36 protein-coding genes and 2 CRISPR repeat arrays are annotated in these 51692 nt (G+C 69.7%); of the genes, 16 read left to right on the top strand and 20 right to left on the bottom strand.

Annotated features, from left to right (window positions below):
- From HV826_RS26200 to HV826_RS26230, 7 genes are all read left to right on the top strand, one after another.
- Positions 1 to 1002, top strand: a 1002-nt coding sequence (locus HV826_RS26200; RefSeq protein WP_176419707.1) for a TolC family protein, incomplete at its 5' end; no start/stop codon positions are given.
- The gene (locus HV826_RS26205) at positions 990 to 2147 is read left to right on the top strand and encodes an efflux RND transporter periplasmic adaptor subunit (RefSeq protein ID WP_176419708.1); all 1158 of its coding nucleotides are present in this window, start codon (positions 990 to 992) and stop codon (positions 2145 to 2147) included. The genes HV826_RS26200 and HV826_RS26205, both read left to right, overlap by 13 nt.
- Before the next feature lie 9 nt (positions 2148 to 2156).
- Positions 2157 to 5303 (top strand): efflux RND transporter permease subunit, encoded by a 3147-nt coding sequence (locus HV826_RS26210; RefSeq protein ID WP_176419709.1) that lies wholly within the window; start codon positions 2157 to 2159, stop codon positions 5301 to 5303.
- 69 nt (positions 5304 to 5372) lie between these two features.
- On the top strand, positions 5373 to 7235 hold the full coding sequence (locus tag HV826_RS26215) for a patatin-like phospholipase family protein (RefSeq protein ID WP_255217420.1): 1863 nt from the start codon (positions 5373 to 5375) through the stop codon (positions 7233 to 7235).
- Complete coding sequence (locus HV826_RS26220) at positions 7232 to 8200, top strand: 3-oxoacyl-ACP synthase III family protein (protein ID WP_176419711.1); 969 nt, start codon at positions 7232 to 7234, stop codon at positions 8198 to 8200. The genes HV826_RS26215 and HV826_RS26220 overlap by 4 nt, the downstream gene beginning before the upstream one ends.
- The gene (locus tag HV826_RS26225; RefSeq protein ID WP_176419712.1) at positions 8197 to 8967 is read left to right on the top strand and encodes a lysophospholipid acyltransferase family protein; all 771 of its coding nucleotides are present in this window, start codon (positions 8197 to 8199) and stop codon (positions 8965 to 8967) included. Before HV826_RS26220 ends, HV826_RS26225 begins: the two co-directional genes overlap by 4 nt.
- Positions 8964 to 9785, top strand: a complete 822-nt coding sequence (locus tag HV826_RS26230) for an SDR family NAD(P)-dependent oxidoreductase (protein WP_176419713.1) — start codon at positions 8964 to 8966, stop codon at positions 9783 to 9785. The genes HV826_RS26225 and HV826_RS26230 overlap by 4 nt, the downstream gene beginning before the upstream one ends.
- A gap of 31 nt (positions 9786 to 9816) precedes the next feature.
- On the opposite strand, the gene HV826_RS26235 is transcribed toward HV826_RS26230, so the two are convergent.
- From HV826_RS26235 to HV826_RS26270, 7 genes are all read right to left on the bottom strand, one after another.
- Positions 9817 to 11220, bottom strand: coding sequence for an EH signature domain-containing protein (locus HV826_RS26235; RefSeq protein WP_176419714.1), 1404 nt, complete (start codon positions 11218 to 11220; stop codon positions 9817 to 9819).
- A gap of 8 nt (positions 11221 to 11228) precedes the next feature.
- The gene (locus HV826_RS26240) at positions 11229 to 11963 is read right to left on the bottom strand and encodes a hypothetical protein (RefSeq protein ID WP_176419715.1); all 735 of its coding nucleotides are present in this window, start codon (positions 11961 to 11963) and stop codon (positions 11229 to 11231) included.
- Complete coding sequence (locus HV826_RS37445; protein ID WP_255217421.1) at positions 11960 to 13984, bottom strand: hypothetical protein; 2025 nt, start codon at positions 13982 to 13984, stop codon at positions 11960 to 11962. Before HV826_RS37445 ends, HV826_RS26240 begins: the two co-directional genes overlap by 4 nt.
- A gap of 3 nt (positions 13985 to 13987) precedes the next feature.
- Positions 13988 to 16681, bottom strand: coding sequence for a DEAD/DEAH box helicase (locus tag HV826_RS26255; protein WP_368670991.1), 2694 nt, complete (start codon positions 16679 to 16681; stop codon positions 13988 to 13990).
- Between the two features lie 358 nt (positions 16682 to 17039).
- The gene (locus HV826_RS26260) at positions 17040 to 17930 is read right to left on the bottom strand and encodes a class I SAM-dependent methyltransferase (RefSeq protein ID WP_176419717.1); all 891 of its coding nucleotides are present in this window, start codon (positions 17928 to 17930) and stop codon (positions 17040 to 17042) included.
- Positions 17927 to 21466, bottom strand: coding sequence for a serine/threonine-protein kinase (locus HV826_RS26265; RefSeq protein WP_255217422.1), 3540 nt, complete (start codon positions 21464 to 21466; stop codon positions 17927 to 17929). The genes HV826_RS26260 and HV826_RS26265 overlap by 4 nt, the downstream gene beginning before the upstream one ends.
- Before the next feature lie 138 nt (positions 21467 to 21604).
- Entirely contained in the window at positions 21605 to 22273 is a 669-nt protein-coding gene (locus tag HV826_RS26270; RefSeq protein WP_176419718.1) for an exopolysaccharide biosynthesis protein, read from the bottom strand.
- A 355-nt stretch (positions 22274 to 22628) separates the two neighbouring features.
- Between HV826_RS26270 and HV826_RS26275 the strand changes: the two genes are divergently transcribed.
- On the top strand, positions 22629 to 23285 hold the full coding sequence (locus tag HV826_RS26275) for an SDR family oxidoreductase (protein ID WP_176419719.1): 657 nt from the start codon (positions 22629 to 22631) through the stop codon (positions 23283 to 23285).
- A 27-nt stretch (positions 23286 to 23312) separates the two neighbouring features.
- Here HV826_RS26275 and HV826_RS26280 read toward each other — a convergent pair whose 3' ends face one another.
- Positions 23313 to 24530 (bottom strand): glycosyl hydrolase, encoded by a 1218-nt coding sequence (locus HV826_RS26280; protein ID WP_255208277.1) that lies wholly within the window; start codon positions 24528 to 24530, stop codon positions 23313 to 23315.
- Positions 24531 to 24719: 189 nt separating this feature from the next.
- Here HV826_RS26280 and HV826_RS26285 point away from each other — a divergent pair, with 189 nt between their 5' ends.
- Together HV826_RS26285 and HV826_RS26290 are read left to right on the top strand one after the other, a co-directional pair.
- Entirely contained in the window at positions 24720 to 25007 is a 288-nt protein-coding gene (locus HV826_RS26285; RefSeq protein WP_176419720.1) for a double-CXXCG motif protein, read from the top strand.
- Positions 25008 to 25107: 100 nt separating this feature from the next.
- Positions 25108 to 25713, top strand: a complete 606-nt coding sequence (locus HV826_RS26290; protein ID WP_176419721.1) for a pentapeptide repeat-containing protein — start codon at positions 25108 to 25110, stop codon at positions 25711 to 25713.
- Between the two features lie 88 nt (positions 25714 to 25801).
- Here HV826_RS26290 and cas6 read toward each other — a convergent pair whose 3' ends face one another.
- Both cas6 and HV826_RS26300 read right to left on the bottom strand, forming a co-directional pair.
- Positions 25802 to 26431, bottom strand: coding sequence for a type I-MYXAN CRISPR-associated protein Cas6/Cmx6 (gene cas6 / locus HV826_RS26295; protein ID WP_176419722.1), 630 nt, complete (start codon positions 26429 to 26431; stop codon positions 25802 to 25804).
- Between the two features lie 69 nt (positions 26432 to 26500).
- The gene (locus HV826_RS26300; RefSeq protein WP_176419723.1) at positions 26501 to 27970 is read right to left on the bottom strand and encodes an SAVED domain-containing protein; all 1470 of its coding nucleotides are present in this window, start codon (positions 27968 to 27970) and stop codon (positions 26501 to 26503) included.
- A gap of 290 nt (positions 27971 to 28260) precedes the next feature.
- Here HV826_RS26300 and HV826_RS26305 point away from each other — a divergent pair, with 290 nt between their 5' ends.
- Together HV826_RS26305 and HV826_RS26310 are read left to right on the top strand one after the other, a co-directional pair.
- Complete coding sequence (locus HV826_RS26305; protein ID WP_176419724.1) at positions 28261 to 29184, top strand: DUF2381 family protein; 924 nt, start codon at positions 28261 to 28263, stop codon at positions 29182 to 29184.
- Positions 29185 to 29214: 30 nt separating this feature from the next.
- Complete coding sequence (locus tag HV826_RS26310) at positions 29215 to 31071, top strand: serine/threonine-protein kinase (protein ID WP_176419725.1); 1857 nt, start codon at positions 29215 to 29217, stop codon at positions 31069 to 31071.
- 13 nt (positions 31072 to 31084) lie between these two features.
- Here the strand turns inward: HV826_RS26310 and HV826_RS26315 are convergent, their stop codons facing one another.
- The 6 genes from HV826_RS26315 to HV826_RS26340 form a co-directional block, all read right to left on the bottom strand.
- A complete protein-coding gene (locus HV826_RS26315; protein ID WP_255217423.1) occupies positions 31085 to 32173 on the bottom strand; it encodes an AI-2E family transporter in 1089 nt (362 codons plus the stop codon).
- 149 nt (positions 32174 to 32322) lie between these two features.
- Positions 32323 to 33243 (bottom strand): hypothetical protein, encoded by a 921-nt coding sequence (locus tag HV826_RS26320; protein WP_176419727.1) that lies wholly within the window; start codon positions 33241 to 33243, stop codon positions 32323 to 32325.
- Between the two features lie 240 nt (positions 33244 to 33483).
- Positions 33484 to 34470, bottom strand: coding sequence for an SWIM zinc finger family protein (locus HV826_RS26325; RefSeq protein ID WP_176419728.1), 987 nt, complete (start codon positions 34468 to 34470; stop codon positions 33484 to 33486).
- The gene (locus HV826_RS26330; RefSeq protein WP_176419729.1) at positions 34467 to 37439 is read right to left on the bottom strand and encodes a DEAD/DEAH box helicase; all 2973 of its coding nucleotides are present in this window, start codon (positions 37437 to 37439) and stop codon (positions 34467 to 34469) included. The genes HV826_RS26325 and HV826_RS26330 overlap by 4 nt, the downstream gene beginning before the upstream one ends.
- 113 nt (positions 37440 to 37552) lie before the next feature.
- Positions 37553 to 39076 carry a VWA domain-containing protein gene (locus tag HV826_RS37880; protein WP_176419730.1) on the bottom strand — a complete coding sequence of 508 codons (1524 nt, stop codon included), beginning with the start codon at positions 39074 to 39076 and terminating at the stop codon, positions 37553 to 37555.
- On the bottom strand, positions 39073 to 40689 hold the full coding sequence (locus HV826_RS26340; RefSeq protein ID WP_176419731.1) for an AAA family ATPase: 1617 nt from the start codon (positions 40687 to 40689) through the stop codon (positions 39073 to 39075). Before HV826_RS26340 ends, HV826_RS37880 begins: the two co-directional genes overlap by 4 nt.
- 217 nt (positions 40690 to 40906) lie before the next feature.
- Here HV826_RS26340 and HV826_RS26345 point away from each other — a divergent pair, with 217 nt between their 5' ends.
- From HV826_RS26345 to HV826_RS37460, 4 genes are all read left to right on the top strand, one after another.
- Positions 40907 to 41833 (top strand): AHH domain-containing protein, encoded by a 927-nt coding sequence (locus HV826_RS26345; RefSeq protein WP_176419732.1) that lies wholly within the window; start codon positions 40907 to 40909, stop codon positions 41831 to 41833.
- Between the two features lie 11 nt (positions 41834 to 41844).
- A complete protein-coding gene (locus tag HV826_RS26350; protein WP_176419733.1) occupies positions 41845 to 42429 on the top strand; it encodes an imm11 family protein in 585 nt (194 codons plus the stop codon).
- Positions 42430 to 43029: 600 nt separating this feature from the next.
- Positions 43030 to 43362: direct repeats of the CRISPR family, unit length 36 nt; unit sequence GTGCTCAACGCCTTCCGGCATCACGGCGAGCGGGAC.
- Positions 43363 to 43615: 253 nt separating this feature from the next.
- Positions 43616 to 44164, top strand: coding sequence for a helix-turn-helix domain-containing protein (locus HV826_RS37455; RefSeq protein ID WP_368670992.1), 549 nt, complete (start codon positions 43616 to 43618; stop codon positions 44162 to 44164).
- A 43-nt stretch (positions 44165 to 44207) separates the two neighbouring features.
- Positions 44208 to 44576 carry a transposase gene (locus HV826_RS37460; protein ID WP_368670993.1) on the top strand — a complete coding sequence of 123 codons (369 nt, stop codon included), beginning with the start codon at positions 44208 to 44210 and terminating at the stop codon, positions 44574 to 44576.
- A gap of 43 nt (positions 44577 to 44619) precedes the next feature.
- Positions 44620 to 47680: direct repeats of the CRISPR family, unit length 36 nt; unit sequence GTGCTCAACGCCTTCCGGCATCACGGCGAGCGGGAC.
- A 264-nt stretch (positions 47681 to 47944) separates the two neighbouring features.
- Here HV826_RS37460 and cmr6 read toward each other — a convergent pair.
- Genes cmr6 through HV826_RS26375 form a run of 4 tightly spaced genes read right to left on the bottom strand, consistent with a single transcriptional unit; the run spans position 47945 to position 51558 of the window.
- On the bottom strand, positions 47945 to 49009 hold the full coding sequence (gene cmr6, locus HV826_RS26360) for a type III-B CRISPR module RAMP protein Cmr6 (RefSeq protein WP_176419734.1): 1065 nt from the start codon (positions 49007 to 49009) through the stop codon (positions 47945 to 47947).
- Complete coding sequence (gene cmr5 / locus HV826_RS26365; RefSeq protein WP_176419735.1) at positions 49002 to 49406, bottom strand: type III-B CRISPR module-associated protein Cmr5; 405 nt, start codon at positions 49404 to 49406, stop codon at positions 49002 to 49004. Before cmr5 ends, cmr6 begins: the two co-directional genes overlap by 8 nt.
- Positions 49403 to 50347 (bottom strand): type III-B CRISPR module RAMP protein Cmr4, encoded by a 945-nt coding sequence (gene cmr4, locus HV826_RS26370; RefSeq protein ID WP_176419736.1) that lies wholly within the window; start codon positions 50345 to 50347, stop codon positions 49403 to 49405. The genes cmr5 and cmr4 overlap by 4 nt, the downstream gene beginning before the upstream one ends.
- Before the next feature lie 2 nt (positions 50348 to 50349).
- On the bottom strand, positions 50350 to 51558 hold the full coding sequence (locus HV826_RS26375) for a type III-B CRISPR module-associated Cmr3 family protein (protein ID WP_176419737.1): 1209 nt from the start codon (positions 51556 to 51558) through the stop codon (positions 50350 to 50352).
- Between the last annotated feature and the right edge of the window lie 134 nt (positions 51559 to 51692).

Here is a 51692-nt window from a genome sequence, read left to right on the forward strand (position 1 = left end):
CCCTTCCTGGGACTGCTCAACGCCACCCAGCCCCTGTTCAGCCTCCCGGCCATCATCGCGCTGGGCACCGCGCGCGAAGCCCGGCGCACCGCCAACCTGTCGCTGGCGGAGACGCGGCGCCAGCTCACCCGCGCGTTGGCCCAGTCCCTGGTGGGCGTCTCCGCGCAGGAGCGGCTGGCCGAGGTCAACCGCCTCAACCTCCGCACCGCGCTGGAGCGGCTGGCCCTCACCGAGCGCCGCTTCGAGCTGGGCGCGGGCACGCGGCTGGACGTGGTGCGCGTGCAGCAGGACACGGAGACGGCGCGAAACCTCGTCGTCCAGGGCGACGAGTCCCTGCGCAGGGCCCGGGAGACGCTGGGGCTGGTGCTAGGCATCCCCCAGGGGGTGGGCCTGGCCCGGGGCGTCCAGTTGGAGGCCCTGCTCCAGCACGCGCGGCGGGACTGCCAGCAACTGGAGTCGCTCGACCGGCGCGCGGACCTCGCGGTGGCGCGCTCGCGGCGCACGCTGGCCGAGCGGCAGGTGTCGGAGGTGAAGGCGCTCTATGCCCCGACGCTCGCGCTGACCAGCACCACCCTGGCCCTCACGGTGGAAGAGGGCTTCGCGACGGTGCCGGTGTGGAACATCGGCGCCAGCCTGGTGCTGCCCTTCTGGGACGGCGGCGCGCGTGAGGGCCAACTGCGGCAGACGCGCGCGGGCGTGGAGGTGGCGAAGCAGGGCCTGCTGGAGCTGGAGCGCGCGGCCTCGGTGGAGGTGCTGCAGGCCCGGCGCGCCGTGCAGGTGGCGGACGCGGCGGCGCGCATCGCGGGCCGGGGACGCGCCCTGGCCGAGGAGAACGACCGGCTCACCCGGCGCAGCTTCGAGGTGGGGACGGGCACCAGCCTGGAGCTCATCCAGACGGCGGCGGACCTGCGACAGGCGGAGCTGCTGCTGGTGGTGCGCGAGTTCGAGCTGGAGCAGGCGCGGGTCGCCGCGTTTCTCGCGGAGGCGGCATGCGAGTGGTGAGGACGTGGAGCACGAGGCTCGCCGTACTGCTCCTCGCGAGCTGCCGTTCGCAGGGCGACCCGGGGCCGCAGGGAGGCCAGGCGGCCACGAACCAGCCCATGCAAGTGGAGGTGGAGCGCCTGGCACCCGCCGAGGTGCGCGAGTCCAACGAGTACCTGGGCGCGCTCAGCTCCCGCAGCAGCATCACCGTCTATCCGCAGGTCGCCGGCTACGTGAAGGCGATTCCGCTCGAGCCAGGAGCACGCGTCGAACAGGGCGAAGTGCTGCTCGTGGTGGACCCCCGGCGGCAGAGCGCGGGCCTGCGCGCCACCCAGGCGCAGCAGGCCGCCGCCAATGCCCAGCGGGAGTATGCGCGGCAGACGCGCAAGCGCAGCGAGCAGCTGCTGAAGGAAGGACTCCAGAGCCGCCAGGACTACGACCAGGCCGTGGCGCAGGCACTGCAAGCCGAGGCCAGCGCGCGCGCCATCGAGGCCCAGGTGCAGGCCCAGGAGGTCCAGCTCAGCTTCTACGAAGTGAGCGCGCCCTTCGCCGGCACCGTGGGCGACTACCCGGTGAACGTGGGCGACTTCGTGACGCAGCAGACGGCCCTCACCACGCTGGACCAGAGCAACACGCTGGAGGTGTCCGTGCAGATTCCCGTCGAGCGGGCAGGCACCGTCCGGGTGGGCGCCACGCCGATAGAGGTGTTGGACCCGGAGGGCCGGCTCGTGGTGTCCGCGCCGGTGTTCTTCGTGGCGCCCACGCCCAACGCCACCACGCAGCTCGTGGAGATACGCGGCATCTTCGAGAACACCGTGGGCCTGCGCGCCGGACAGTTCGTGCGCGCCCGGGTCGTCTATGCCACGCGGGAGGCCCTGCGCGTGCCCACCGCCGCCGTCACCCGCATCAGCAGCCAGTCCTTCGTCTTCGTGGCGCGGGACTCGGACGCGGGCACCGTGGCGCAGCGGGCGCCGGTGAGCCTGGGCCTCGTCTCCGGCAATGACTACGAGGTGACGGGCGGCCTGGACGCGGGCACGCCCGTGGTGCTCAGCGGCATCCAGATGCTCCGCGATGGCCAGCCCATCCGACCCAAGGCCCCCTCGCGCAAACCACCTCGGGGCGTGGGCGGCAGCGGGACCGACGGCGGCACCCCGCCGGAGCAGTGAGGGGCCGCCATGTTCACCGACTTCTTCATCCGCCGCCCCGTCTTCGCCAGCGTGGTCTCCATCATCATCACCCTGGTGGGGGCCATCTCCATCCCCACCCTGCCCGTCGAGCAGTACCCGGATTTGTCCCTGCCCGTGGTGCAGGTGACGGCGACGTACATCGGCGCCTCCGCGGAGACGGTGGAGAGCGCCGTCACCACCGTGCTGGAGCGGCAGCTCAACGGCGTGGAGGGCATGCGCTACATCGCCTCCACCAGCAGCAACACGGGCGTGAGCACCATCACCGTCACCTTCGACCCGGGACGGGACCTGGACATCGCCGCGGTGGACGTCCAGAACCGCGTGGCCACCGCGTCCGCGCAGCTCCCGGCCGCCGTCAACGCGCTGGGCGTCACCATCACCAAGGCCCAGACGCAGCTGCTCATCGCCTTCGGCCTGTTCGACGAGGAGAACCGCTACGAGACGGGCTTCCTCAGCAACTACGCGGACGTCTTCATCCGGGACGCGCTGCTGCGCGTGACGGGCGTGGGCGACGTGCGAATCTTCGGCGAGCGGCGCTTCGCCATGCGGCTGTGGCTGGACCCCACGGAGCTGGCCCGGCGCGGACTCACCGCCACGGACGTGGTGAACGCCCTGCGCGCGCAGAACGTCCAAATCGGCGCCGGACAGGTGGGCCAGCAGCCCGCGCCGCCGGGACAGACGTATCAGTTCACGGTGCGTGTGCTGGGGCAACTCACGTCGGCCGAGGAGTTCAACAACATCGTGGTGCAGCAGGGGCCGGACGGCTCGCTGGTGCGGATGAAGGACGTGGGCAGCGCGGAGCTGGGCGCGGAGAACTACGGGCAGCTCCTGCGCTTCAACGGCCGTGAGGCCGTGGGCCTGGGCATCTTCCAGCTCCCCGGCTCCAACGCGCTGGACGTGCGCGACGGCGTCGTCGCCGAGCTGGAGCGGCTGAAGGGAAACTTCCCGCCGGGCATGCGCTACGAGCGCGCCTTCGACACCACGGCGGCGGTGCAGGCCTCCATCGAGGAGGTGCTGGTGACGTTGGGCGAGGCCATCTTCCTGGTGGTGTTGGTCATCTTCGTCTTCCTGCACGGCTGGCGCAGCGTGCTGGTGGTGGCCACCACGCTGCCCGTGTCGCTGGTGGGCACCTTCCTCTTCATCAACGCGTTCGGCTTCTCCATCAACACGCTGACGCTCTTCGGCCTCACGCTGGCCACGGGCCTGGTGGTGGATGACGCCATCATCGTCATCGAGAACGTCGAGCGCACCATGGAGCAGGACAACGTGGGCCCTCGCGAGGCCACCCACCGGGGCATGAAGCAGGTGGCCGGCGCGCTGGTGGCCATCGCCCTGGTGCTGTCCGCGGTGTTCGTCCCGGTGTCCTTCTTCCCCGGCACCACCGGCATCATCTACCGGCAGTTCGCCCTCACCCTGGCGTTCTCCATCAGCCTGTCCGCGCTGGTGGCGCTCACCCTGTCCCCCGCCCTGTGCGCCCTCCTGCTGCGGCCCCACGAAGGCCAGAAGTGGAAGGTGTTCCGCATGTTCGACCGGGGGCTCGACGCGTTCCGGGACGCCTACGGCCGCCTGCTCGCGAAGCTCATCGGGCCGCTGCGCTGGCCGGTCGTGGCCGCCTTCGTCCTCTGTCTGGCCGCCACCATCCTGATGTACCGCCTCACGCCCGCGGGCTTCATCCCCGGTGAGGACCAGGGCTACCTCATCATCGCCGTGCAGGGGCCGGAGGGCACGTCGCTGGACTACACGCGGCAGGTGCTGGTCCAGGCGGAGGACGTGCTGCGCCAGCTGCCGGAGGTCGAGGACATCTTCACCGTGGGCGGCTTCTCGCTGCTGGGCACGGGCGTCAACTACGGCACCCTCTTCGTCAACCTGCGCCCGTGGGACGAGCGCGAGCGGCCGGACCAGAGCGTCGCGGGGCTGGTGGAGCGCCTGCGCCGTCCGCTGATGGCCATTGGCGGCGCGCGCGTGTTGCCCTTCGAGCCTCCCGCCATCCGTGGCGTGGGCAGCGTGGGCGGCTTCGAGTTCGTGCTGGAGGACCAGCAAGGAGGCCGGTCGCTGGCGCAGCTCGCGCAGACGACGGACGCGCTGGTGAGCGCGGCCAACCAGGACCCGGGCCTGCGCGGCGTCTTCTCCTCCTACACCGCGAACACGCCCCTGCTGGACGTGCAGGTGGACCGGGAGAAGGCCCTGGCGATGGGCGTCCCGCTGGAGGGCGTCTTCTCCACGCTGCAAGTCTACCTGGGCAGCCAGTACGTGAATGACTTCACCTTCGCCAGCCGCGTGTACCGCGTGTATGTGCAGGCCGCCGTCCCGTTCCGCAACGAGCCGCGCGACATCGACGCGCTCTACGTCCGCTCCGCGAAGGGAGAGATGGTGCCGCTGGAGTCGGTGGTGAAGGTGACGCCCATCACCAGCGCGCAGAACATCCAGCACTACAACCTGTACCGCTCGGCGACCCTCAACGGGCAGGCCGCGCCGGGCTCCAGCTCCGGGCAGGCCCTGGACGCGATGGAGGCGGTGGCGCGCAAGACGTTGCCCGTGGGCTACACCTTCGAATGGACGGGCCTGTCCCAGGAGCAGAAGGACGCGGGCCGCAGCGTGCTGCTCATCTTCGGGCTGGGCGTCGTCTTCGTCTTCCTGGTGCTGGCCGCGCAGTACGAGAGCTTCGCCCTGCCCCTGGTCATCCTCCTGGGCGTCCCCGTGGCCATGCTGGGCGCGCTGGGGCTGCAGAACCTGCGCGGCCTCCAGAACGACGTGTTCTGCCAGGTCGGGCTCGTCATGCTGGTGGGGCTGGCCAGCAAGAACGCCATCCTCATCGTCGAGTTCGCCGAGCAACTCCGCCACGAAGGCCGGAGCGTCGTGGACGCCGCCATCCACTCCGCCCAGACACGCCTGCGTCCCATCCTGATGACGTCCTTCGCGTTCCTCATGGGCGTGGTGCCCCTGATGCTGGCCTCGGGGGCGGGGGCCTCCGCGCGCAAGTCCCTGGGCACCACCGTGTTCGGCGGGATGCTGCTGTCCACCTTCGTGAACCTCATCTTCATCCCCGTGCTCTACGTGGTGCTGGAGGCGGCCCGGGCCCGCGTCCGCCGGCACCCGCCGCCCTCCATCCGCCCGCCGGAGCCCCACACACCCTGAGTGCTGGCCAGGGGCCTGGGGACCCCCTGGATGCCCCGCCGGAGGGGCTTCGTTATCCTGCGGGGTGCCATGTCTCACTTCCCGTCACGCGATGACCCGCGGCGCCAGCGGCTGTATGCGCTGAAGCGCGCGCCCGGGCTCCGGCATCATGGCAACACGGCGCTGCTCCAACTGCTGGGCAAGGGCCAGGAGGTGTCCTGGGCTCGCGGCGCGGTGCTGTGCTGGGAAGGGGCGCCCGCCGAGGGCTTCTTCGTCCTCCTGGCGGGTGAGCTGGACGTCTTGCGCGGTGACGCGCTCCTGATGACGCTCCAGCCCGGCACGCCCCTGGGACTGGAGGCGCTGGCGAGCGGCAGCCACGCCTTCACCCTCCGCGCGGCGGTGGACTCCGAGGGCCTCTTCTTTCCGAAGGACGCTGTCGCGAGCCTGCTGCACGCGCCCCCCGGCGTGCAGGAGCGGCCCCGGCCGCCCGCGGAGGTCATCGCCTTCGAGAGCGACGTGCGCGGCGCGCCCCTGTCCTCGCTCATCGAGCTGGTGGCGAAGGTCATCCACCGTGACTTCGACGACCGTGTGCTGCTGCTCCGCAGCGCACCGGGCGGGCATGACGCGCTCGTCACGCAGGGGACGGATGGCGTCCTGCGCGCCACGCTGCCCCCGGCTGAAGCGGGCGGTCGCGGCCTGCTGACCCCATCGGTGCTCCAAAGACTCACGGCCGAGCACGGCCTCCACTACGTCCTGCTCGACGGCTGCGGCGTGGCGGACGTCGGAATGACAGGCAAGACAGTCCGGCTGGTGACGACGCTGGACGCGCGACAGCCAGCGGACCCGCGCGTGCTGCCCACCGTGGTGGTGGACCCCCGCCGTGCGTCACGCGCATCAGCGCTGGGTGGCCAGTCCCCGCATCCCCAGTGGCTGCCGCCATGTCCCTTGCGGTTGAGCCTGGACAGGATGGCGCGGGTGCTCGTGGATGACCGGCCGCTGGACGCGGCGGCGCTGAGCCCCGCCGAGCGGGACGCCCTCTCCCGCTGGGCCCGCGCCCTCACCCACCGGCGCGTGGGCCTGGCGCTCAGCGGCGGCGGCGTGTGGGGCTTCTACCACGTCCACATCCTGCGCTGGCTGGTGAGCCAGGGTGTGCCCATCGACATCGTCAGCGGCGCCAGCATGGGCTCGCTGGTGGGCGCGTACTTCTGCGGCAGCGCGCTGGATGGGCACGACGGGCTGGAGGGACTGCGGCGGCTGGAGGAGCGGGCCGTGAGCCGGCAGCTCACCCTGGCCGCCACGGCCGCCATCGTGAGCACGTATTCGCTGGAGCGCTTCGTGGCGCAGGACCTGGGCCGCCTCTGCCTGGAGGAGCTGGCCATCCGCTTCCTGCCCGTGACGACGGATTTGGCCCGCGGCGACTGCGTGGCGCTGGAGCAGGGGCCGGTGGCCCTGGCGGTGCGCGCCAGCGGCTCTGCGCCCGGCATCTGGGGCCCCACGGTGGTGCCTCCCGCGCGGTATGTGGACGGCGCCTTCACCAGCATGGTGCCCGCGAGCGTGCTGTTGAACGCGGGCGCGGACGTCATCTTCTCCAGCAACATCCTCCCCATCGGCGTCCGGCATGCGTCCCCTCTGCGAAAGTCAGGACTGGGGCGCTTCCTGGCGGGACTCAATCCGGTGGCCCGCGCGCTGGACCTGGCGGCCAGTGGCGTGCTGCTATTGCACCGCAGTGGCGACGTGGAGAGCCTGCTCGCGGACGTCCGCTACGACATCCAATCCGCGGAGGCGCCGCTGCTGACCGCCATGGCGTTCACCAAGGCCCGGGACATCCTCGGACGGGCGGCGGCGGATGCGTCGCTCGCGAAACGGCTGGAGGAGATGAAGCAGCACTGGCTCCAGGTCAAGGCCCGGAGCGCCCGTGCCCACGCGCCTCCAGGAGGACAGCAAGCCGCATGATTCCCGTTCGCATCCTGGGTACCGCCAGTGTCCTTCCCGGCCCCGCGGTGACGACCGCGGCGTTGTGCGCGCGCGTGGGACGCGACGCCGCGGAGGTGGAACGAAAGACGGGCATCCGCACCCGCCACTTCGCGCCACCGGGGATGAAGGCCGCGGACGTGGCGGCGCAGGCGCTGCGCGGCGCGCTGGAGGCGGCGGGGCTGGAGGCCCGGGCCCTGCGTCGCATCCTCTGCGTCACCTCCATGGGCGGAGACGTCACCACGCCCGCCACCGCCAACCGCGTAGCGGCGGCGCTGGGCCTGTCGGGCAGCTGCGACGCGATGGACGTGAGCAACGCCTGCATGGGCTTCCTGAGCGCCTTCGACCTGGCGGCGCGCTCGGTGGCCACGGGGCTGGGGCCGGTGGGCATCGTGTCGGTGGAGCTGCTGTCGCGCACCACCACGCCCGAGGAGCCTCGTCCCTACCTGGTGCTGGGTGACGCGGCCGCCGCCGCCGTGCTGGGCACGGGCCGCCCCGGCGAAGGCGTGCTGGGCGTGGCCCTGGGCAATGACGGCACGCTGCCCACGGACGTGGTGCTGGAGAACCCGATAGCCACCGGCAAGCTGGAGCGGATGCGCTTCCTGACGCCCAGCAAGGAGATGACCCGCGTGGCGCTGGACGCGCTGGTGCGAGCGGCGCGCGCGGCGCTGGACGAGGCCGGCGTGGCCCCGCGCGACGTCGAGTGGGTGCTCACGCACCAGCCGAATGGCAGCATGCTGGAGGCCATCCTCCAGGCGCTGGCGGTGTCACCGGAGCGGAGCGTGCGCGTGGTGGACACGGTGGGCAGCGTGGGCTCGGCCTCGCTGGGCACCAGCCTGGACCGGCTGCTGCGCACGCGTCCGGTGAAGCCAGGGCACCGCATCCTCCTGGTGGGCGTGGGCGCGGGCGTGGCCCACGGCGCGGTGCTGTACCAGGTGGGCGGATGACACAGGCGGGCGGTTGGCCCCTGAAGGCCTGGCTGACGACGTTCCGGTTGCTGCGCCGGTATCACCGCTACGAGGTGGTGAACCTGGAGCCGCTGCTCCGTCCCGGCGCGAAGCTCATCGTCGGCTACCACGGGCGGCCCCTGGCCGTGGACCTGTGCATGCTGACGGTGACGCTCCAAGAACGCCTGGGCTACCTGCCGCACGGCGTGGCGCACGGCGCGTTCGCTTCGATTCCGGGCATGCGCGCGGTGGCGGACGGGCTGGGCTTCGTCACGGGGGATGACCCTCGGCTGGCGGAGGCGGTGGCGCGCGGCGAGCATGTGTTGTTGCAGCCGGGAGGCACGCGCGAGGGCTGCAGGGACTTCCGCCACCGCTACCGCGTCGACTGGGGCCAGCGCATGGGCTACCTGCGCCTGGCGGTGCGCTACCGGCTTCCGATTGTCCCCGTGGGTGGCAGCGGCATGGACGACGCGTACGTGGGCCTCAACGACGGGTACGCGCTGGGCCGGCGAGTGGGGATGCCCGGGCGGCTGCCGCTGTGGCTGGGCGTGGGCGCCACGGGCCTGTGGCCCTTGTCGCTGCCCTTCCCCGTGAAGATGACGCAGTGGGTGGGCGAGCCGCTGACGCGTCACCTGGAGCCGGGCTTCGACACGGGCGACCGGGACGCGATGCGGGCGGCGCACCAGGAAGTGGCGGGCACGGTGCAGGGGCTGCTCGACAGGGCTCGCGGTGTGGACAACGGCGGCACACGGAAGGCAGTGCAATGAGCGAAGGTTCCGAGGCGCGGCAGTGGGCGCTCATCCTGGGAGCTTCGTCTGGCACGGGGGCGGCCATCGCGGAGGCGGTGGCTCGAAAGCCCGGGCTGAATGTCTTTGGGGTCCACCGGGGCCGGTACGCGGACGGTGCCGCGCAGTTGGAGCAGCGGGTGCGGGACGCTGGCGGGCGCGGCGTGCTGTGGCAGGCGGACGCGTCTTCACCCGAGGCCGCAGAGGCGGGCGTGGCGGCGCTGCGGGAGGTCGCCGGGTCTCGGAGCGTGAAGCTCTTCGTTCATTCGATTGCGGGCGCGTCCGTGGGGCGCTTCCTGTCCGAGGGCGAGGACCGGCTGCACGCGCGGCGCATCCGCCGAACGTTCGACACGATGGCGCATTCCTTCGTGTTCTGGGCACAGGCCCTGGTGGAGGAAGACATGCTGGCGCCGGAGGCCCGGCTCCTCGGGCTGCAGAACCCGCTGGATGAGACGCACCTGGGGAACACGGGACTCATCAGCGCGTCGAAGGCGGCGCTGGAGATGTACGTGCGCTACCTGGCCATGGAGCTTGGGCCGCGAGGTCACCGCGTCAACCTGCTGAAGTTCGGCACGGTGATGACACCCGCGCTGAAGCACGTGTACTCACCCGAGGCACTGGCGCGCCTGGAGGCCGCCCACGCGAGGATGAACCCCGCGGGACGCATGGGCACCGTGGAGGACGTGGCCCGCTTCGTCACGGTGCTCGCCGGTGAGGAGGCGGGTTGGTTCAACGGGGCCACCATCGACTTCACCGGGGGGATGACGCTGCGGCTGTTGGACTTGGTGCTGAATCCGTGAACGGGCGGCCTTCCGAGTCGAGCGTAGCCCCTCAACGCGATCTCTTCGGCCCCGTCGACCCGCGCTCAATGCCCAGCTTCAGCAGCGCCTGCTCGAATCGAGGCTGCCAGCCTGATGCATGAGTCAACCAGTCCTCGGCAATCTGACGGCGCTTGAGGTGATTTGCGCTTTCAACTCCCGGTTCCAACACCTTGCTGCTGAAGTCACTGTGCCGGTAGACATACGTCGCGTTGCCTGTATCAGAGAACTCAATCACTGAATATTCGTCGAAGCGCAGGCAGAAAGCGCTCACCTCCCCCTTCGAAAAGCGCCTCGCCCTCCTGAAGGCGGCCTGCTGCTCGGAAGGGAGCGTTCGCACCTTCCGGAGCAAGGAATCGTAGGCATCCGGCGCCAGCCAGCAGGTCGTCGATTGGATGGATCCCAGATAACGCAGCCAGAAGACATGCCGGTCCCGTTCGTGCATGGCTTGCTCGAAGAAGAACTCAAGGTCCTGCTGAATGAGCGCCGACAGGAACGCCTCGAAAGCCTGCTTCGAGCGGCTTCGAACCGCGCTCCACGCCTCCGTCAAGGTGGAGAGCCGAGGGTCCCCGAAGACGCTGTCCTTCGCGATGAGCCGCTCCTCGATGCGGGACTGCGCATCCTTGTGGATCCGCCCGTGCGCGCGGCACTCCAGTATCGCCACGATGACGGCGACACGCGCCTCCAGCGGAGCGCCGAGCACGCTCCGGTCAGCGCTCGCGTTTGGAAGCCACGCCCGTCCTGCCTCGGCTTCCAGCAGGTACAGCAGGGAATCGGACGCATCCTGCCTTGCCGCGCACCGTTGCAGCAGATGCTCCGCGACGACATACCCTGAATAGCCGACAGCGGGCCGCAAGCCTGCGTGCCCCATCAAGTCGACGACCTCTCGCAGCGGGCGGTCCCCCCACCTGGCCGCGACACTCTTCGGTCCCGCCGGACTGAGTGCCATTTCGATGGACACAGGCAAGCGCCACCGGAGCAGTCGCGAGTCCGAGGGGCAGCGCCCTGTGAGCAGCCTCCAGTCGCGCATGCGCTCCGAATCACCGTCCGCCAAGCACCAATCCCGAAGCCGTTGCCGCACGAGCCGAGGCCACCCCTCAGGGAAGTGACGCAGGAACCCTTCCATGGACTTCGGCTCGATCCGGCGCCACAGCCAGGGAACGGCTCGTCGCTCACGACGGGACAACTCGGAGAAGTTCCCAACCCGCACCTTCCCGAGCACGCCTTCGACGTCGAGCGATTCGAGGACTCGAAGCGCGCGTCCAGGCTCCCGTTCATCCATGCGCCGCTGGGCCTCATCCAGGCTGGTGTGAAGCTGCCGCAGCCCAATCTCCACCTGCTGTTGAAACGTACCGAGGCCCGCGAGCGCGATCCGCTGCCGCTCCTGAACGCCTGTAAGCCATGCATCCAGTCCCATCAGACCTCCTACAAGCGCAGGTCGCCGCGCACGCGGATGACGAGCCGCCGGTTCTCAGGCTCGCTGCCATCCGTCCCAGGACGAGGCGCGGTCTGTCCACGCCCGGAGACAACGAAGTTCGAATCGAAGCAGTCCCGCTCGTAGCCCGCGTCGCGGAGTTGCTCTCGCACCGTGAAGAATACTTCCTGGGCGCGCGCGGCGCTGGCTCTCACGTTGTTCTCGAAGCTGTACCGCGCCACTCCTTCCCGGACACCACACTCCCAGCTCGTCCCCAGGAAAGGACGGTCATCGGTGTGTCCCTCCAGGATGATGGAGGGCTCGGCGCCCGCGTCCCGCATGGCCTCCACCGCCTTGCAGACCCGATGAATGAGGGGGACGGCACCGCGTTCGAACTGCTCGACATAGGCAGGAGGTGTCCGGCACTGGCCCAGGCCGAACTGCATGTTCTTGAATTCAATCTCCAGGGCATTCACGCCGCCATCCAGCCCGCTGAGCGCGATGAAGCCGCCGTCGAGCGTGGCATCCAGTGAAATCAAATCCTCGCGTAGCGCGATGAGTGACTCCTGAACGCCCTCCTTCTGCGAGTCCACCTTCTCGATGGCGGCCTCCTTGTCGCGGACGGCGGCCTCACGCTGCTCATGCGCTTCGAGAATGAAGATGACCGCCAGCAGCAGGAACACCACCGCGACACCCGCCATGAGGTCCGCCAGCGACTTCTCACTCCCGTCCCCCGAGGCGCTCATGTCCGCCGCACCTGCGTCTTCAGCGCCTTGCTGAGCTCCAGGACCGTCTCGTTGAGCTCATCAACGCTCTGAGCGAGTTCCCCCGACGTCTTCTCCACCACGCCCGTCAGGTCGTGCATGACCTTGGACCACTTACTACTCAGCGTCTGTGTCTGTTTCTCAACGGACTCCTCGTAGCTACGCGTCAATCCGGTGAGCACGGGCTGAATACGGTCAATCGCCTGGCGCTGCGCGTTCAGCAGGTTCTCCTCCACCTTGACGACTTCGCGGCGGCCCTGGGTGACCTGATTGAACTCCTTGGCCGTCTCGATGAGCTGGCGAGAGACCTGTTCCAACTGAACAGCAGCCCCCTTCGCCTTGTCATGCGTTTCACCGGCCCCCCGGGTCGCGGAGGCGAGCTGGATGGCGGTGTTGCGCAGTTGCTCCGTGAGCTGACGGAGCCCGTCCTGGGTCGTCCCCATGACCTTGGCGAACTCCTCGGACCGGCTCTGAAAGCTGCTCATGTCCACGTTCGCGGCCAAGCGGAGTGCTTCCACCTGTTGAGCCATCAAGGTCGTCTGCGAACCCGTCTGCTGATGGAGGTGCTCAGCTGACTGTGACGCGGACTGCACGAGCCGCTGGGTGCTCGCGTCCATCCCCGCGAGGACCTGCTGGAAGCGCTCGACGACGGACTCCACGCTGCGCTCCAATTGCCCGAGCACTTGCTGATTCACCACCTCTGACTGCTGTGAAGATTCCTTGGATGCACTGAGGACGTGGGCGGTGGCGGTCACCAAGCCATCCCGCACCTGGTCGAAGCTCTCCACGACCGAGGCGATACGCGCCCCCAGCACGTCAATGGCGCGCTGATTCTCCGCGCCCCACTGACGCGCCTGGGTCCCCATCATCTGGGACATGGCCTCGAACTGCTGTTCGAGCCGGGGCAGCACGCCCAGCAACTCCTGCATCTGCCTCGCCATGTCCTGGGACTGGGAATGAAATCCGCCAGATACTGCGTCCCGGAGCTGTTCCAGGATGCGTCCCAGGTCATGCTCCTGCCGCTCGGAGAGCGACTGCTGGATGGAGCCCAGGCTGTCACGGACCGTGGACATCTCCTGCTGAAGCGTCGCCGCGAAGCCCGATGCGATGGAACGCTGGAGGTCGGTAGCTATCTCCCGGACGGCCTTCTCCACCGCCGAGAGCTGCCGGGTGATGACGTCACCGACCTGCTCCTTCATCATGGTGCCGAAGCTCGCCTGGACCTGGGTGCCAATGTCCTGGAGCGAGACCTCGACGCTCTCCAGGTGGCCAAGCCGCTCCGAGAGTTCGCGGCGCGTCTGGACCAACTCGCCCTTCAGCGCGCCCAGTGCGTCCCGCCTCGCGGTCGCCAGCACGATGCCGTGTGCATCTAGCGTTTGGGTCGCGGACTCGAAGCGAGGACGCATGTCATCCAGCCGCGCCAGCAACCTGCCCTCCTGAAGTGATGCGACTGCCTGAAAGAAAAACGAACCCACCAGGCCCGTCGCCGAGACGAAGAACTTGGCCCCCATCTGCCCGATGGCCGCGGAGAGCAACACAGCCTGAGTGGCCCCCGCCACGCCACCGCCCATCAGCGCCTCCTTGACGGGACCGACCAGCACCATGCCCAGCAGGACGAACGTCATGACGAGCGCGATGCCCGTCAGGTTCTTTCCCAGCGCGTGCCCCCACGAGTGCCGGAACAGCGCCCTGCACATCTCGCGCAAGCCTTGAGAGGGCTCAGCCCGGATGAGGACGGGCCGCGGCATCGGCTGACCACCTGGTGGGAAGACGAGCTGCTCGCGAATGGCCCTCCACAGCGCCCGCGCCTCGACCTGAGGCCCCGGCTCCTCCCGCCGCCCATCGAGCACGTCTTCAAGATGCGTATCCAGCAGCTCGATGGCACGCCGGAGCTTTCGCCGTCGCACCGCGATCAAAACTGGAGCCATCAGCGACAGCATCACGATGATGCCGACCGCATAGCGCAGCGCCGCGTCCCGCCATAACGCCACAAAGATCTCCATGCCTCAGCCCTCCCCCTCTTCACGAGCCAACTGGAAGACACCCGAGTACTGCTGCGCGTCGTCGCCCGTGGGCGACAGGAAGTCACGCGCGATGGCGCGCTTGCGCTCGACCAGCTCGTGTAGCCGCAGGTCGAAGCCCGTATCGGGACGGCCCTGGCGGTGGAGCAGCGGGTAGTACACATGGACGGGACGCACCTGCCCGATGCGATGGGCGCGGTCCGTCGCTTGGTCTTCCTTCGCGGGGTTCCACCAACGTCCGTAGTGGATGACGTGATTCGCCGCGACGATGTTGAGTCCTGCACCCGCGGCCAGCGGGCTCAGGATCAGGACTTGGAAGCCCTTCGCTCGGGAGAAGTCGTCGATGTTCCGCAGCGCCGCCTTCCGACTGGCTGGCTCTCCGTTGACGATGTCGACACGGCTCAGGCGGAAACGCTCCGCGATGAGCTGCGCCAACAGGTCCTGCATCGCCCGGGAGTGAACGAAGACCAGGGCCTTCTCCGCCCCCACGCCACCGCCCTGGCCCTCAATCTCCTCCAGCAACTCCAAGCACAATCGTGTCTTTGGGCTCTCCCGGAGCGCGGTGACCGACGACAGCCCGCGTGCATCCATGAGCAGCGCGGGATGCTGATAGAGTTTCTGGAGCGCGGCGAGCGCCCAGAACGAACCCGCCGAGGACATCTTCTGCGCGATGAGCCGCTCGTGTGACTCCTGCTCCTCCGTCATCTCGACCAGCCTGCAATGCGGACGCTTGGGAGGCAGGTCCTTCAGGGCCTCCGCCTTCTCCCGCCGCAGCAGGGTGCAGTTCGGAGAGGGATAGTCCAGGCGTTGGCGCAGGGTTTCGATGGCCTGGTCTCCCTGGTGCTCCTCCCGGAACGCCGCGCGCGTGCCGAAGACACGGGGCTGCCGGCATTGAAGCGCGTCGTAGATGGCCCATACGTCGAGCAACTCGTTCTCCACCGGCGTGCCCGTCAGGCCGACCGCGAACGAGCGCTTCAAGGCGCGAGCTGCGCGCGAACGCAAGGTGTCCGGGTTCTTGAGGTTGTGCGCCTCGTCGAACACGACGACGTCGAAGTCCACCTTCAACAGTGAGCGCTGGTAGGCCCCCAACGTCTCATAGTTGGTCAACACCATTTCCTGCCGCGACAGGAAGTGGCCATTCAGCGCGCCATCGCGTTTGACGGCCTCCAATCCGGCACCATGGAGGATGAAGGGCTCCCAGGTGGATGCGACGAAGAAGCGCTCCAGTTCCTGGCGCCAGTTCTCCAGCAAGATGGTCGGACACACGACGAGCTGAGGCTTCAGCCGCGTTCCAGGAGGAAGCTGTTCCTGGAGCGTCATGCGCCGCAGCGTGAGGAAGCAGGCAACCTGGAGTGTCTTGCCCAGGCCCATGTCATCCGCCAGCAGGACACCCGGGGTCGATTCCCGCGCGCGACGCCACAGCCATTCAATTCCCTGTCGCTGGTGAAGCTTGAGCTCGACGCCCGTCACCATCACGGAGCGAAGCAACTCCCAGGGCACCGGGTTCTCGTTGCTGGACTGCGTTGAGCACGCGGCCGATGCGGCCAGCTCACGCACCTTCACGGCTTCAAGGGGCTTCTTGGCCCGGGACAAAGGCGCCGGGCCGCCATTGGAGGCAGGCGTCGTCTCGGGCTCCGGCTCCGACAGACGGAGAGCTGTCATCAACTGCCGCCGCAAATCCTCCCCTGGCACGATGCGGGTCCCCGCCACGACAAAAGGCTCCGTGCTGCCTCGTGCCAGCGCAGCCTCGTTCGCGGCGTAGAGTTCCGCCGCGCGCTCCCGCGAATCCAGCCGCAAGGGAACGTCATCACCACCGTCCGGCGAAGCGGCCCGCAGAGTGAGCGAGAAGCCGCCCTCCTTGTCACAGGGATCAACCCATTCGAGCCCTGAACCCTCGACGCCCACGGCGGGGTCGCGTCCTCGAAGAACCTCGAAGCCCAGCACGCGTTCGGAGTAGTGCGAGAGGTCGACGATGGCGTCCGCGTTCAACCCCTCGGGAATAATGATCGTGGGGTCATCCAGCTCCCGTTGGACGTCCGCCGCGAGACGGCGCTGGAGAGGCCGGATGTTCTCCAGGATTCGCTCAACGCCTTCAGGAAGGACCAGGGGCCTCTGAGCATCGCCCCCGGCGATTCCTCCCGCTTGAAGGCTCGCGAGTGGCAACGCCGTCTGGGTCCCGTCCGGATGAATCGCGTAGGGGTGCAGCGACACGATCTCCGTCGCCTCCGGGTCCTGCTCCCAGCGCAATCCCACGCGGGCGACAGGTTGCGGCTGATACCGGCTCAGATATCCCCGTGGGGTGTACTGGACTCGGCCGGGCAGACATCCCGAGACCTCCTCCAAGACGCCGCGAATCCGCATCACTCGCGCGAGTTGCTCCCTCCGAGGGGCGCGAGTCGCCAGCCTGGCTTCCACGCAAGCCCATGCGGCTGCTGGCCCCAACAGGACGGGCTCGCCGTGCTCGGGCAAGACAAACCAGGGGATGGGATTGGGCGCATCGGGGAGCACCTCGCCCGCGACCCGGACCCGGTACCGGGCGCCAGCCCCGCCAGGCACGCCCACCACCTCACAGCCAATATCCTGCTGTTCGAGCCCGACCAGATCCATCAGGAGGTGCTGGAGGACGGCCCATTCCTCATGCAGCGCCTCGCGCTCCTCGGCATCCGCGCCCCCTTCCACGGGCCTTCCCAATGCAGCCCATTCACTCTGGGAGAACCGGAGCTGGTGCCCATCAAGCCAGCCGCGTTCCCGCCACTCGGTCTCACGCAAGCCGACGCGGAACGAGAGTTCCGTTGGCAGTTCACGCAGGGAGATGCACAACTGCTCCGCGTCGATGGACCAGCGCTGAGGCGCCCCGCGAGGAGTGGACGTCCGTGGCTCGGGAGACGGCATGGGAATGGCCCCCGCAAGCGGCATTGCTTGCACGCGCGCATAGTAACCAGACATTCCGCGCAGGCGCACTACCGCTGCGGGGTGATGGTCAGGATGCGGAAGTGGGTCATTCCCCTGTCGCGAACACCATGGTGTCGTGACTTACTCAGCCGTGCCGAGAATCCACGGACGCCGAATTCGCCCCCGGCATCCGGAACGACAGACAGTAATAGAACGGCGCCACCTGCTCCTCGGTGACATCGAACGCGTCCGCGGGCAGCAGTTCCCGGGGGCAGTGCGGCTCCCGTGAGTAGAACGTGATTGCGCGGAACGCGGCGCGCTGGAACAGCGAGGGCCGGAAGGCCGGGTCCAGTTGCTCGTCCACCACCACCAGCGGCGTGCCCGGCTTCGCCACGCGCGCCATCTCCGCCAGGGCCCGCTCGGGTGCCCGGTAGCCGCCAATGCCACCGACGTGAAACACCCGGTCGAACGACGCCTCCGGGAACGGCAGCGCGTGCGCGTCCGCCATCATCAGCCGCACGCCCGCATGGCCCCCGGACCGCAGCCGCCGCTTGCAGTGCTTGAGCATGCCCTCGCTCAGGTCCACGCCCCACACCTCCACGTCGAGCCCCGGCGACAGGCCCTCACGCAGGAGCGGCAGGTTCGCCCCCGAGCCCACGCCCACCTCCAGCACCCGCACCGGGCTCCCGTCCTCGTGCGGCGTCAGCGAGCCGAGCGCCACGCGGCGCATGTACCCCGCGCGCATCCGCGCCTCCGAGACAGACTGAAACAGCGGCGTCAGCACCGTCGTCAGCGGGTCATGCAACACCGGCAACCCATCGTAGAGGACGCGCATCAGCCGGTCCGTCCCGCGCACCGCGTCCTCGCGATACAGCCGCGCCATGCCACGCGCCACGCGCCACGCCTCGCCGCAACCACCGCAGCGCAGCCACCCGTCGCGGAGGCAGCCCTCCGCCTCGAGCCCGTGGAACACCAGCGCCCCACCACAGGCCGGACACGCCAGCGACGCCACGTCCCGGGCACGCACACCGTTCATGAAAGCGCGAGCGCCTCCGCGCGGACCTGCTCATCCCGCATGCCCAGCCGGGTGAACAACTCCACCGCGCGCTGCTGATGGACACCTTGCGCCGGGTCCTCCGAGGGCAGGTGCCTGGCCAGCGCCAGCCGCGCGTGGGCCTCCTCGAAGGACTGGCCCTTCCTCGACGCGACGGCGATACACCGGCGCCACGCCTCGAAGGCCCGAGTGGCGTCGCCGTCCAGCCAGGCCTCCCGCCCCCGCCACAAGCGCGCCGCGGCTTCACCGAAGGGGAACACCTTGGCGAAGACCTCCGCCTCCCGGCGCGCGGCCTTGGCGCTCGCCACCAGCGAGGCCTCCGCGCCCCGCTCCCACAGCGTCAGGAGCACCTCCGCTACCGTCATCACGCCGAAGTAGACGAAGTGCGCCACCGGCTTGCCGGACGACATCTTCGCCAGCGCCTGCTCCGCCGCGGCCCGAGCCCCCTCCGCGTCCCCTTCACGCAGCCGCAGCAGCGCCAGCGTCCCCTCCACGATGATGCGGTCCGTCTGCCCGCCCTGCGCCTCCGTCCACGCCAGCGTCTGCTCCAGCGCGGCGCGCGCCTTCGCGGAGTCGCCCAGCCGCAGGTGGATGTGCGCCTGGTAGTGCAAGGCCCAGTGCTCCGTCTGGAGCGCCCCACGCCGCCGCGCCGAGTGCTCCAGCCACGCCATCAGCGGCAGCCCCCGCGCGAACTTCCCCTGGTAACACGACACCACCGTCAGCAGCGCGCGGCACTCCTCCGCCAGCCGCACGTCCCCCACCGAGTCGACGATGCCCATGGCCCGCTCCAGCCACGCCTCGGCCTCCGCCCACCGCGCCACGTACGCGCCATACACGGCGTTGCGGCACAGCACGAAGGCCAGGTCCGCGGGGTTGCCCACGCGCTCGGCCACCTCCAACGCGCGGCGGGCCCACGTCTCCGCCACCGCCCGGATGGGCAGCGTGCCCGCCACCACCGCCATGCTCGTGTAGCTCCGCGCCAGCTCCGGCGACGCGCCCGCCGGCTCGCACAGGTTCAACGCGCGCAGGCCGGACCAGAGGACGGGCAGCGCCTGGTGCGCATAGATGAACGCATCGAGCAGCCGCATCAGCAGCCGCCCCGCCACGCGCCGCACCCGCCGCCGCTCCTCCGTCTCCTCGTCGTAGTCCTCCGGCCGGGAGCTCTGCGCCAGCCGCAGCAGGCCCTGCCCCAGCGTCCCCAGCGCCCAGCCCATGCGACTGGACGGCACCGGCCAGCCGAAGTGCCGCAGCGCGCGCTCCGCGTGCTCACGAAAGGCCTGGAGTTCCCCCAACTGGAAGCGCGTCTCCGCCAGGTGCGCCTCCAGGTGCCCCAGCGTCATCGCGTCGCCCCCCACCTCGGTCACCCGTGTCAGCGCCCGGGTGAGGAAGGGCAGCGCCTCGCGGCACGCGCCCACGCGCAGGGCCTCCTCGCCCGCGCGCCGCGCATAGCGCGCCTCCCGCAGCGGATCCCCCGCCATGCCCCAGTGGTAGGTGAGCGCCGCCGTCCACTCCGCGCGCTGCCCGTGCGCCGCCTCCATCGCCAGCGCGGCGCGCCGGTGCAGCGCGGGCCGCGCATCCACGGGCAAGTCATCCAGCACCCCTTCGCGCAGCTTGTCGTGCGCGAAGCGCCAGCGCCCATCCGCCACGTCCAGCACCGCCGCCGCCGCGCAGTCCGTCAGCCAGCGCTCCACGTCCACCTCCGGCGCGGCCCGTCGCAGCAGCGGCACGTCCACCTGCCGCCCGACGATGGCGGCCACCTGCAGCAGCTCGCGCGACGGCACCGGCACCTTCTCCAGCCGCCGCTGCACCAGCCTGCGCACGCCGCCAGCGAAGACGCGCTCCGGCAGCGCCATGTCACCCAGCCGGTCCAGCCCTCCCGCCTCCTCCGCCAGCGCCCGCACCACCTCCACGAGGAAGAAGGGGTTGCCCTCCGTCTCGCGCAGCAGCAGGTCCACCAGGTGCGGCCGGGCTCCGGGGGCGCCCATCATGGACTCACTGAGGATGGAGACCTCCCGGGCGTCCAGCCGAGGCAGCCGCAGCAGCGACAGGCCCGGCAGCGCCGAGGGGAGCGCGGGCGCCTCATCGTCACGGAAGCTGCCGATGAACAACAGGCGCAGCGCCACCGCCCGCGTGGCGAGCCGTGAGAGCAGATGCAGCGACTCATCGCCCGCCCAGTGCAGGTCCTCCAGCACCACCACCACGGGCTGGGCCAGCCGCGCGAACACGTCCTCCACCACCTGGAGCAGCCGCGCCTGCACCATGTCCGCGCCCACCTCGGCGGGGTCCGCGACGGGGTGCCCCAGCAGCGCCTCGAGGTCCGGAACCAGCGGCTTGAGGATGCTGGCCTCGCGCTCACTCAGCGTGGTGAGGATGGCCAGCCAGCGCAGCACCGGGCGCCACTCCTGGTATGGGCTGCCGCCCGCCGCCACGCCCTGGCCCCGCAGCACCACCGCGCCCTTCACCAGCGCCAGCGCGCGCAGCTCCTCCAGCAGCCGCGACTTGCCCACGCCGCTCTCCCCACCCACCAGCCACGCGCCGCCGCGGCCCACCATCGCCGACTCCAGCACGGTGGACAGCCGCGCCTGCTCCGCCACCCGGCCCACGTAGCGCGCGGCCTGGAGGAAGCTCTCGCGCGCGGCGGCGGACTCGGGCGGCAGCGGCTCACCGGTGGCGGCGCAGAGCTCGGCAATCACCGCGTCCGCGTCGCGGGGCCGCAGCTTCGGGTCCGGCGACACCAGCCGCTCCAGCACGGCCTTCAGCGCGGGCGGGAAGTCCGGCGGCGAGGGCACCTGTCCGGCATGCGGCAGCCGGCCGAACATCATCTGGCTGGCCATGGCGCCCACGCTGAAGAGGTCCGTCACCTCCGAGGGCGGCTGGTCCTCGAACAGCTCCGGCGCCAGGTAGCCCGGCGTGCCGCCCGGCTGCGCCCGGTGGACGTGCTCGCGCCCCACCGCCAGGCCGAAGTCCAGCACCTTCACCTGCCCGTGGGCCACCAGCACGTTGGCGGGCTTGAGGTCGCGGTGGATGATGCCGCGCCGGTGCAGGTACGCCAGCGCCATCAGCGTCTGCACCAGCAGCCCCACCTGCACGCGCAAGGGCTGCCCCGTGCCCGCCTGCACCAGGTGCCGCGCGTCCTCCAGCAGGTCCATGGCCAGGTAGGGCCGATGCTCGGCGTCGAAGCCGTAGTCCAGCACGCTGATGACGTGCGGGTGGCGCAGCGAGGCGAGCGTCTGGAACTCGTGCGCCAGCGACAGCGCCAGCTCGTGTCGGGCAATGGAAGACGGGGTGTATTCGCCCTCGGGCAGCCGGGGCAGCCGCGCCAGGTCCTCCAGCGTCTGGTGCAGCCGCTTCACCGCGACGGGGCCCGCCAGCAGGTCCTGCGCGCGCCACACCGTGCCCGCACCGCCCCGGCCCAGGAAGTCGAGGATGCGGTAACGGCCGCCCACGACCTCGCCCTCCGCGTGGCGACGCGCCGCATCCTCCGGCGGGTGCCGGGTTTCGTGAGGAGATTGACGCATCAAGGGGGGCCGCCCGCGCCGATGATAACGGGAACCCCCGGCGGCGGTAGGACTGATTCCCGACACACCGGCAGGCCCGGCGCACCGGGCAAGGAAGGCGAGCCTGGGCGGCAGGTCAGCCACTACCCAGGCACGGGCTCAGCCCCCGCCGAAGACGCTGGCCAGGGTGCGGCCCCCCTGCACGGCGCCGTAGATGATGACGGTGAAGTAGGTGAGCGACCCCACCGTCATCCCATGCCCCATGAGGATGAAGTAGCCGTCGCGCTGCAGGATGCCGATGGCGAAGAAGAGCGCGGCCAGCGCGGGCAGCGTGTTGCTGAAGGGAATCAGGCCGAACGGCATCATCAGCAGCACGCCCGCGAAGAAGAGCATGAAGCCGTTGAAGCGGTTGGTGCTGGCGCCGTGCGTGAGCGCCAGCAGCCGCGGCTTGCTCATCTTGTCCACGTACCTGGTGAAGACCTCCGCGCCCTTGTCCAACGCCGGCGCCAGGTTGGTGCGCAGCAGCGGCTTGTCCAGCAGCTTGCGGGGCAGCCAGGGCGTCCGGTTGAACGTCACGCCCACGCCGATGAGGACGATGAGCAGCCCGAACACCGTGGACACGCCCGGAATCGACACGGGCAGCAGGAAGGGGAAGGTCAGGATGCAGCAGAACAGCAGCAGGCCTTGCTCGCCACACGCCTGCATCAGCTCCCGCACCGTCAGGGATTCAGGCAGCCGCGCGGACAGCGCGCGGAGGGTGGCGGAGAGCTGGGCCTGGGTGTCCGAGAAACCCGTGGACGAAGAGGGGGTGGGCGAAGGCGTCGACATTTCAGGCCGTCACTAGCACGCCCCATCCGTCAATGCTCAGCTCCAAGCGATGTCGTACACCGCCTCCTCGCCCTCCCTCCGGGATGTTTGCCCCCGCTGGCCTCCAGCCCCGCCAGGAAGCGCCCCCATCGAAGCCCGCCACCACCACGGGCCGGCAGGTCAGCGCATACCAGGTGGGTGACTCTGTCATTTGATGGTTGTTCAACACCCGGACTGGCGCCGCGGCGTGTGCCTCATCCGACACGGAGCGCCACGCCGCGCTGGGCTCGTGGGACGCAGTGTGATGAAGAGGCGGCGGCCCGCGTCATCTCGCGGGCTCGCTCGACGTGCCGTCCGTCTTCCGCTGGGGTCCGCCATGAACACGCCCTCTCGTCATCTCTTCGTCGCTGGCGCCACGGGCGCCACGGGCCGCACGCTGATGCGACAGGCGCTGGCGCGCGGTGCGCCGCCTGTCCTCGCGCACGTACGGCCGAAGAGCGCGGACAGCGACAGGGTCCGCCCCTGGCCCCACAAGGCCGTCGTGGAGCTGTCTGACGGCGAGATGCTGGTGGAGATGATGCGCGGCTGCACCACAGTGCTCCAGTTGATTGGCACCATGCGCAAGCGCTTCAGCGCTGGCGACACCTACGAGACGAGCGACATCGGCACCACGCGGCAGCTCGTGGCAGCGGCGAAGCGCGCGGGCGTGGACCACCTGGTGCTGCTCAGCTCGGTGGGCGCGGGCCGGCCGGTGGGCGCGTACCTCAAGGCCAAGGCGGAGGCGGAGCGACTGGTGCGCGACAGCGGCATCCCGTGGACGGTGGTGCGCCCGCCCGCCTTCGAGGGCGAGTACCACCACATCCATCCCGTGCTGCGCGCCCTCACCCGCCTGCCTCCGTTGCGGAACATGCGGCCCATCCACCTGGACCAGCTCGCCGCCGTGCTGCTGCGCGTCTCCGAGCGGCGCGCGCCGCTGAACCAGGTGCTGGAGGGCGACACGCTCTGGGCCGAGGTCGCCGCCGCGGGCGCCTGAGCCGCCTTCTCGCTCAGGGCCCGCGATTCAGCGCAGCGCGCCCCAGTTGTACGTGGGGTTGGAGCCGCCGGTGAGCACGCGCCATAGGCTGCCGTCGTGGTAGCTGTAGCTGTCGCGGATGGCCTTGTGGTTGCTGGACACGTTCCAGTCATTCAGCGTGGTGGTGCCCACGTTGTAGAGCAGCGTGTCGCCCCACACGGACCAGAGGACCCACGGCCGCGCGTCGATTTCCGACACGGTGGCGTAGCGGCTGTCGCCCCAGCGCACCGGGAGCTTGTCTGTCTCCGCCAGCATGCGCGGCTTGCGGTAGCGCGAGCCCAGGTCCGTGTAGAAGCGGTCCGGGAAGTAGGGATTGCCGTGGTAGATGTCCACCGCCACCACGTCCACGCGGTCGTCGCCCGGGTAGTAGCTCCAGGGGTCACCGCCGTAGGTGCCGTCCCACTCGTAGGGCGACCAGACGAAGAGGAGGTTGTCCAACCCGCGCGTCTTCACCAGGTAGTCATGCATGATGACCCACAGTTGCCGGTACTGGGCCGGGTCCTGGTTGGACCACCAGAACGGTGACGCGTTGGGGCGCTTGTTCATCTCGTGGAACGGGCGGTACAGCACCGGCACGTTGAGCTGCTTCAGGATGGTGAGCTTGTCCGCCGCGAAGGACAGGTCCGCCAGGAGCGCGCGGTACTCCGCCGTGTTCGCCTGCCAGTTGATGACCCGGCCGAACCAGTTGGAATCCATCCACGATTGCCGGAAGTTGTTCTCCCAGCTCTTCACCGATGCGCCCGGATAGGACTGGTGGAAGCTGAAGCCGACGATGCCCTCGCCGAAGAGGAAGCGGTCGCGCGCGAAGCCCACCGACGTGTCCACATAGGGCGCCTGGTACGTGGGCCCGTAGTTGCCCGGCCCGAAGTCGAACTCCACGAAGCCTGGACGGCGCCCCGCGATATCGCCCACCCGCACCCAGTACTCGCCCGCGTAGCGCTCCTTCTGCGCCTCGCAGTGCTGCCCCATGATGGTCTGCTTCGAGACGCCGTTGCGGCTGTTGTTCTCCAGCGTCACCAGGAGGTCGAAGACCTTCTGCGCCTGCGGTGACGGGGACGGCGTGCTCAGCGTCCGTGACACCTGGGCGTGGGCGACGGTGGGTGCCAGGTTCAGCGCCAGCGCGGCGGTGAACGCGGCGGCGCTCAGGAAGGCGCTCCGGCTGGGATTGGATGAGCGGAACGACTTTGAATGGGTTGACGTGTGCATGTGGTGGGTGCGACCTCCCGTTGACTGCATGCACGAGCACTGTCAGGTGGTTCAGCTTGCGTCAACGAGCAACTCAGGCAAAACAAGATCAGTAGAAAGTTCGCATCCGCCGCCATTTTTCGATGCAACCGCGGATTGCGGAGGGCAGCGTGGCGCAAGGAGTACAACCAGGATTGACTCTTCGGACGAATGACTCGCTACTACTGGCTCGTTGAAGATACCGCCGCGACTTCCCGCTACAATGGCGACTTCAACGCAACACACCGGTGGAAGCTGCCAGGGCTCTCGGCGTGCCCTGGTTGTGGCGCAACGTGGGCGAGCGTTGGTCACTTCTACCCCGCTGTCGACCTGTCCGCGCTCCCAGAGCAACATGCCTACTTGAAGGCACGACCCGAGTACTCGCGGTTGCGTGAACGGGTGCCGGACATCTTGTTCACGCCAACGGCATTGGCCATGCGCGAAAGCATGGCCTATTGAGGACACGCGGTGAGCAGCCAGCCTCGGAGTCGGCCCGAAAATTTCGCCGTGCAGCGCGTGTGTTGAACCCATGACTTCTCAACTAAACCAGAGTGCGACCATGAATTCGGAGCTCATCAAGGCCTTGGCTTGGCATGCGGAATGGCTGCGTTCCGTGGGACAGCAAGGCAAGCGTCTCCACCTGGAGGACGCTGACTTGTCCTCACTCGACCTGTCGTCGCGAGATCTATCGGAGGCCGCGCTCCCTGGGACACGCCTGGATGGATGCAGTCTGGACATGGCGAAGCTCGCCCACGCCAACCTGGCGTCCGCATCTTTCATCAATGCCAGCCTCTCCAGGACGCAGCTTTCAAAGGCCAACCTGGACCATGCGGTGCTTCGCGGGGCCATTCTGACGCATGTGAACGCGCTCCGAGCCAGCTTCTACGAAGCAGATCTCCAAGGCGCGGACCTTCAATGCGCGGACCTTCGCGGCGCCTACCTGGTCAACGCCAACCTCGCGTCCTCGAATCTCCGAGGCGCACTTCTGGAAGGTGCGGTCCTTCATGGCGCGCGGCTTTCCGGGGCAGCGCTCCACGGCGCCGTCGGATTACAGGCGGCCCAAGCCTCCTGGGTTGATCTCGGTCACGAGAACGCGCCCGTCCGGATTGAAGGCGAGGCGCTGCGCGCATGGCTGGACCAAGCCGTAACGATGAGCCTCGGATGAAGTTGCCCAATGCCTCTCGGCATCACATTGAGCGTGACGGGGGCGGCGCCCTGCCGGACGCCCTTGGCCAGCAGGTGCGTAGCCGCCATCACATGGAGTTCCCCGCCGCCTCGCCCTCCGCCGCATTCAAGGCCACGGGAAGACGTGGGGGCAGGAAGAGGCCACAGCCCATGTGACGCCGTCCGCCGAGTCCCCGCTCCTGGAGCACCAGGGAGGACTCGGGTGACAGCCCGCTCACGGTGAGCGCGAAGCCGATCACCTTGCTCCCGGCGATGGCGACCATGCGCCGCCGCCCCACATAGGGCGTCCCGGAACACCCCAGCGCCGCCATGAATCTCAGCGTGGAGGCCTGAAACGTCGCCTCGTCCATCGCGTGCTTGAAGGTGACGATTCGCGCCGAGAGCGTCGTCGGTGTCGCCAGCAGCGGGTAGACGGTGGGCATTCCCAAGCGCAGCGCCTGGCCCGCGAGCGCCAGCGAGCTCCCAGCCAGCGCCAGGAGGTCCGGGAGCGCCTCCGGGCCACAGCGTAACCGCAGCGTACCGCTCTCCATCCGGAGCCATTGCCTATCCATCCGGGTCCCGCGCAGATTGAAGACCCCCACATCCTTGCGTTCATGCAGTCCGGGAACGCGACGGGAGAGCGAAGAAAACAGGGGATAGGCATGGTCAATCGGCACCGGGCCGCCCTGAACGGGGAACAGCAGGTCAATGGCAGGCATGTGAAGGACCTCTCCGGAGGGTGCTGCACTCAGAACAAGGCGTGTGGGCTGGAATCGGCGGCATGACGTTCACCCCGTCTGCAGCGTGAGCGCGGGCGCGTAGCGCCCATCCCCGGTGCGCTCGTAGGACACGACGGGGCCCACGGCGTTGAGCCGCTGCCCCAGGAACACGCAGCACGCGGCGGGGGCGTAGAGGATGAGGTGCGTGCTCGCCGTGCGCAGCTCGTTGCGCGCGCGCCGGAGCTGCTCACGCGCCTGGACGGCGAAGGCCACCGCGTCCGCGGCCGAGCCCACGGCGCCGTCATGCGGCCCGTCCTCCGGCTCCAGGTAGAGCACAGCGCGGAAGTGCCCCGGCCGCTCGGCCATGAAGCGCTCCACGTCCGCGCGCGCGTCCCCCGTCAACTGGAACACCACCAGCAACCCCGTGGCGTCCGCGTCGCCCTCGTGCCCGGTGACCCGCAACCTGCGCGAGGACGGTTTCGCGTCCGAGCGCCACAAGAAGGTCTCCCCTCGCGTGGGCTGCTCGACGCGGAAGCGGTAGCCGCCCACCTCCGGGAAGTGGAAGCCCACCGCCAGCACCGTGCTCAGCGGCAGCTTGCCCCGCAGGTCAATCAACGCGCCGTCAGGCCGCCTCGACAGTCGCTGTCGCGCGGCCAGCAGCGAAGGCAGCAGCGCGTCCCGCCACACCGCCTCCGACGGCACCGTCCGCGTGTCGCGGTCGTAGTGCGGCGTCCAGTCCAACTCCTCGGTGGGTGGCTGCTCCCACACGCGCCGCGCCCACCCATGAATCCAGAGGCTCACGGTGGGCGCGTCCTCGCGTGAGGCCAGCAGCCCCCACGCGCGCAGGGCCTCCCGCAGCGACTCCGGGGTGACGTACTTCCTGCCGCCACCGACCTCAATCCACTCCCGGAGCCCGTCCATCGCGATGGCTCGCGGCTGCCGTCCCATGCGCAGGCCCAGCCGCCCCATCCGGTCGTCCACCTGCTCCTCTACGTCGGCGATGCCGCCCACGCCGAGTCGCAAGCGCAAGTCCTTGCAGAACGCCCGCAGCGTCTCGGCCGGCACCCCGAGCCCTTGCTCCCACGCCGCCCAGTGCGCCTTCAGGGCGCCTCGCTGCGGCTGGACGAAGAACGCGTCGGTGAAGCAGTGGTCCCTGCCATGCAGATAGCGCCCCAGGTCCGACGCCGACGCCCAGTTGCTCAACAGCCAGACTTCGACGGGCCCCAGGGGCCGCAGCACCAGCCAGCTCTCCAGCAGCTTCCGCAGCAGGGAGCGGCCCACACGAGGCGGCGTCACCAACCCCGCCAGGGAATAGGTGTCCCGGTGGTCGACGTGCCACTTCACCTGCATGTACCGGCTGGCCACGCCGACACCGGGCCGGGCGTGCAGCGTCACGTCGTCCGCCGAGCCCGCCGCCGGGTGCTCGACATAGCCGTGCGAGAAGGGACTGCCCGCGTCGAGCAGCCGGAGCAGCTCGTACCAGCTCAGCAGGTGCTGATAGCGGTCGCCCTCCAGCCGAGACGCGCTCTGCTCTCCCATGACGTTCCCTCATAGCGACGCCAGGGACGGCGGTGGATACCTCTCCAGGGGTATGGAAGGCGGCGCTCGAAGTGGAAGACGCCAACACGCGGGGCACCCCATCGCGGGCCCGGTGCTTTTTCTTCCGGCGTGTGGCGGAGGTATCCCCGACGACCGCTGAACGTCCTGCGCGAACCTGACTACCTTTCAGGTAGACATCGCCCATTCCAAGGTGCCAGACGGAGGCGCGTTCAGGCGTCCCGCCGTGTCATCCCTGTCGAGTAGGTTAGAACCCTGGAGGTTGCCCCTGCGTGTTCCCCCCTGGCTCGTTGGTGATGACGGCGGTGGTGCTCCTGTTGGGTTCGGCGGCGCTGGCCCAGACGCCGAACACGAAACGCTGGCGGCGTGTCGAGCGGGCCGTGGCCCTGAGCGCGGGCGCGGGTGAGCCCGTCCAGCGGCTCCGGCTGGCGCCCGGCGCGGTGACGACCGTGCTGCTCGACTCGGACGCCGCGCTGGAAGGTGAGCTGCCCGAGGCCCTGCGCGGCCTGTTCTCCCGGCTGGACGTCACCGGGACGCACCTGCTGCTCCAGCCCGCCGTCGCCATCCCAGCCAAGGGCGTCCCGCCCCTGGTGCTGCGCTTCACGGACGCAGCCGCGCCACAGCGGCTCGTCCTGGAGCTGACCACCGAAGGCAACGTGGTGGACTCGGTCGTCGACGTCCGGCGCCACCCCGCCACCGTGGCCCAACTGGAAGCCGAGCTGGTGGCGTTGCGTGAGCGCAACGCACTGCTGGAGGCCCGGCTGGCCACGGCGCGTCGGCCGCTGCCACAACCGGGGCTCGCGAGCGCCATCCTCTCCGGCGCCATTGGCCACGAGAGGGTTCTCTTCAAGTGGATGGATGACCCAGTCGGCGAAGCGGGGCTCAAGGTCCTCAAGCTTCGCAGCTATCGCTCCGGCGCGTGGGTGGCGCTCGCGGTGAAGTTGGAGAACCCACCGGGCGAGGCGCCCTGGCAGCCGGGCATCGCGCGGCTGACAGCGCTGGACACGAAGGGGCGCCCAACAGGCGACACGATGGAGCTGCCCCTGCTGTTGAAGGAGCCGCGTCTGCGACCCGGACAGAGCGCAATCGCTGTCGTGCAGTGGCCCGCCCCCACGCGCCCGCCACCCGCCTACGCGCTGGAGCTTTGGGACACGGGCCGGCGCCGCGGCGCGCGCTGGGCGCACCTGAAACCGTAGACGTGCTCGGCAGCCTTGAAGGAATCCGTCATGCGACTGGAGTCGAACGCAGCTACCCCAGGCCCCCTCGTGCTGTCTCCACAGGCCCTGCCTTCCGGCACCCGCGTGGAGGGCTGGCGGGTGGAGCGCCGCATCGGAGGCGGTGGCAACGGCACGGTGTATGAAGTGCGCTCGCGCCCCGAAGGCCGCAGCTACGCGCTCAAGCTGGCCCACGCCCCCGGCGACCCCCGCTTCCAGCGCGAGGCACGGACGCTTCACCTGCTTCGTCACCCGGGCGTGGTGCGGCTGCAAGCGACGGGAACCTGGCGCGCAGGGGCCTCCGCCTATCCCTACCTCGTGATGGAGCATGTGCGAGGCAACACGCTGTATGACTGGTCTCGGGCGCGCAATCCGACGGCGCGGCACGTCGCCGGACTGCTGGTGCAGGCCGCGTGGGCCTTGGACGCCGCGCATCGCAAGCAGGTGCTTCACCGCGACTTCAAGGGGGAGAACCTCCGCGTCGAGGAGCACGGGAGGCTGGTGGTGCTGGACTGGGGCGCGGGCTGGCATCCCCGTGCCGCCCCGATCACCTCCGCCGCGCGGCTGCCGCCAGGGACCGGGCCCTATCGCAGCCCCCAGGCCATCCTCTGGAGCATGAAGGCTCCACGGCAGACCGCCCCCTTTGAGCACTACCCCTACACAGTGGCGGACGAGCTGTACGCGGTGGGCGTCACCTTTCACCGGTTGGTGGTGGAGCAGTATCCGCCGCTCGTCCTGGACACGGCGCACGCCCCAGTGACCTCCGCCACCTTGCGTGCCCTCAACCCGCGTGTGCCCAAGCCGTTCGCACGCTGGATTGAGGGACTGCTCGCGTTCGCCCCCGAGGCCCGGCCGCGCAGCGCGGGGGACCTCGCCCGGGAAGTCCAACGGGCCCAGGCGCACGCGGGCCCGGACTGGGACGTCCCGCTGTTCGGCTGGTACGAGGGGCCCTCCACGGCGACCCGCACGACACGCGACGAGGACACCTGGGGCCCCGTGGCACCGGGAGACGAAACGGCCCTGCTCCATGCGAGCGCCCTGCGCGCGGCCCGGGTTCAGCACCATCGCATGGGCCGCTGGCTGCGACGCCGGGTGTTCTCGGAGGTGCAGACGCAACCTCGCACGGACCCAACGAGCCCGCCGGAGCCGCGGCCCAAGAGCCGGTGGCCGCGAGTCGCCGGAGGCCTGACGTTGGTTGCGTGCATGGCTTGGGGACTGATGCTCCTGGGCCCGCCGCATGGCGCGCCCGCTCCGTCCCATCCTGTTCAGCAACTGGCGCGCACCGCAGGACCAGCCGACACTGGCACACCCGCCACGGCCCTTCCGTATTCCACCGCCGAGCCGCCATGGCCGGGAGATGCCATGTCCACGACCGAGCCACTCGCGCGCTGCGCCCCCCGACTCCACCGTTACTTGCTGGCTGCATTCACAGCGGCCAGTCTCAATGCCTGCTCAGGCACGCAGGTCCGGCCCGAGCCCGCGCGCTGCCCCTCCGAAGCCCTGGAGTCCATGCGTCAGCTCGGGCTTGACCTGGTGCTTGGCGGGCACATCCAGTTCGACCTTCAGCAGCCGGACGACTCGTACCAGACGAACTACAGCATCGTCGTCAGCGACGGCCCCATCACCAGCCGACTCGATGAGCCCATGGGCCGCCTCCCGGTCAACACGCTCCTCTACGGGCGCATCTGGACGGGCGGCGAGAAGATCCAGGGCCGCTATACGCGCGTGAGGACGCCGGACGGCAGCGAGTACCCGGTGTGCTTCATCCTGGGCAACGAGACGGGCATGTCCAAGTACCCCGGCTCACGGCCCGGCCACACCCGCGCGCGTCCGTGGTCCAACGCCCACGTGGTGGACCACTTCCCCTGACGCCGCCGCCGGCTCATGGCGGTGAAATCGTCGAGGGCTTCTCCAGGACGCGCGCCTCGTTGCGCAGGCGCAGCTCGTTGCCCGCGGCGGAGAGGACCGCGGCGACGGGCACGGAGAGGAAGGCGCCGGCCACGCCGAAGAGCACGCCCCCGGCGGTGATGGACAGCAGGATGACCACCGGGTGCAGCGGCACCGCGTGTCCCATCACCAGGGGCTCCAGGACGTTGCCCTCCAGTTGCTGCACGCCCAGCACCACGGCCAGGACCAGGAGCGCGTCGAGCGGCCCGTTGGTGACGAAGGCCACCAGCACCGCGACCCCGCCCGCCAGGGTGGCGCCGATGACAGGGAAGAACCCGCCCACGAAGGTGAGCGCCGCCAGCGGGAGCACCAGCGGCACGCCGATGATGGCCAGGCCCGCGCCGATGCCCACCGCGTCCACCAGCGCGATGATGACGACGCCGCGCAGGTAGCCGCTGAGCGTCTTCCAGGCGCGCAGGCCCACCGCGCGCACCGTGTCCCTGCGCTCCGGAGAGGCCCGCGCCAGCACCCAGCCCCCGAGCTGCTCGGTGTCCTTCACGAAGAAGAACAGCAGCGCCAGTGTCAGCAGCCCGCCCGCCACGGCCTGCGCGGCGAAGTTGGCGCCCGCGAGGACGCCCGTGGTGATGCGCCCGGCGTTCGACTTCACGAAGTCGAGCCCCTGCTCGAACAGGCCGTCAAGCTGCTCCCGAGACACGGGGAGCTTTTGCGTCATCCAGTCGAGGAGGCCGTCCAACCCCGCCTGCACGTTCGAACCCGCCGCGCTGACCTGCTGGACGATGCGGGGCACGAGCAGGAACATCCCCGCCGCCCCCACCAGGAGCAGCGCCAGCAGCACCAGCACCGTCGCGAGCGCCCGGGGCACCCGGTGGGCGGACAGCCACCGGACGGGGGGATGCAGCAAGGTCGCCAGCAGCAGCGCCACCACGGCTGGAAGGACGATGAGGTAGAGCCGTGCCAGGAGCAGCACGAGCGCCACCACCGCCGCGGCGATGACGAGCAGCTTGCCGCTGAACAGCGCACCGCGCGTGAGCCAGGAGGGAGCTGAGGAGTCCAGGGTGGCCATGCGTCGCGCGAACCCTACGCACGACGCGGCGCATGGCACAGGGAGGCCACCTCCCGGTGTGGCCTCATGAACGGACGCGGCGGACGCGCGGCGGGAATCCAACGGATGGCCAGGGCGAGCCGCTACTCAACGGCGAGCCCGGCGGCAGCTCAGGGCACGTCCACCGGGACGGTCTGCATGAAGGGCACCTGGAGGTCCGTGGGGCGCATCAGCTCGGGGCGGCCACCCGGGGTGCCACCGTTCTTGTAGGTGTTGAGCTGACCGACGATGTTCCACTGCCCCGGCTGGCCGCCGGCCCCCTGGGAGTACTGGATGAAGGGCGTGGCGCCCGTCGGGTCGCCGTACTTGCCGGTGGGGTGCGAGTAGTCGCCAGGCGTGAAGCTCCCCGCCGGCCTGAGGTTCGGGTGCTGCGAGAGGAAGCCGTCCAGCTCCGCCTTGCCGTTCTTCGAGTAGTCCGCGTGGTGGAGGAACGACAGGTTGTTGTTCTTCGTGTCGTGCAGGGCGTGGACGGCGCAGCCGTTGAGCGCGCCCGTCACCACCGTGTTCGGCTCGCCCGGACGCGGGTGCAGCGGCACGCCCTGGATGCCCGCGAACTTGCCCTCGCCCGTGGAGAGGTAGTGCATGTAGTGCGCGGGGATGCCCTGGCCACCGGCGGGCGACACGGACAGGTTCGTGTTCCCCTGGTGCTGGTGGGCGTTGAGCGTCACCTTCGAGTCATTGGCGTTGACGAAGGGCTTCTGCGCGGTGGGCAGGGCCACGCCCTGGGGCGCGCCGCCCGGGAACATGTTGTAGGCGTTCAGCACGTTCTGCCCCGAGTAGCCCAGCGGGTTCGCGCCGAACGACGAGGTGACGTCCTTGCCCGGCTGCTGCGTGGGCGGGGTGTTCACCTTGCTGGTGGAGGGCTTGCTGCCCGGCGCGTCGAACCCGTCCTGGATGGGGCTCGGCTTGGGCGTGGGCTTCGACTCCACGGCCGGAGGGGCGCTCGGCTTGTTCGTCCCGCTGCCAGAGGCCGAGGGGCTCTTGGGGACGGAGGGGCTCTTGAACAAGCCGCCGAGCTTGATGCCTTTCATGGGAGGGACTCCTGAAGTCGATGGGGTTGAGGAGTTAACGGGGAAGCTTGCTGAACCCAACAGCAACTCCCGGGCCAGCCGAAGCGTCAGGGGCCGCACCCGGGAGGCCCTGTCAATCCCAGCGGTTGCGGGCCGCGGGTGGCGCCACGGCCCCGCCGCGTGCGCGCGAGCTGGTGACAGGCGTTCGTGCCCTGGTGACTCCCGTCACCACCCCCACGGCCTCGCCGCGCGGGCCGCCCCTCAGCCGCGCTGCCCACGTTTCGCGCGAGGCGCTGGCGGCTTCGCGCGGCTCCGGCCCCGCGGCGCCTTGGCCGGCGCGTCCGCATCCCCTGGCTCCTGGAGCGCGATGCGCCGCGCCCGCTCCGCCGCCGCGCGGACCGGGGGCGCGAGCACCTCTCCGGGCGCGGCCTCCGCGCTCCAGGACGCCGGCGCCCCCAACTGCCGCAGCACCGCGCCGTCGGCGGCAGGGGCGTCGAAGGTGAAGCTCAGCGCCGGCAGCGGCTCGCGCGGGGCGTCGTAGCTGGCCCGCGTCAGCTTGCCCGGCTTCACGCTTGGAATCACGGGCACGTCCGCCGCCGCCCGCCGCCGCTTCGCCGCGCCGCGCGGCGTGTCCCCCTCCCCGTCCGCGCCTGCTCCACGCGCGGCCCGCAGCGCGCTCAGCACCTGCTCCTTCGTCCGGCCGCGCAGCTCGAACAGGAGGAACGGGTCCCTGTCGAACGCCTCGCCCAGGACGTAGTGCGTCGCGGCGACGTGCTTGCACGGGTCGCCCCAGTCCGGACACGAGCACGCGGTCATCAGCTCCTTGCGGTTTCGGGGGAAGAGGCTGCCCCCCGCCGCGAGGAAGACGTCGTCGATGGCCTGGGGCATCGTCCCCGCGAGCAGCTCCGCGGCGTACTGCGCCCTGCCCGCCATCCCCGCGATGGCCTTCTCCCAGACGCCCTCGTCGAGTTGCTTGAGCGTCAACGAGATGGCATAGGGCTTCGGGCGCGAGCCCGTCACCCGCGCGGTCACCTTGCCGCGCTGGACGACCAGGTCATGCGTGCGCCCCGCCCGCGCATACGTCCGCCCCCGGGACAGCCGCCCCGAGTCTCCGCCCAGGACGCGCTCCAGCGCCTCCAGCCACCGCTGCCCCCACCAGGTGGTGCCCGCCTTCTTCATCTTGATGCCGTGCGCGGGCGGCGGGCGCTTCGGCGTGGACGGCCAGCCCCAGAAGTCCCTGCCGCTCATCGTGACACCGCCTTCTTCGCGCGCGTGCGGCCCTTCGAGCGCGGGGCGCGCGCGACGTCCCCGTCCTCCTCGCCTTCATCCGCGATGGCGCCCTCGGACAGGGAGAACAGCTCGCGCAGCGCGGCGGTGTCCAGCTCCGTCACCCAGTGCTCGCCCGTGCCCACGACGCTGTCGGCGAGCTGGCGCTTCTGGTCGAGCAGGCGGTCCACCTTCTCCTCGACGGTGCCCGCGCACACCAGCTTGTGGACCTGCACCGCGCGCGTCTGGCCAATGCGGTACGCGCGGTCCGTGGCCTGGTCCTCGACGGCGGGGTTCCACCAGCGGTCGTAATGGAAGACGTGGTTCGCCGCCGTCAGGTTGAGCCCCGTGCCCCCCGCCTTGACGGACAGCACGAAGACGCGCGGGCCGTGGGGCTCCTCCTGGAAGCGCCGCACCAGCTCATCGCGCGCCTTGCGGGACGTGCCGCCGTGCAGGAAGAGCACCTCGTGCCCCAGGCGCTCGGACAGGTGCGTCACCAGCTTGTCGCCCATCTCTCGGAACTGCGTGAAGACGAGCGCCTTGTCGCCAGCGGCCAGGGCCTCCTCCAGCATCTCCACCACGCGCGCCAGCTTCCCCGAGCGCCCCGGCAGGGGGCCGGACTCCCCCAGGTACTGCGCCGGGTGGTTGGCGATCTGCTTCGTGTACAGCAGCAGCGCCAGCACGCGGCCCCGGCGCTCCATGCCGTCGGCTTCCTCGATGCGCCGCAGCTCCTCGTCCACCACCGCCTTGTAGAGCGTGGCCTGCTCGCGCGTGAGCGTGCAGACGACCTTCATCTCGTTCTTGGCGGGCAGGTCGGAGATGATGGCCGGGTCGCTCTTGAGGCGGCGCAGGACGAAGGGGCTGACGAGGCGGCGCAGCCGGGCCGCGGCCTCCGGGTTGCCGTGGCGCTCGATGGGCAGCGCCAGCTCGCGCCGGAACGTCTCCAGCGGCCCCAGCAGGCCAGGGTTGGCGAACTCCAGGATGGACCACAGCTCCGCCAGGCGGTTCTCCACCGGCGTGCCGGTGAGCGCGAAGCGCTGGGTGGCGCGCAGCGCCCGGGCCGCGCGGGCGGTGGCGGACGCCGCGTTCTTGATGTTCTGCGCCTCGTCGAGCACCACCGCGCCCCACGCCACGCCCGCGAGCAGCGCGGCGTCCCGGCGCAGCAGGCCGTAGGTGGTGAGCACCACGGCCCCGGGCGCGCGAGGGAAGGCGCGCGCCGCGCGGGCCCGCTCGGCGCCGTAGTGGGGCGTCAGGCGCAGGGCGGGGGCGAAGCGGGCGACCTCGCGCTCCCAGTTGCCCACAACGGAGGTGGGGGCCACCAGCAGCGTGGGGCGCTGCTCGTCAGGCGCTTGTTCGAGCCGCCGCAGCAGGAAGGCCAGCACCTGCACCGTCTTGCCCAGGCCCATGTCGTCCGCCAGGCAGGCGCCCAGTCCCAGCGAGGCCAGCGTGTCCAGCCAGTGCAGGCCGCGCGCCTGGTAGGGCCGCAGCGTGGCGCGCAGCGCGCGCGGGGCGTCCTGGGCCGTGCTCCCGCCCTCGCGGAGCTGGCGCAGGCGCGCCTCCAGCGCCCCGGTGGCGAGCACGGTGACGGGGAGCCCGCCGTGGCGCGTCTCGCCGAGCAGGGACACGCGCACCGCCTCGCTCAGCGCCATGCGGCCGGGGCCCTGGGCGAGGTGACGCTGGATGGCGTCGAGCTCGTCGGGCGCCACCGCGACCCACTCGCCGCGGAAGCGCACCAGGGGCGCCTTGCGCCGGGCGAGCAGCGCCAGCTCCTGGGCGGTGAGCGGCTGGTCGCCCAGCACGGCGTCCCAGTCCACGCGCAGCAGCGCGTCCAGCCCGAGCCCGGCGGCGCCGCTGACCACCCCCGCGGCCTTCGTGCCCGCGCCCACGCGCATGCGCAGGCGCAGGCGGCGCCGGCCTGACGAGGTGAGCTCGCCCGGGACGATGACGCCGAAGCCCGCGTCGGAGAGCGCGCGGGCGCCTTCGGCGAGGAACGTCCACGCGGTGTCGGGCTCCAGCAGCAGGGCCTGGGGACGCGGGCTCTCCAGCACCAGGGACAGTGGGGGAAAGAGCCGGGCGGCGCGGCCGAGCGCCTCCAGCAGGGACTCCTGCGGGTCCCGGAAGGCGCGGCCGAGCTTCTCCAGGCTGCGCCCGCGCGTCTTCCAGACGTCCTCGGCCGGGACGAGCAGGCTCGGGTCGTCTGGGGACTGGAGGTGGAAGCTCAGCACGAAGGGCTCGCCGTCCGCCTTCGGGGGCTCCAGCCGGAAGCACGCGCGCAGCTTGTCCCGGGCGCCGAGCGCGGGTTCACTCCAGCGCGTCAGCTCGTCGACGACGGAGCGCTCGGCGAAGCCCTCCGGGGCGAAGTCGCGGTGGGCGCTGGTGAGCGCCTCGCGCCAGCGCTCGTCCCAGGTCGACGGGCGCCGGGATGGCAGCGAAGGAGCACCGCGCGCGGCGCGCACGAAGGCGTCGACGGTGGCGTCGAGGAAGGCGCGCAGCAAGGCGTCGGGGGCCCAGACGGCGCGGTCCGTCTTGGGGCCCGCGGGGACGGCGTGCGCGCCGGGCGGCATGCTCCGGGCGAGCGCGGCCACGCGGCTGGCGTCCTCGGGCGCGGAGAGCGCCGCGGCCCAGCGCGCCTCGATGCGCTCTCCCCGCCGCAGCAGGGTGGGCACCACGCGCTCACGCGCCACGAGCTCCAGCGCGAGCTTGCTGGCCAGCGTCCACAGGGCGATGGAGCCGGGGAAGGACTCGACCTCGGAGGCCCGCGTCACCGCGAGCCGCTCCACGGTGGAGACCCGGGGGAGCTGGCGCCCCTTGCATTCTTGGAGTCCCTCGGGCGTCACGAGCGACGCCGAGGCGTTGTCACCCAGCTCCGCCAGGTCGGCGAGCGCGCGCGGCAGGGGCTCGGGGCCCCAGAGGAACAGCGTCTCTGCGTCGGGGAGGAACACGAGCGGCATTGGCGAGAAATGTAGCGCCGGTCCCTTGCGGGCGGCGGGGGAAAGCAGGTCTGCGCGCATCCCTGTACGAACGTGCCCGGTCCTTGCGCAGCGGGGCCGCCAGGAAGTCGACACTACCCTCCGCCAACGGCCGCCCAGTCCTGGAAGACGTGGACCGGGTCGCAGAGGGCGTGGAGGCCGGTGCGGCCCCTGTTGCCAATCTGGACGCCGTGAAAGCGGGTGCCCTTCTCGCGTGCCTGCTCGACCCGGCGAGGCAGGCCGTCCGGCACCGGCCACTCGCCGTCGCTGACGAAGAGCACGTCCGCCCGCTTCCAATCATTGGCATCCAGGCGCTGGACCACCCTGGCCGTGACCTCGGCCACGTCGCTGCCGCCTCCGAAGGACTGCCCCAGGAACGTCAGCAGCCGCCCGAGCCCCTCCGCGGTCAGCGACAGCTCGAACTCCCGCACCTGGCCCGGGCCGCTGTAGTCGTAGAGGAAGCACCGGCGCTTCTCCGCGTGGGCCGTGCGGAGGGCCTCCAGCACCAGCGCCTTGCCCACGCGCTCCGGCACGCCGTGCATCGAGCCGGAGGTGTCGATGACAGTGATGATGGGACCACGCGTGGGGCGTGGGCCGCGTCGCTCGACGGACTCCTCGTGCTCACGCTCGACGAGCGTCCGCTCCACTTCAATCCCTTCGACGCGATACGTGAGCAGCGCGCGCTCCGCCCGGCGCGCGTGCCACAGGTAGCGGAGCTTGGGATGCCCGAGGTTGACCGCCTCCGCCGGCAGCATCCTCGCGAGCTCGCCGCTCCGCTCGATGCCCCGGGTCTCCGCTGGGATGTGCGGCGTCCAGGTCTCGCGGCGCTCCTCCTCCAGCCGCCGCATGGGGACGAAGATGGTCTCCGAGACGGTCTCTTCGGCGTCGCTCGCGTGCAGCCTCCCCAGCGAGCGGACGACTTCGGTGAGCTGCGGCAACTGCGCGACGAGCTCCCGGAGACGAACGAGGTCCATCCACCCCGTGTGCCGCAGCACGCCGAGGCTCAGGTCCCAGCCGCGCCCCATCAGCTCGCCGAGGTCACCGAACACGTCGGCAATCTCCGCCCACGCGCGCGTGCGCTCCCCCCACGCCGCGAGGAGGTCCGCGTCCTCCGCCGTGGGCCGTTGCGCGACCTCCCGCTCCGCCTGCTGGCGCAGCCGCGCGAGCGTGACCTCGTCGATGCGCGTTTCGGCGCGGGCCCGCCGCGCTCGCGCCGCCGCCTGGGCCTCCTGCTTCTCCAGGCGCTGACGTTCGAGCTGCTCCAGTTCGCGCAGACGCGCCGCGAGCTCCGCGCGGACCACCGACGCCTGACGCGTGAACGACGCGAGCACTTCGCGCAGGAAGGCGTCCACCAGCTCGGGCTGGCCCTTGCAGAAGCGGAGGAAGCCCAGGGACTCGGCGGCGCGTCGCGCGGGGGCGGCGATTTCGGGCGGTGGCCACGTCCCCTCCGGAGGGAGGCGGCCGTCGAGCAAGGCGTCACGCCATGCGCGGATCCCCCGGACCCGCTCCGGGAGCGTCCCGACGGGGAACGTGATGACCTCCTGGAGGAGCTGCTCGGGACAGTCGTCGAGGAACGCGTAGCCGCGCTCCAGCGCCCCGGCGTCAAAGGCGTCGCTCATCGAGGCGCTTCCTCGCGGGGCAGCATCTCGAAGCCCTGGCGGAGCTTGTCGAGCCGTCCCAGCAGCGTCTCCACCTCACGCCGCGTGGCCCCCAGGCTCCGCGCCGCGGGCTCGGCGAAGTCGTCCGTCACCCAGAGGTGCGCGCGGATGTCCGCGTCCAGGCTGGCGATGTGGGCCAGCAGTTGTTCCTTGTAGGTCTCCACCTCGCGCCGCAGCGAGGCCAGCTCCTTGAGACAGGCGTCGAGATGCGCCGCCTTCTGGCGCGTTGGCTCCATCAGTGGTGGAAGGTCCAGTTCCTTCATGAACCAGTTCGCCTGGTTCGCGAGGTAGGCGTCACGATTGGACCAGTGGGCGAACTGTCGTGAAGAACGGGAGGGGTCATGAACCCAGAGGGCATTCAGCTCGCCGAGCGTGAACCCATCTCCCGCGTTGGTGCGGTCCTTGATCTTGAAGTTGTTGCGCCCATTCCCGTAGTAGTCAGGGTCCTTCGGATAGGCATCGTGGGGCGCAAGGTAGAGCGACTCCCCGCCACGCTTGGCCTGAGCCCTGCTTCCCTTGTCGGTCGTGGGCTTCCCATCACTGTCCTTGAACAAGAGGTTCCCCTCGGCGTCGTGCGCCTGAGAGCGGCTGTCCTGGTCTCGCTTGAGCCTGCCCTCCCAGGACACCACGATGCGCGTCAGCCGGGACGGGTCCATCGCCGCGCTCGCGCCGGCCCTGGCCGCGTACCAGTCATGAACCTTGGCGCGCTGCTCGGGCTCGTTCCACAGGCAGTGCTGAAGCAGCCAGCAGTCCCAGATGGACACGCGGTCCCGTCCATTCGTGAGGGCCGACGTCTGGAGGAGCTTCACGACCTTCCGCCAGCGCCGGTCCGACACCTGGATGCCCTCGGCCGTACACCAGTCGCGCAGGTCCGCGAGCAGCACCACGACATCGTCCGGCACGGCCACCAACGCCACCGCCTGCCGTACCGCCGCCAGCTCTACGTCACTCAACCGGAGCTGCGGGGGAAGCTCCGCGCCCACGTCCCCCCGGAGCCCGAGCAGCGCGGGGAAGCCCGTCTTCGACACGGGCCCGACGTGACATCGCAGCAGGAACCGGTCGAAGAGCGCGCCGAGTTCCTCCTCTTTGGGCAGCTCGTTGCTCGCGCCCACCGCGCAGACCAGTGGGGTGGGCTCGCGACGCGCGCCGTTGTCGAACTCGCGCTCGTTGAGCAGCGTGAGGAGCGCGTTGAGGATGGCGCTGTTCGCCTTGAAGATTTCGTCGAGGAAGGCGATGGACGCCCTGGGCAGGTACGCCTCCGTGAGGCGCTCGTAGCGGTCCTCCTCCAGGCCCTTGATGGACAGGGGCCCGAAGAGCTCCTCCGGCACGGAGAACCGCGTCAGCAGCCGCTCGAAGTAGGTGGCCGGGTGGAAGGCCTGGTGCAGGCGGCGCGCGACCAGGCTCTTCGCCGTCCCCGGCGGCCCGATGAGCAGCAAGTGCTCCCCCGCGAGCGCGGCGAGCAGCGCGAGCCGGACCGGCACGTCTCGCTCGACGAGCCCGGTCAGCAGGCCATCGCGGAGCGCCTTGAGGCGGGTGGCGAGGTCGGACGGCGGTTTCTTCAAGGGTTCGGCCATGGCGTCTCCGGTCCGTGAATCGGCGTTGTCCTTTTGAGGACGTCACGAACGGCCCGAGGCCATCGGCCGCTCCGGAAGAAATCGGCAACGGCTCAAGCCCCGTCTACGTCCCGCGACAGGGCCGCCAGCCGCCGCAGGCCTGACCTCAGCCCCTTGAACTTCCCGGATGCGTCCGGGACACTCGATGACACGGGCACGCTTCAACTCGGACCAGGCCATGTCGAAGAAGAAGGACACGGGACATTTCGGGGACGCGGAACTCAACGACCTCCACCTCACCGTGAAGAACACGACCGAGGGAGGCGCCTGCCTCACCGGCCACACGGGCGACTTCTCCGGCTTCAAGAACAAAGTTTCCTGCAATTACCGGTATCAGGCCTACGAGCAGGCGGACAGCCACGGGGAAATCAAGGAGCGGCTGCACCGCTACAATGAGCATCCACCGGAGCGGCGCATCCAGACCTCCGCCTACCGGGCAAACAAGGGCGGCATGACGCCCGACCGCTACTGCGCCCACCTGGACATTCCGGAGCCCGGAGACTGGGACATCGGCGGTCCTCCGCGCGCCATCAAGCGAAAGACCTTCGCCAAGGGCAAGGTCCGCATTCCGGCTGGCTACAACTTCACGCAGGACACCTGGCCGTACTGGAACAACGCCCACCACCTGATTCCGAAGGGCACGTTGGACTCGGTCATTCAAGAGCAAGACGCCAAAGTCAGCAACATGATCCAAAAGGCATTGCTCAAGGCCAGATACAACATCAACCAAAAGAAGAATATGTTGATGATTCCGCAGGACCGAGAGGTCGCTGCGCTGCTCAACCTCCCACGCCACATCCAATTGAAGGATGACGATACGAAGTCGCTCCCGGCATCATGCACGGACCACCCCGTGTACAACGTCATGGTGAGCAGAATGACCGAGGGACTCAACCGAATCATCGAAAACTACAAGTCCATCTGCGAGAAAGAAACAAATAAAGATAAACACGGCATCCCAGACATAGAACTCGACAAATCCCGTCTGGAGGAACTGTCCGCACAGCTCCTGGAAATCATCCTCGCATGGGGGCGCACCGGCAACACAGGTCCGTCTTTGGATAAAAAATCCACCCAGCTACTGAAGACAATCACGCGCCCCTAGCCCAAAGAAACATGAACCACTACCTCATTCAACTCATGCCCCGGGAGAACCCTGACTACTGCTTCATCGACAAGTACCCCAAGGAGCTTGGACTTAAATCATACAAAATTGCCCATGGCGAACGACTTGGGCCCGACTACCCGGCAGACGCGCGCGTCTACATGGCCGACCGCTACAGCGGCATTCAGATACCTGACCTTGTTGAAAACGCCTGCGGAATGATCATCGTCAGCAAGCGCGTCAAGGAGCTCTTCGAGCGAACGATCAAGACACCCGTGGAATACCTTCCACTGACCATCTGCAACCACAAGAAGCGCGTTGCATCCTCGGACCACTTCATCGTGAACCCGATTGGCACTGTGGATTGTCTTGATTTGAAGGCATCGGACATCGTGTACCACAAAGACAAGGTGGTCGCTGTCCGCGACTTCGTGCTCGATCCAGCCAAGCTTGAACACGCACCACAACTCTTCAGAGTCCAAGAAGACTCCTACGCCTACATCATGAGCGAGCAGGTTCTGGAGGCGCTGCGCACGCTTGAGCCTCGGCCAACCAATTTCTTGCTGGAGCTACTCAACCTGAGCCCTTCCGAATAAAGGCCTGCGCTCCACCAACCAGTCTGCCTATCTCCTCCTTGCCCAAGTGCTGCTCAACTGACGCCGCAAGACGCCTCACCGCTCGGTCGCGCTGGTCACGACGGGCGACGGCGAGCTCTTACAATCCTCGGAGAGATTGCATCCGCGCGCGTCGTACGCCCTGCCGGTGAAGAATCCGACTGCGCACGGGGCGACGGCCTTCTCCAAAGTGCTCAGGCCAGCCTCCGCTGCTTCCAGCGATCAAAAAAGCCACGCCGCCGCGCCTGCCGCTTGCGCAAGGCTTCGAAGCGGGTGTTGAACAGCGACGGTGCACCGTGTCCCTTCGGCGAGCCTGCGTGAGCGTCCCGCCGGGGACCGGGAGACCTGGGGCAGGCGTCGAGCGGAGGTGCCGTGACGCGAGACAGTGGAGGTGAGCGGACCTGCTCCATTCGTGTCGCCGCGCGCCTTTGTTGAGGGCCGGGTAGTCCGGCTGGTTGTTGGCCGTCGCTGGAGGCGCACGTCAACGCGCCGCGCAGATTGATAGGCATCAAGGGAGAGTTCGCGTAGCGCGCAGGCCCGTGATGCGCTTGAGCGCTACGGCTCGTTCGCCTCTTTCAGGCAGTGGTCGACGCCTTCCGGCATCACGGCGGGCGGGACACATTTTCAACATCCCGTTCGAGTACACCATGGAGTGCTCAACGCCTTCCGGCATCACGGCGAGCGGGACCGCGATGGTCACCCAAAACTTCCGCAACATCCCCAAGGGTCCGTGCTCAACGCCTTCCGGCATCACGGCGAGCGGGACCACGCCTGTACGCCCTCGCAGGTATCACGACGCACTGAGTGCTCAACGCCTTCCGGCATCACGGCGAGCGGGACCCATTCTTGGCCTTCACCTTATCGATGAGGGCATCGAGGTGCTCAACGCCTTCCGGCATCACGGCGAGCGGGACCATTTCGTCTCCCCGTGGCTCTAAACCGAGGTTCGTGATTCTCGATCAGGTCGGAGAGCAGACGGGCGCGAAGCGAACGGGAAGAAAGAGCAGGGGCACCTCCCGTTCGGCTCTGTGTGCGCAGAAGACCTGAGAGCGAGAAGGCCCTGCCCCAGGGGCAAGGTAGGCCGTGGTTGAAGAGGAAGCAGCGTCAGGCGCTGCTTCGGTGGGGGGCCAGGAGTGGTTGCCCGCTGACCTACCGGAGGTGCCTGGCAGTGGCGAGCGCGGGGCGAGGGGCGTCGTGTCGCGCCACCGCGAAGGCGCTGGAGTGTGCCACCTCGACCGTGGTGGTTGCGGTGCGGCGCTACCAGGAGGGTGGGCGCCAAGCCCTTCGAGACAGAAGGGAGGGCAACGGACGCGCCAAGGTGGACGAGCGGTTTCGGGAGCGGCTCACCTGCGTGTTGGAGGGCACGCCCGAGGACTGGGGCTGGTGCCGTCCCACCTGGACACGCGAGTTGCTGTGCCAGGAAATGGCTCGCCGAGGACAGGTGCGCGTGTCCGTGGCGACCATGGGGCGCACCCTCGCCTCGCTCGGCGCCCGGCTCAAGGCGGCCAAGCCCATCGTCGAGTGTCCCTGGCCCAGTGGGAAGCGACAGCGTCGGCTCCACGAGCTGAAGTGTCTCGAGGTGTATGGGCCTCTCAGCGAGCCCGTTCTGCATGTGGACGAGGTCGACATCCACCTCAACCCCAAGGTGGGGCGCGACTGGTGCCTGCCCGGGCAACGACGGGTGGTGGTGACGCCCGGTAACAACCAGAAGCGCTAACCTGGCTGGAGCGCTCAATACGCGCACCGGGCAGCTGACGTGGGTGGAAGGCAGGTCCAAGGCAAGTGCCCTCTTCATCCAGTTGCTGTGGCGCCTGGCGAGTCAATACCGGCGCGCTCGCCGTATCCACCTCGTCCTCGACAACGCCTCGGTTCACTCCAGCAAGAAGACGCTCAAGGCGCTCGCGCATTTCGGCGGGCGACTCGTCCTCCACTTCCTCCCGCCGTACTGCCCCCAGGGCAATCGCATCGAGCGGGTGTGGCTCGACCTGCATGCCAACGTCACCCGCAATCACCGCTGCCGCACCATGGACCAGCTCATGGTCCGGGTGCATGCCTACCTCTCCGCTCGAAATGCCCAGCGCTCCGCCAGTCCATCCCTGCGACGAGTCGACCTCAGGCGCACATCCTGAGGCCGTTCGAGAATTACGATCCTTGGTTTAGCCTCATTCGCTCGTGCTCAACGCCTTCCGGCATCACGGCGAGCGGGACGGTGGGCGCACCGAGGGTCGTCCGCGAGGCCGACGGTGCTCAACGCCTTCCGGCATCACGGCGAGCGGGACCTGCTCGGGCGCAACGCCAACGAGACGACCAACGCGTGCTCAACGCCTTCCGGCATCACGGCGAGCGGGACAGTCCGACTCGGAGGGGTGCATCCCACCTTCACGAGTGCTCAACGCCTTCCGGCATCACGGCGAGCGGGACGGACCCAGTATCCCCGTATAGGTCCCGGAGTAGCGGTGCTCAACGCCTTCCGGCATCACGGCGAGCGGGACCTCATGGCCCGCGACAAGGCCTACGTCCGCCTGGCCAAGTTGTGCTCAACGCCTTCCGGCATCACGGCGAGCGGGACTAATCACCCTGGATGTGCCAGTAGATGTAGCCTTGTGCTCAACGCCTTCCGGCATCACGGCGAGCGGGACTACGGAAGACAACTTCCGGGAAATCACTCGGCGGTGCTCAACGCCTTCCGGCATCACGGCGAGCGGGACCTTACGAGTTTATGCAGAATGTTCAAGCCATGAGGTGCTCAACGCCTTCCGGCATCACGGCGAGCGGGACGACGTCTGGGTGGCCAACCGCCACCTGGGGCTTGACGTGTGCTCAACGCATTCCGGCATCACGGCGAGCGGGACACGAGGGCCCGAAGGCTGTGCATGACGCCATTGCCGTGCTCAACGCCTTCCGGCATCACGGCGAGTGGGACTACGGGTCCAAGTCACCTGGTCACCAGGACGCCATCGAGTGCTCAACGCCTTCCGGCATCACGGCGAGCGGGACCCTGTTCCAGGTCCTACAGAAAAGCGTGCAGTAGTGCTCAACGCCTTCCGGCATCACGGCGAGCGGGACCTGCGTGCGAGGCCATCGACCTGTCGCGGCTCCCCGGTGCTCAACGCCTTCCGGCATCACGGCGAGCGGGACTCGTGCGACGTGCTGGCCCAGCGGGCTGAGCGCGCGGGGTGCTCAACGCCTTCCGGCATCACGGCGAGCGGGACTCGAAGTGGCGGCAGAGGAGCAGGTGATCGAACTGACGTGCTCAACGCCTTCCGGCATCACGGCGAGCGGGACGGCCAGTCCGCGACAACGGTCATGTCCGGGTGGCGCTCGTGCTCAACGCCTTCCGGCATCACGGCGAGCGGGACCTGTTTGTCACCCGCAAAACAACGCCTCTCTGGAGTGCTCAACGCCTTCCGGCATCACGGCGAGCGGGACGCACCAGGCCCTGAGCGTCCTGAGCTGCTCCGGCCGGGGTGCTCAACGCCTTCCGGCATCACGGCGAGCGGGACCACCACCAGGGCCACTCCACGAAGCCACCAGCCAAGTGCTCAACGCCTTCCGGCATCACGGCGAGCGGGACGACGACGGCAACCAGCGCTCGCAACTCGCTGGAGTGCTCAACGCCTTCCGGCATCACGGCGAGCGGGACGACTAATGCCCCTAAATGTATCTACAGACCAAAAGGTGCTCAACGCCTTCCGGCATCACGGCGAGCGGGACGCATGTCGGGTATTCAGTTGGACGACATCGTGGTTGTGCTCAACGCCTTCCGGCATCACGGCGAGCGGGACACGCCAACCTCGATGAGCGGCACGGCGTTGCCGTGTGCTCAACGCCTTCCGGCATCACGGCGAGCGGGACCAAGGAGCCCGCCAACAAGAAATCCCTTGCCGCGTGCTCAACGCCTTCCGGCATCACGGCGAGCGGGACCCCACCATCAACCGCGTAAACGGGAAGGTCCTCATGTGCTCAACGCCTTCCGGCATCACGGCGAGCGGGACACGAGCACGGGCACCTTGGGCAGGTAGGCCGAGGGTGCTCAACGCCTTCCGGCATCACGGCGAGCGGGACGGGCGCGACTTGTCGAGCGCCTTCCAGGACAGCTTGTGCTCAACGCCTTCCGGCATCACGGCGAGCGGGACTACGCCGAGCGGTGCCAGGCGAAGTGGGAGGAAGACCAGTGCTCAACGCCTTCCGGCATCACGGCGAGCGGGACGACATCTTCAAAACAGGGGTCGCGCTCCTCAAGGAGGTGCTCAACGCCTTCCGGCATCACGGCGAGCGGGACTGATGAGTTCCACCCCTTCTAACCGCAGTCCGGAGGTGCTCAACGCCTTCCGGCATCACGGCGAGCGGGACGACCACCGCGTCCGGCGTGCGCAGCGCCTGGGCTTCGATGAGTGCTCAACGCCTTCCGGCATCACGGCGAGCGGGACTTGCCGCCGCGCCAAATGTGACGCGAAATCGAATTGAGTGCTCAACGCCTTCCGGCATCACGGCGAGCGGGACGGCTTCCGGGCGAGGCGCTCGAACTCGTGCCGCTCAAAGAGTGCTCAACGCCTTCCGGCATCACGGCGAGCGGGACAAGGTTTTTGAAGCCGAGCGTTTCAAGCCGCTCTTGGTGCTCAACGCCTTCCGGCATCACGGCGAGCGGGACGACAGGGCGTCCTCTCCCACCCGGACGGCGGACACCTGTGCTCAACGCCTTCCGGCATCACGGCGAGCGGGACTGCGACCGGGCAGGATACGTGTTCCGGCTTGACGGGTGCTCAACGCCTTCCGGCATCACGGCGAGCGGGACCCGCGCGAGCCAGAGCGACTGGGCCCGGCGTCACCAGCTGTGCTCAACGCCTTCCGGCATCACGGCGAGCGGGACGGGCGGGGGTTGGGGCGTGAGGTGACTCAAGCGGGCACGTGCTCAACGCCTTCCGGCATCACGGCGAGCGGGACGATTGGACCGAAGCGGAGAAGCGCGGCGACTTCATGGTGCTCAACGCCTTCCGGCATCACGGCGAGCGGGACCCGCCGCGGTCATCTTCTTGCGACGGGGCCAGGGGTGCTCAACGCCTTCCGGCATCACGGCGAGCGGGACCGAACCAGCACGTAGTCGAACGCGGTAGGCGCGGTGGCGTGCTCAACGCCTTCCGGCATCACGGCGAGCGGGACACATAAAGCCGGTGCTGTCCGTCCTCTACGGACGCGGGTGCTCAACGCCTTCCGGCATCACGGCGAGCGGGACAGCCCATCTGAATCTCCCAGCAGTTCCGCCAACTTACCACCCCCCTTTTCAAGCACCTCCCCCACCTTCACCAGGGTTGTGCCTCTCAGGCCCTACCCATAACTCCAAAACCCCTGGAATTACTCAGCTTTTCATCGATCATGCACCTATTCACCTGTCAAAGAGCCTCAACCCCCTGAACTCCCTGGGGAAATCGTCAATTTCCCCGGCACGGGCCGCCGCCACGGCGAGGTGCTTGAATGTCGAACACCATACAACACCCCCTCACACGGACGTCCCCATCCGCGCGAGCAGCGCTTCCCGTCGCGCTTCAAGCTTGGGGCTCTTGACGAGCGACCGCAACGCCCTGGCCCCAGCCTCGCGAGCCTCGGGCGCCAGGGAGACCAGCCGCGGCAGCCACTCCGCTTCAAACACAGCCAGCACCTGCTTCTGCTCCAGCCTGTCAGAGCGCCGAGCCTCCACCCACGCCAGGAACTCCGTCAGCGCGGGCGAGGCGCGCACGGGACGCCGGGGCTGCTGGATGGCGCAGGGCCCTTCCCGCTCAAGCCTGCCGTACCCCGCCGCCGTCTTTCCGCCCACCCCCCAGTGGCGCAGCGCCTCGTCCAACCGCCGCGCGGTCCACGCCAGGAAGTCCTCCGCCTGCGGATCCGCCTCCGTGCCCGGCGCCAGGCTCAGCGCCACGAGGAACCGGCCCCCGGGGCGCACCGACAAGAAGGACACGGGGTTGGGCGACTCATAATCGCTCGGCCAGTCTGCCTTGCCGCCGTACCAGGCGGGGTGATGGACCGTGAGCACGTCCCGGGCCAGGAACGACGGCGCGCGGTCCGGCCCCGTGGCGCGCGCGCTCGGCACCCACTGCGCGTCGTGGAAGATGACCTCGCCGCTGTGCGCCTGCTCCGGCGCGCCCTCCTCCCCTGGCACGCCGAAGAGCCTCCTGCGCTCCTCCTTCGCGCCGTCGCCGTACACCGCGCGCAGGTAGCCCGCGAGCACGCCCTTCAGCGACGAGCCCGGCACCACGGGCACGCCCCACGTGTGGTGCAGCGTCAGCCCCACCCCGGTGGGTGCTGCGTTGCCATGCCCCACCAGCAGGCGGCTCACCGCGCGCGCCGTGAAGCTCGCGGTGTAGGACTGCCGGAGCGCGTCCTCCCAGCGCTTGAACGCCTCCGCGTAGTCCTCCGGCTCGGGGTGCGCCTCCAGGCGGGACAGCCATTGCGCCCAAGGGCTGTCCGGGCCGTCGTGCTGCTTCTCCGGCGCATAGCGCTCGTACACGAGCCCCGCGTGCGCGTTCTCCCCGATGGTGCCCGCGACCCGCAGCAGCGCCTTACGCATCGCCGAGTCCCTCCGAGGGGAAGGTGGCCTGCACCGCGCGGCGGAACCACACCAGCAGCCGGAGCGACTCCCGCGTGGCCAGCATGTACGCGTCCAGCTCCAACTCGCGCACCGCGCCCGGCAAGCCCTTCTCCTTCAAGTCCCGCGAGGACAGCCCCGGGAGCCGTGCCCGCTCCAGGCACCACTCCAGGTCCTTCAACAGGCGCTGAGCGGCCATGTTGCTCCCGACCTCCCGCTCCAGGAACGCGAGCGCCGCCGCCAGCCCGTCTCGCAGCACCGCCGCCCCCAGGCCATTCACCCGGGGCTTGTAGTCCGCGCGCAGCGCCGGGACCTTGACCTCCCGCACCCGCGCATACGCATCCAGCGCGCGCTGCTGCTCCCGCGTCTGCCCCGTCATCGCGCACCTCGCGCAACCGGAGCGCGCCACGTCAGCAGCCGGCAGCGCCCGCGCCCCACGGTGGCCTTGCCCCCCAGTTGAAGCACCGTGCCCTCGCCGCCGAGCGCCGCGTCCAGCACCGCGTCCGCCGCCAGCTTGCTCGGCGCCGGATTGAAGCTGCCCGTGGCCCCCATCACCCCCACGAGCAGCGTCTCCGCGGGCAGGCTCTCCTCCGTCCAAAGCTGCCCCTTGGCCGCGGTGCCCGTGTCCGGGCAGATGCTCACGCGCGTGTCCACCTGCGTGGCCGTCTCCCACAGGAAGGACATCGTCTCGTCGTCCACCAGCACCAGCCGCTTCGTCAGGAGCGCTCGCTCGCCCTCCGGCAGCATCCCGGCCAGCCCCTGGGCCCAGGCGTCCAAGGCCGCGTCGTCCTCGGGCGTCACCGGCAGGTCCAGGTCCTCCAGGTACACGCGAGGCTCCGCCGTGTCTCCGCCGGACACGACGGCGCTGGTCTTCACGGAGGCGACGCGCGCGCGGCGCTGGGCCAGGGGCTCCACCTTCGGCCAGGCGCCCGCATCCCCGCCCAGGTCCCGCCGCGCGAGCGCGAGCAGCAGGGGCGAGGTCACCAGCGCGAAGGTGCCCACGAAGCTGCGCACCGGCAGGGCGAGCAGCCGCGCGTCCCCCACCACCAGCGCGCCCGCGTAGTCCCCGGGCTCGTCGCCCACCGGGCCCGGCTTCGTCCGCCGAGGCCCGAAGACGGCGTCGTGCAGGCCCCTCGCGTCGCCCGCCTCTTCGCGCGGCCGCCGCAGCTCGCGCAGCACGCCCTTGAGGGACGAGCCCGGGATGAAGGGGATGCCCGTGGCCTTCTGCCGCGCCAGGGGAAGGTCGATGACACCCACGCTCTGCCCGGTGCCGACGTGCAGCGGGGACAACGCGTGAAGAAGATAGGGTCGGCTCTCCATGCTCAGGCTCCTTGTCCGTGACGGGGCGGTTGCCACACGCCGGGCAGCACCTGCCCCAGCGCCTCCGCGTGGCCGCCGCCCCAGGAGGCCAGCCACAGCGCGCGCAGCTCGTTCGCGGTGAAGTCCCCACCGCCCTGCTTCTCGAAGAAGTAGACGGCGCCCGCGGGGACCCACCGCCGCGTGGGCCGGGGGCGCCGCCGCACCATGTCCCAGCCGGACACGTCCAGCGGCCGAGGCACCAGCGCGGCGCGCAGCACCACGGGCGCATCCAGCCCCGGCAGCCGGCCCACGTAGCGCGGAGGCGTCCCGTCCACGCGCTCGAAGCCGTCCGGCAACCAGCCGCGCTGGAACTCCGCGGGCGTGGCCAGCACCAGGCGCAGGCCGCGCGTCGTCCGGGCCAGCCCCTCCGGCATGGCGAAGAGGTCCGCGTCCAGCCGCTCCACGTCCGACAGCCGACGCCGTCCGCCCAGCCCCAACGGGCCACGAGGCAGCCCGCTCGCCGGGTCCGGCCACGCGCAGGACACGCCGAGCGCCCACTCCTCCAGCGTGAGGCGCCCCGCCTCCCGCGACTGGACGCGCAGGCACTCCACCACCTCGCGGGAGTGCAGCATCGAGTCCTGCGAGGCCTGCGTCTCCACGTCGATGGCCAGGTGGATGTCCGTGCGCGGCGGCGGCGACTCCCGCTCTGGCGCGGACGCGTCCTGCGCGCCGCGCAACCACGCCACCATCCTGGACTCCGGCCAGAACAGCGCGGACGGCAGGGGCTTGCCGCTCGCGCTCCGGCGGGGGTGCCACAGCGCCTCGCGGGCGTCGTCGTCATCGGGCCCCAGCGTCGCGGCGCCGCCGGGGTGGGGCTCCAGGCGCACCAGCCGCTCCGCGCCCGCCTCATCCAGGACGCGCACCGCGTCGGCGGGCGCGGGCCACATCCGGTGGGCCTGGGTGAAGGTCGTCTCGCCCAGCCCGCGGCGCAGCGCCACGAAGCGCTGGAGCGCCACTGGCGCGGAGTCCCGCTCCCACGTCTCCGGGGACAAGGCGCTGCCCCTGGCCGCCATGACGTCATGCCCCCAGGCGGCGCGCAGGGCGCCTCTCACGGTGGTGGGCAGGGGCCACGGCAGCGAGTACCCGCGCCCCACCTCCGAGGTGTACCAGCCCCGCCCGTCCTTGGCCGACAACCCGTCGCGCGGCAGCAGCGCGAAGCACGCGTCCCTCATCTCGCACCGTAAGCGTTCAGGTGGGATGGGCGGCTGAAGAAGGAGCAGGCCAGCAGCCGACGGGAGGCTCGTCGCTCGCTGACGCGGCGTGGGGCATGGGACACGACGTGTCGTGGCCGAGGTCGACCCCAAGG

Source organism: Myxococcus sp. AM010 (assembly GCF_013372585.1).
In the GTDB taxonomy this organism is placed as follows: Bacteria; Myxococcota; Myxococcia; order Myxococcales; family Myxococcaceae; genus Myxococcus; species Myxococcus vastator.

Bases quoted from the DNA above. Each gene is read 5' to 3' on its own strand.
- HV826_RS26205 (WP_176419708.1), top strand. From the start codon at position 990: ATGCGAGTGGTGAGGACGTGGAGCACGAGGCTCGCCGTACTGCTCCTC.
- HV826_RS26345 (WP_176419732.1), top strand. From the start codon at position 40,907: ATGTCGAAGAAGAAGGACACGGGACATTTCGGGGACGCGGAACTCAAC.
- HV826_RS26315 (WP_255217423.1), bottom strand. From the start codon at position 32,173: ATGGCCACCCTGGACTCCTCAGCTCCCTCCTGGCTCACGCGCGGTGCG.
- cas6 (WP_176419722.1), bottom strand. From the start codon at position 26,431: ATGCCTGCCATTGACCTGCTGTTCCCCGTTCAGGGCGGCCCGGTGCCG.
- HV826_RS26330 (WP_176419729.1), bottom strand. From the start codon at position 37,439: ATGCCGCTCGTGTTCCTCCCCGACGCAGAGACGCTGTTCCTCTGGGGC.
- HV826_RS26290 (WP_176419721.1), top strand. From the start codon at position 25,108: ATGAATTCGGAGCTCATCAAGGCCTTGGCTTGGCATGCGGAATGGCTG.
- HV826_RS26300 (WP_176419723.1), bottom strand. From the start codon at position 27,970: ATGGGAGAGCAGAGCGCGTCTCGGCTGGAGGGCGACCGCTATCAGCAC.
- cmr4 (WP_176419736.1), bottom strand. From the start codon at position 50,347: ATGGAGAGCCGACCCTATCTTCTTCACGCGTTGTCCCCGCTGCACGTC.
- HV826_RS26215 (WP_255217420.1), top strand. From the start codon at position 5,373: ATGTCTCACTTCCCGTCACGCGATGACCCGCGGCGCCAGCGGCTGTAT.
- cmr6 (WP_176419734.1), bottom strand. From the start codon at position 49,009: ATGCGTAAGGCGCTGCTGCGGGTCGCGGGCACCATCGGGGAGAACGCG.
- HV826_RS26340 (WP_176419731.1), bottom strand. From the start codon at position 40,689: ATGGCCGAACCCTTGAAGAAACCGCCGTCCGACCTCGCCACCCGCCTC.
- HV826_RS26270 (WP_176419718.1), bottom strand. From the start codon at position 22,273: ATGTCGACGCCTTCGCCCACCCCCTCTTCGTCCACGGGTTTCTCGGAC.
- HV826_RS26285 (WP_176419720.1), top strand. From the start codon at position 24,720: ATGACTCGCTACTACTGGCTCGTTGAAGATACCGCCGCGACTTCCCGC.
- HV826_RS26280 (WP_255208277.1), bottom strand. From the start codon at position 24,530: ATGCACACGTCAACCCATTCAAAGTCGTTCCGCTCATCCAATCCCAGC.
- HV826_RS37445 (WP_255217421.1), bottom strand. From the start codon at position 13,984: ATGGAGATCTTTGTGGCGTTATGGCGGGACGCGGCGCTGCGCTATGCG.
- HV826_RS26350 (WP_176419733.1), top strand. From the start codon at position 41,845: ATGAACCACTACCTCATTCAACTCATGCCCCGGGAGAACCCTGACTAC.
- HV826_RS26325 (WP_176419728.1), bottom strand. From the start codon at position 34,470: ATGAGCGGCAGGGACTTCTGGGGCTGGCCGTCCACGCCGAAGCGCCCG.
- HV826_RS26240 (WP_176419715.1), bottom strand. From the start codon at position 11,963: ATGAGCGCCTCGGGGGACGGGAGTGAGAAGTCGCTGGCGGACCTCATG.
- HV826_RS26310 (WP_176419725.1), top strand. From the start codon at position 29,215: ATGCGACTGGAGTCGAACGCAGCTACCCCAGGCCCCCTCGTGCTGTCT.
- HV826_RS26210 (WP_176419709.1), top strand. From the start codon at position 2,157: ATGTTCACCGACTTCTTCATCCGCCGCCCCGTCTTCGCCAGCGTGGTC.
- HV826_RS26320 (WP_176419727.1), bottom strand. From the start codon at position 33,243: ATGAAAGGCATCAAGCTCGGCGGCTTGTTCAAGAGCCCCTCCGTCCCC.
- HV826_RS26265 (WP_255217422.1), bottom strand. From the start codon at position 21,466: ATGCGTCAATCTCCTCACGAAACCCGGCACCCGCCGGAGGATGCGGCG.
- HV826_RS26260 (WP_176419717.1), bottom strand. From the start codon at position 17,930: ATGAACGGTGTGCGTGCCCGGGACGTGGCGTCGCTGGCGTGTCCGGCC.
- cmr5 (WP_176419735.1), bottom strand. From the start codon at position 49,406: ATGACGGGGCAGACGCGGGAGCAGCAGCGCGCGCTGGATGCGTATGCG.
- HV826_RS37880 (WP_176419730.1), bottom strand. From the start codon at position 39,076: ATGAGCGACGCCTTTGACGCCGGGGCGCTGGAGCGCGGCTACGCGTTC.
- HV826_RS26235 (WP_176419714.1), bottom strand. From the start codon at position 11,220: ATGGGACTGGATGCATGGCTTACAGGCGTTCAGGAGCGGCAGCGGATC.
- HV826_RS26275 (WP_176419719.1), top strand. From the start codon at position 22,629: ATGAACACGCCCTCTCGTCATCTCTTCGTCGCTGGCGCCACGGGCGCC.
- HV826_RS26230 (WP_176419713.1), top strand. From the start codon at position 8,964: ATGAGCGAAGGTTCCGAGGCGCGGCAGTGGGCGCTCATCCTGGGAGCT.
- HV826_RS26225 (WP_176419712.1), top strand. From the start codon at position 8,197: ATGACACAGGCGGGCGGTTGGCCCCTGAAGGCCTGGCTGACGACGTTC.
- HV826_RS26220 (WP_176419711.1), top strand. From the start codon at position 7,232: ATGATTCCCGTTCGCATCCTGGGTACCGCCAGTGTCCTTCCCGGCCCC.
- HV826_RS26375 (WP_176419737.1), bottom strand. From the start codon at position 51,558: ATGAGGGACGCGTGCTTCGCGCTGCTGCCGCGCGACGGGTTGTCGGCC.